At 72.5% G+C, this 41,355-nt stretch carries 29 protein-coding genes and 2 rRNA genes (1 of these 31 cut by a window edge); 16 read left to right on the top strand and 15 right to left on the bottom strand.

Annotation, left to right across the window (positions count from 1 at the left end; all coding sequences use genetic code 11):
• Positions 1-73 (top strand): 23S ribosomal RNA (locus ABZ354_RS06930); the annotation flags it as partial.
• 87 nt (positions 74-160) lie between these two features.
• A 5S ribosomal RNA gene (rrf, locus tag ABZ354_RS06925) occupies positions 161-277 on the top strand.
• Positions 278-376: 99 nt separating this feature from the next.
• On the opposite strand, the gene ABZ354_RS06920 is transcribed toward rrf, so the two are convergent.
• The 5 genes from ABZ354_RS06920 to ABZ354_RS06900 are packed head-to-tail and all read right to left on the bottom strand — an operon-like array spanning position 377 to position 6,011.
• The gene (locus ABZ354_RS06920; protein ID WP_358653723.1) at positions 377-1,687 is read right to left on the bottom strand and encodes a DUF58 domain-containing protein; all 1,311 of its coding nucleotides are present in this window, start codon (positions 1,685-1,687) and stop codon (positions 377-379) included.
• Positions 1,687-2,676 (bottom strand): MoxR family ATPase, encoded by a 990-nt coding sequence (locus tag ABZ354_RS06915; protein ID WP_358653768.1) that lies wholly within the window; start codon positions 2,674-2,676, stop codon positions 1,687-1,689. Before ABZ354_RS06915 ends, ABZ354_RS06920 begins: the two co-directional genes overlap by 1 nt.
• Positions 2,676-3,875 carry a DUF4350 domain-containing protein gene (locus ABZ354_RS06910; protein ID WP_358653721.1) on the bottom strand — a complete coding sequence of 400 codons (1,200 nt, stop codon included), beginning with the start codon at positions 3,873-3,875 and terminating at the stop codon, positions 2,676-2,678. The genes ABZ354_RS06915 and ABZ354_RS06910 overlap by 1 nt, the downstream gene beginning before the upstream one ends.
• Positions 3,872-4,582, bottom strand: coding sequence for a DUF4129 domain-containing protein (locus ABZ354_RS06905; protein ID WP_358653766.1), 711 nt, complete (start codon positions 4,580-4,582; stop codon positions 3,872-3,874). The genes ABZ354_RS06910 and ABZ354_RS06905 overlap by 4 nt, the downstream gene beginning before the upstream one ends.
• 37 nt (positions 4,583-4,619) lie before the next feature.
• On the bottom strand, positions 4,620-6,011 hold the full coding sequence (locus tag ABZ354_RS06900; protein WP_358653719.1) for a hypothetical protein: 1,392 nt from the start codon (positions 6,009-6,011) through the stop codon (positions 4,620-4,622).
• Between the two features lie 140 nt (positions 6,012-6,151).
• On the opposite strand from ABZ354_RS06900, the gene mtnA reads away from it, so the two are divergent.
• From mtnA to ABZ354_RS06865, 7 genes are all read left to right on the top strand, one after another.
• A complete protein-coding gene (gene mtnA / locus ABZ354_RS06895; RefSeq protein WP_358653717.1) occupies positions 6,152-7,297 on the top strand; it encodes an S-methyl-5-thioribose-1-phosphate isomerase in 1,146 nt (381 codons plus the stop codon).
• Positions 7,298-7,301: 4 nt separating this feature from the next.
• Complete coding sequence (gene mtrA / locus ABZ354_RS06890; protein ID WP_003990656.1) at positions 7,302-7,991, top strand: two-component system response regulator MtrA; 690 nt, start codon at positions 7,302-7,304, stop codon at positions 7,989-7,991.
• 1 nt (position 7,992) lies between these two features.
• Positions 7,993-10,254 (top strand): MtrAB system histidine kinase MtrB, encoded by a 2,262-nt coding sequence (gene mtrB, locus ABZ354_RS06885; protein WP_358653715.1) that lies wholly within the window; start codon positions 7,993-7,995, stop codon positions 10,252-10,254.
• Entirely contained in the window at positions 10,244-12,076 is a 1,833-nt protein-coding gene (locus ABZ354_RS06880; RefSeq protein WP_358653713.1) for an LpqB family beta-propeller domain-containing protein, read from the top strand. The genes mtrB and ABZ354_RS06880 overlap by 11 nt, the downstream gene beginning before the upstream one ends.
• Positions 12,077-12,420: 344 nt before the next feature.
• Positions 12,421-13,374, top strand: coding sequence for a ComF family protein (locus ABZ354_RS06875; RefSeq protein ID WP_358653711.1), 954 nt, complete (start codon positions 12,421-12,423; stop codon positions 13,372-13,374).
• 312 nt (positions 13,375-13,686) lie between these two features.
• Complete coding sequence (raiA, locus tag ABZ354_RS06870; protein ID WP_358653709.1) at positions 13,687-14,376, top strand: ribosome-associated translation inhibitor RaiA; 690 nt, start codon at positions 13,687-13,689, stop codon at positions 14,374-14,376.
• 225 nt (positions 14,377-14,601) lie between these two features.
• The gene (locus ABZ354_RS06865; protein WP_358653707.1) at positions 14,602-15,348 is read left to right on the top strand and encodes a response regulator transcription factor; all 747 of its coding nucleotides are present in this window, start codon (positions 14,602-14,604) and stop codon (positions 15,346-15,348) included.
• 3 nt (positions 15,349-15,351) lie between these two features.
• Here the strand turns inward: ABZ354_RS06865 and ABZ354_RS06860 are convergent, their stop codons facing one another.
• Both ABZ354_RS06860 and ABZ354_RS06855 read right to left on the bottom strand, forming a co-directional pair.
• A complete protein-coding gene (locus ABZ354_RS06860; protein WP_358653705.1) occupies positions 15,352-16,545 on the bottom strand; it encodes a crosslink repair DNA glycosylase YcaQ family protein in 1,194 nt (397 codons plus the stop codon).
• 55 nt (positions 16,546-16,600) lie between these two features.
• Positions 16,601-17,179: a GNAT family N-acetyltransferase gene (locus ABZ354_RS06855; protein WP_358653703.1), complete on the bottom strand. Its 579-nt coding sequence runs from the start codon at positions 17,177-17,179 to the stop codon at positions 16,601-16,603.
• 314 nt (positions 17,180-17,493) lie between these two features.
• Here ABZ354_RS06855 and secA point away from each other — a divergent pair, with 314 nt between their 5' ends.
• A complete protein-coding gene (gene secA / locus ABZ354_RS06850; RefSeq protein WP_358653701.1) occupies positions 17,494-20,307 on the top strand; it encodes a preprotein translocase subunit SecA in 2,814 nt (937 codons plus the stop codon).
• Between the two features lie 660 nt (positions 20,308-20,967).
• Here the strand turns inward: secA and ABZ354_RS06845 are convergent.
• The gene (locus tag ABZ354_RS06845; RefSeq protein ID WP_358653699.1) at positions 20,968-21,624 is read right to left on the bottom strand and encodes an Rv3235 family protein; all 657 of its coding nucleotides are present in this window, start codon (positions 21,622-21,624) and stop codon (positions 20,968-20,970) included.
• Between the two features lie 331 nt (positions 21,625-21,955).
• Here ABZ354_RS06845 and ABZ354_RS06840 point away from each other — a divergent pair, with 331 nt between their 5' ends.
• From ABZ354_RS06840 to ABZ354_RS06825, 4 genes are all read left to right on the top strand, one after another.
• The gene (locus tag ABZ354_RS06840; protein ID WP_358653697.1) at positions 21,956-22,471 is read left to right on the top strand and encodes a hypothetical protein; all 516 of its coding nucleotides are present in this window, start codon (positions 21,956-21,958) and stop codon (positions 22,469-22,471) included.
• 50 nt (positions 22,472-22,521) lie between these two features.
• Positions 22,522-23,187, top strand: coding sequence for an HAD family hydrolase (locus tag ABZ354_RS06835; RefSeq protein WP_358653695.1), 666 nt, complete (start codon positions 22,522-22,524; stop codon positions 23,185-23,187).
• 591 nt (positions 23,188-23,778) lie between these two features.
• Complete coding sequence (locus tag ABZ354_RS06830; RefSeq protein WP_358653693.1) at positions 23,779-28,725, top strand: NAD-glutamate dehydrogenase; 4,947 nt, start codon at positions 23,779-23,781, stop codon at positions 28,723-28,725.
• Positions 28,726-29,061: 336 nt separating this feature from the next.
• Positions 29,062-30,813: a hypothetical protein gene (locus tag ABZ354_RS06825; protein WP_358653764.1), complete on the top strand. Its 1,752-nt coding sequence runs from the start codon at positions 29,062-29,064 to the stop codon at positions 30,811-30,813.
• Positions 30,814-30,838: 25 nt separating this feature from the next.
• Here ABZ354_RS06825 and ABZ354_RS06820 read toward each other — a convergent pair whose 3' ends face one another.
• From ABZ354_RS06820 to ABZ354_RS06805, 4 genes are all read right to left on the bottom strand, one after another.
• Positions 30,839-32,521, bottom strand: coding sequence for a glycosyltransferase family 2 protein (locus tag ABZ354_RS06820; protein WP_358653691.1), 1,683 nt, complete (start codon positions 32,519-32,521; stop codon positions 30,839-30,841).
• Positions 32,518-34,710: a CDP-glycerol glycerophosphotransferase family protein gene (locus tag ABZ354_RS06815; protein ID WP_358653690.1), complete on the bottom strand. Its 2,193-nt coding sequence runs from the start codon at positions 34,708-34,710 to the stop codon at positions 32,518-32,520. The genes ABZ354_RS06820 and ABZ354_RS06815 overlap by 4 nt, the downstream gene beginning before the upstream one ends.
• Before the next feature lie 301 nt (positions 34,711-35,011).
• The gene (locus tag ABZ354_RS06810) at positions 35,012-35,944 is read right to left on the bottom strand and encodes an ABC transporter ATP-binding protein (protein ID WP_358653762.1); all 933 of its coding nucleotides are present in this window, start codon (positions 35,942-35,944) and stop codon (positions 35,012-35,014) included.
• Between the two features lie 37 nt (positions 35,945-35,981).
• Positions 35,982-36,911 carry an ABC transporter permease gene (locus ABZ354_RS06805; protein ID WP_358653688.1) on the bottom strand — a complete coding sequence of 310 codons (930 nt, stop codon included), beginning with the start codon at positions 36,909-36,911 and terminating at the stop codon, positions 35,982-35,984.
• A 362-nt stretch (positions 36,912-37,273) separates the two neighbouring features.
• On the opposite strand from ABZ354_RS06805, the gene ABZ354_RS06800 reads away from it, so the two are divergent.
• Both ABZ354_RS06800 and ABZ354_RS06795 read left to right on the top strand, forming a co-directional pair.
• Complete coding sequence (locus ABZ354_RS06800) at positions 37,274-37,900, top strand: TetR/AcrR family transcriptional regulator (protein WP_358653686.1); 627 nt, start codon at positions 37,274-37,276, stop codon at positions 37,898-37,900.
• Positions 37,901-38,155: 255 nt separating this feature from the next.
• The gene (locus ABZ354_RS06795; protein WP_358653684.1) at positions 38,156-38,362 is read left to right on the top strand and encodes a hypothetical protein; all 207 of its coding nucleotides are present in this window, start codon (positions 38,156-38,158) and stop codon (positions 38,360-38,362) included.
• On the opposite strand, the gene galE is transcribed toward ABZ354_RS06795, so the two are convergent.
• From galE to ABZ354_RS06780, 3 genes are all read right to left on the bottom strand, one after another.
• Positions 38,335-39,315: a UDP-glucose 4-epimerase GalE gene (gene galE / locus ABZ354_RS06790; protein ID WP_358653682.1), complete on the bottom strand. Its 981-nt coding sequence runs from the start codon at positions 39,313-39,315 to the stop codon at positions 38,335-38,337. The two genes, ABZ354_RS06795 and galE, sit on opposite strands and share 28 nt — an antisense overlap.
• An 86-nt stretch (positions 39,316-39,401) precedes the next feature.
• Positions 39,402-41,117: a glycosyltransferase gene (locus ABZ354_RS06785; RefSeq protein ID WP_358653680.1), complete on the bottom strand. Its 1,716-nt coding sequence runs from the start codon at positions 41,115-41,117 to the stop codon at positions 39,402-39,404.
• Between the two features lie 150 nt (positions 41,118-41,267).
• On the bottom strand, positions 41,268-41,355 hold the end of the coding sequence (locus ABZ354_RS06780) for a MarR family transcriptional regulator (protein WP_358653760.1). The gene runs 557 nt beyond the window's last position; the window shows 88 of its 645 coding nt (coding positions 558-645); its start codon lies off the right edge, out of view; its stop codon occupies positions 41,268-41,270.

Raw genomic sequence — 41,355 nt, 5'->3', positions numbered from 1 at the left:
GTTGATAGGCCGGATATGGAAGCACGGTAACGTGTGGAGTTGACCGGTACTAATAGGCCGAGGGCTTGTCCTCAGTTGCTCGCGTCCACTGTGTTGGTTCTGAAACCACGAACAACCCCGCACGGGTCACGTGTGGTGCGGTTGATGTGTTTCACCGTGTTTCGGTGGTCATAGCGTAGGGGAAACGCCCGGTTACATTCCGAACCCGGAAGCTAAGCCTTACAGCGCCGATGGTACTGCAGGGGGGACCCTGTGGGAGAGTAGGACACCGCCGAACAAATATTGAGAAAGCCCTCGACCGGGGATACCGGTCGGGGGCTTTCTGCGTTTCAGGTGGCGCAGCTCGTGTCCTCGGGCGGCCTTTCCCTGCTTTGTTCTACAGGCGTCCCGCGGCTTTCAGGGTCAGATAGGCGTCTGCCAAGGACGGTGCCAGTTCGTCCGGTGTCGCGTCGACGACAGTTACGCCGTGGCGGCGGAGTTTTTCTGCTGTGCGGTGACGTTCCGACTGGGCCTGGGCGGCGGCTGCGGCCTCGTAGACGGTCTCTGTGCTGCCGCGGCCCTTTGCCATGTCGGCGATGTGCGGGTCCGCCACGGATGCCAGCAGGACCGTGTGACGTTGGGTGAGTTGTGGGAGGACCGGGAGGAGGCCCTCCTCGATCGGGGCTGCGTCGAGAGTCGTGAGCAGAACGATCAGGGAGCGGCGGGGTGAGGACTTGAGTGCGGTGGTGGTGAGGCCGCGGGCGTTGGTTTCGACGATCTCCGGTTCGAGTGTCGACAGGGCGTTGACCAGCGCGGGAAGGACATCGCCTGCTGTGCGGCGCTGGACGAGGGCGCGTACGCGGCGGTCATAGGCAAGGAGGTCGACGCGGTCGCCGGCGCGGGAGGCCAGGGCTGCCAGGAGTAGCGCCGCGTCCATGGAGGCGTCGAGGCGGGGGGCATCGCCGACGCGGCCCGCGGAGGTGCGGCCGGTGTCGAGGACGAGAAGGATGCGGCGGTCGCGTTCGGGGCGCCAGATGCGTACCGCGACGTTGGTATGACGAGCTGTGGCGCGCCAGTCGATGGAGCGGGTGTCGTCGCCGGGTACGTACTCGCGCAGGCTGTCGAACTCCGTGCCCTCGCCGCGGGTGAGGACGCTGGTGCGGCCGTCCAGTTCGCGCAGGCGGGCCAGCTTGGAGGGCAAATGCTTGCGGCTGGCGAAAGGGGGCAGGACGCGTACGGTCCAGGGCACCCGATGGCTGCCCTGGCGGGCGATGAGACCGAGCGGGCCGTACGAGCGGATCGTGACGCGTTCCGACTGGCGGTCGCCGCGGCGGGTGGGGCGTAGGCGGGTCGTGACGCGACGGCGTTCGCCCGCCGGGATCTTCAGGGTGTGGCGGGAGGCAGCCATCTCCGTGCCGGACTGCCAGCTGCTCGGCGGCCAGGCGTCCCGGAGGTGTGCGCGCAGCGGTCGGCGGGACGGATTGGTGACCGTAAGAGTGACGTCGGCGGTGTCGCCGAGGCGTACGGAGGTGTCTCCCGCACGGGTCAGGCCCAGCCGGCGTACGGGGGCTGCCAGGGCGAAGTCGCAGGCGCAGGCGAGGGCCAGGGGGGCATTGACCGCGAGGATGCCCGTCCAGCCGGGGTCCCAGATGCCGACGGGGAGGGAGCCGAGGGCCGCGAGGAGCGCGGTGCGTCCGGTGAGTGTCATCAGCGGGGGACGGGGACGTGGGTGAGGATCGCGTTGATGACGGAGTCGGGGGTGACGCCTTCCATTTCGGCTTCCGGGCGCAGTTGGACGCGGTGCCGGAGGGTGGGGAGGGCGAGGGCCTTGACGTCGTCGGGGGTGACGTAGTCGCGGCCGGTCAGCCAGGCCCAGGCGCGGGCGGTCGACAGGAGCGCGGTGGCTCCTCGTGGGGAGACGCCGAGTGTGAGGGACGGCGACTCGCGGGTGGCGCGGCAAAGGTCGACGACGTAGGCGGTGATGTCGGGGGAGACCGTTGTCGTGGTGACCGAGGTGCGGGCTGCCTCCAGGTCGGCGGCGTTCGCGACGGGGCGTACGCCGGCGGCGCGCAGGTCGCGCGGGTCGAAGCCCTTCGCGTGGCGGGTGAGGACGTCGATCTCGTCCTGGCGGGAGGGGAGCGGGACGGTCAGTTTGAGGAGGAAACGGTCCAGCTGCGCCTCGGGGAGGGGGTAGGTGCCCTCGTACTCGACCGGGTTCTGGGTCGCGACGACCAGGAACGGCTCGGGGAGGGGGCGAGGCGTGCCGTCGACGGTGACCTGGCGCTCCTCCATCGCTTCCAGGAGGGACGACTGCGTTTTCGGGGGAGTGCGGTTGATCTCGTCGGCGAGAAGGAGGTTGGTGAAGACCGGGCCGGGCTGGAAGGAGAACTCGGCGGTGCGGCTGTCGTAGATCAGGGAGCCCGTGATGTCGCTGGGCATCAGGTCCGGAGTGAACTGGACGCGCTTGGTGTCGAGTTCGAGGGAGGCCGCGAGGGCACGGACGAGGAGGGTCTTGGCGACGCCGGGGACGCCTTCCATGAGGACGTGGCCGCGGCAGAGCAGGGCGACGACGAGGCCGGTCACGGCAGGGTCCTGGCCGACCACGGCTTTGGCGATCTCGGCGCGCAGGGCCTCCAGGGAGGCGCGGGCGGCGCCCGGGTCCCCGGTGAGCGCGGCGTTGTCAGTGGTCGGGTCCATCATGGACGGCGTACCTCTCTTTCGAGGGCGTCAAGTCGGTCGGCGAGGGCGATGAGTGCCGCGTCGTCGCTGGGCGGCGGGCCGAAGAGGAGAGCGTGCAGGGCTTGTCCGTCGCCGTGCAGGTGGGCGGAGAGCGCGGGGAGCAGGGTTTCGAGCGCGTGTGCCTGGGTGACGGGGACGCCTGTGAGGGGGGCGAGGCGGGTGCGGGTGGTGGAGCGAAGAGCGGCGGCCGCGCGGTCGCGGGCGTTCGCCGCTCGGTAGAGGCGGGCGCGGCCTTCGACGGTTTCGGAGGCGCGGATCACCACGGGGAGTTTCTCGGGCACGAGAGGGCCGAGTCGGCGTGCCCGCCACAGGGCGGCCAGGGCTGCGGCGACGAAGAGCTGCAGCGTGCCCCAGAGCCATCCGGAGGGGAGCAGGTCGAAGAGGCTGCGCTGCTCGTCGGGGGTGGCTGCCGAGGCGTCGGAGAGGGAGGGGAGGTACCAGACCAGGTGGGGGCGGGAGCCGAGGAGTTGCAGGGCGAGCGAGGCGTTGCCCTCGTCGTCGAGGCGGTCGTTGAGCAGGATGTCGGGCGCGCCGAGGACGAGGGTGTCGCCGCCTTCGGAGGTGTCCGGGACGCGCAGCAGGGTGGGGAGGTCGTCGCTGGGGTAACACTCGTCGGCGTTGCGGTGGGTGGTGCTGTAGCGGACGCCGCCGGTGTCCGCGCTGCCTGCGCGACGGGCCGCGGGCAGTGCGCAGTCCGGGGCGAGGGTGGAGTCGGCGCCGGCGGCAGCGGCGTCGGCGGTGACGCCGGGGGCGAGCCGTGCGACGGAGGCGGCGCCGGGGGCGACGAGGACGGCGCGGCCGCCGGTGCCGGCGAAGGACGCGCGCAGGAGTGTCTGCTGGCGCCTGGTCAGCAGGTCGGGCACGGCGACCAGCAGGGTGGTGTCGGGGCCGACGGCGTCGGCGGCCTGGTCCAGGGTGGTGACGACGCGCGTGGACACGCCCCGGTCGGCGAGGAGTTCGGCGACGGCCCGGCTGCCCTCGGGGTCGGCCGAGCGCGGGTCGAGTCGCCCGTGGTGGGTGTCGGAGCGGATCACGGCGAGCGCGACGGCCGCGGCGAGCAGCAGCACCGCGGCGAGTGCGATGTCCCGTGCGCGGGTCCACACCTGACGGGCGGTGGGGGAGGCCGAGGTGGAGGAAAGCGCGGCCCCGGTCGTCATCCGGTGGCCCCCTGGCGGGCGGTGTGGTCCGTGCTGTGGGTGCTGGTCGTCGCCCGTGCCGGTTTGGTGCGGTCGAGGTCGCGGTCGAGTTCCGCGAGGTGCTGGTACGCCTGCTCGGTGCCGGCGCGTCCGCCGTACGTCACGTCGTCGAAGTCCCGGGCGGCGGTGCGCAGCCGGTCGGCGTGCGCGGGCAGGGCGCGTCCGGCGTCGGAGGCGGCCTCGTCGGCGGTGCGGCCGGGGCGGACGTCGAGGAGGGCGCGTTCCTCCAGGGCGCGGACGACGGCCCGCATGCGTTCCCGCGTGGCCTGGTTCCAGTGGCCCTGGGCGGCGTGCGCCTCGGCTGCGGCGCGGTGTTCGGCGGCGCTGCGGGGGCGCTCGTCGAACAGAGCGGGCGCGGAGGCGGGCCGTCGGCGGGGGGTGCCGAGCCGCCACCACAGGGCGCCGAGGACGGCGAGGACGGCCACGGCGATGACGAGCAGGCCGAGGGTTCCGCCCGGGGTGACCGTCGAGGCGGTGCCGAAGAGGCGGTCGACCCAGTCCCAGAAGGCGTTGAGGGCGCGCTCGAACAGGCCGGGGTCGTTCTCGTGGTACGCGCGCTTGGACAGCTCGCGGCGTGCCGCTTCCCGCGCGGGGTCGCGCGGGAGGGTGACGGGTGGCTCGTCGCCGGAGTGCGGCAGTGCCGGGGCACCGGCGTGTGCGTGTGACAGCGCTGCTGTGAGGACTCCCCCCGCCGAACTCACCGCATCAGCTCCCGGGGGTGGCGTCGGAGCCGTAGCCCCGCAGGCCTGCGGCGCGGCCCAGTTCGAGGTCGAGGGCTTCGCGGCGGATGCGCTGGTCGATGTAGAGCAGTACGGTCACGCCGGCGTTGATCGGGAAAGTGATCATGGATCCGATCACCGCGCCGATGCCGCTGACGATGAGGAACGTCCAGCCGAGGTCGCCGCCGGTGGTGAGGAAGTCGGAGGCGCTGTCTCCGCTGAGGGCGGCGGCCAGGAAGGTGAAGGGAAGCACCACGAGGGACGCGATGACGTTCGCGATGAGCGTGGCGAGCAGCTGGATGCCGAAGACCCGCCACCAGACGCCCCGGACCAGCTTGGCGGAGCGGCCCAGCGCCTTCCTGATGCCCTGCTTCTCCAGCATCAGGGCCGGGGAGGCCAGGGAGAAGCGGATCATCAGCCACAGCGCGACGACTCCGGCGCCGAGGGCTCCGAGGACGGTGAGCGCGGCGCCCGCCTCGTCGTTGTCCGCGAGGATCAGGAGCAAGCCGGGCAGCGTACCGGCCGCGACGACGCCGAGGGTGATGAGGAGCAGCAGGAAGATCAGGCCGAACAGCCTCGGTACCTGCGGCCTGGCATCGCGCCACGCCTCACCGATGGTGACCTGCCTGCCGAGCACCGCGCGGCTGGTGACGGTCGTGAGGAGTGCGGTGGCCAGGACGGTGCCGATGAGGGAGATCAGGAAGACGACGCCGGTGTCGAGCATGACGTCGCCCATGGCGCGGCCGAGTTCGCCGAGGGTGGCGTCGGGGTCGGCGAGGGCGTCGGTGCCGGCATCGTTCAGGACGAGGGCCTGGAGCAGGACGACGGCGATCTCGGTGAGGACGGCGACGGTCAGCGAGATGCCGAGGACGGTGCGCCAGTAGGTGCGCATGGCGGAGACGGCGCCGTCGAGGATCTCGCCGACGCCCAGCGGGCGCAGCGGGATCACCCCGGGCTTGGCCGCGGGCGGGGGGCCGCCCCAGCCGGTGCCCCAGGAGCCGTGGCCGCCGGGACCTCCGTGGCTGCCGTATCCGCCGTACCCGCTGCCCTGGTGGCCACCGGGGGCGCCGTATCCGCCCTGGTGGGGGCCAGCGGGCGGGGGGCCCCAGCCCGGGCCGGGGGGTGGGGGCGGCGGGGTCTGGCCGGGTGCCCCGGGGCCGGTGGGACGGGCGGAGGCGGTGGGAGCGGACCACTGGGCCGGTGGCGGCTGTTCCTTCGACCACTTCGTGCCGGGGCCCTGCGGGTCCTGGCCGGGCGGGTCCGCGGGTTGCGCGGGACCGCCGGACAGGTCGTCGGCCCCGGTGGGGCCGGACGCGCCGGGCTCCTGCCCCTCGGACGAGGTGGATCCGGGCGAGGCCCAGCCCGGAGTGTCGTTCATCGTCGCTCCTTCACGGTGCCCGTCCGCGGTCGCGGCGGCAGGTTGGCAGCCATCGTGCCATGGGGTGGTCGTCGCACGACCGGCAGCGGCATGAGCTGCATACCTTCGATTGTCCGCGCCGCAGGGGGCAGACTGGCGGCATGGCTGATCAGTACGCGCAATCAGGCGGCAAGGACACACGGCCGACGGACAAACCCGCCATCCGCTGGGAGGAACCACCCGAGGGGCCCGTACTGGTCCTCCTCGACCAGACCAGGCTGCCGGCAGAGGAGGTCGAGCTCGTCTGCACGGATGCGTCGGGCCTGGTCGACGCGATCCAGTCGCTGGCCGTGCGCGGGGCGCCGCTGCTCGGTATCGCGGGCGCGTACGGCGTCGCGCTCGCCGCCACCCGGGGCTACGACGTGGGCGAGGCGGCGAACGTCCTGGCGGGTGCCCGTCCGACGGCGGTGAACCTGGCCGTCGGCGTGCGCAGGGCCCGGGCCGCCCACGAGGCCGTGCTGGAGCGGGGCGGGAGCACCGGGCAGGCGGCGGAGGCGGCACTGGCCGCGGCGCGGCAGCTGCACGCGCAGGACGCCGAGGCCAGTGCCCGGATGGCGCGGCACGGCCTTGCGCTGCTGGACGAGCTGCTGCCGGCCGGCGGGCACCGGATCCTGACCCACTGCAACACGGGTTCGCTGGTGTCGGGCGGGGAGGGGACGGCGTTCGCGGTGGCGCTGGCGGCGCACCGGGCGGGCCGGCTGAGGCGGCTGTGGGTGGACGAAACACGGCCGTTGCTGCAAGGTGCTCGCCTGACGGCGTACGAGGCTGCCCGCAACGGGATGGCGTACACGCTCCTCACGGACAACGCGGCGGGCTCCCTGTTCGCCGCCGGAGAGGTGGACGCGGTGCTCATCGGGGCGGACCGCATCGCGGCCGACGGATCGGTGGCGAACAAGGTGGGCAGCTATCCGCTCGCGGTGCTCGCGCGCTACCACCACGTGCCGTTCATCGTGGTGGCGCCGGTGACGACGGTGGACCCGGACACGCCCGACGGCGCGTCCATCGAGGTCGAACAGCGTCCCGGCTATGAGGTGACCGAAATCACAGCACCGCAGGTGCCGGTGGCGGGAGCGGGGGGCGGGATTCCCGTCGCACCCCTGGGAACGCAGGCGTACAACCCGGCGTTCGACGTGACGCCCCCGGAACTGGTGACGGCGATTGTCACCGAAGAGGGCGCCGTGTCCCCCGTGACGGCCGAGTCGCTGGCCCAGCTGTGTGTCAGGTCACGCCAGGTAACGATTAGCTAATGGGATGATGTCGTTTATGAAGGGACGAGTCCTTGTCGTCGATGACGACACCGCACTTGCCGAGATGCTGGGCATTGTGCTGCGTGGTGAAGGTTTTGAGCCGTCTTTCGTAGCCGACGGCGACAAGGCGCTGGCCGCTTTCCGTGAGAGCAAGCCCGATCTGGTGCTCCTGGACCTGATGCTGCCCGGCCGGGACGGTATCGAGGTGTGCCGCCTGATCAGGGCGGAGTCCGGGGTGCCGATCGTGATGCTCACGGCGAAGAGCGACACCGTCGATGTCGTGGTGGGCCTGGAGTCCGGCGCCGACGACTACATCGTGAAGCCGTTCAAGCCGAAGGAACTGGTCGCCCGTATCCGGGCACGGCTGCGGAGGTCGGAGGAGCCGGCCCCCGAGCAGCTCGCCATCGGTGACCTCGTCATCGACGTGGCCGGTCACTCCGTGAAGCGGGACGGGCAGTCGATCGCGCTGACGCCGCTGGAGTTCGACCTGCTGGTCGCGCTGGCGCGCAAGCCGTGGCAGGTGTTCACCCGGGAAGTCCTGCTGGAGCAGGTCTGGGGCTACCGTCACGCGGCGGACACCCGTCTGGTGAACGTCCATGTGCAGCGGCTGCGGTCCAAGGTCGAGAAGGACCCGGAGAAGCCCGAAATCGTGGTGACCGTGCGCGGTGTGGGTTACAAGGCGGGACCGAGCTGACATGACCGAGGACAGTGCCGCTTCGGCGCCGGGCCGTTCCGGAGCCCGCGCGGGGCGGCCTGTCGGCCGTAGGGGGCCGGTTCCCCGCTGGGACCGCTTCCTGGACGGCGGGCTGCTGCAGGGCGGGGTGCAGGGCAGTCCGGTCATCCGTCTGTTGCTGCGCTGGATACGGCGGCCCCTGCTGCCGGTCATGCGGCTGTGGCGGCGCAACATTCAGCTCAAGGTCGTCGCCACCACGCTGCTGATGTCGCTGGGCGTCGTCCTGCTGCTGGGTTTCGTCGTGATCGGGCAGGTCCGCAACGGCCTGCTGGACGCCAGAGTCAAGGCGTCGCAGAGCCAGGCCACCGGCGGTTTCGCGGTGGCCGGGCAGAAGGCCGACGAGGACGCGAGCGGCCCCGACGAGGCGACCGCCCAGGACGACCGTTCCGCGCAGAACGTCATCCAGTGGATGAGCGACCTGGTCTATTCGCTGTCGAGTGGCGGGCAGGGCGCCTTCGACGTGGTGACCCTGCCGCCGTCCGGCGCGGGCAGTGACACGGGCGGGCGCGGACCGCGTGCCTCCGGTGGCGTGAACCCGACGGCGAGCGTGCCCGAAGACCTGCGCGCGCGGATCGACCGCAGCACCGCCGCCGCGCAGAGCTACACCCGCATCGTCTACAACACCGGCAAGGAGTCCCAGCCGGCCCTGGTCATCGGCAAGCAGGTCAGCGACCCGAACAATGCCCCGTACCAGCTGTACTACCTCTTCCCGCTCACCCAGGAGGAGAAGTCGCTCAGCCTGGTCAAGGGGACGCTCGCGACGGCCGGGCTGTTCGTCGTCGTCCTTCTCGGGGCGATCGCCTGGCTCGTGGTGCGGCAGGTCGTCACGCCCGTACGGATGGCGGCGAGCATCGCCGAACGGCTGTCCGCGGGGCGGCTCCAGGAACGCATGAAGGTCACCGGTGAGGACGACATCGCGCGGCTCGGCGAGGCGTTCAACAAGATGGCGCAGAACCTCCACCTGAAGATCAACCAGCTGGAGGACCTGTCGCGGATGCAGCGCCGGTTCGTCTCGGACGTGTCGCACGAACTGCGTACGCCGCTGACGACCGTGCGGATGGCCGCCGACGTCATCCACGAGACACGCGAGGACTTCGACCCGGTCACCGCGCGGTCGGCGGAACTGCTCGCCGACCAGCTGGACCGTTTCGAGTCGCTGCTCGCGGACCTGCTGGAGATCAGCCGCTTCGACGCGGGTGCCGCGGCGCTGGAGGCCGAGCCGATAGACCTCCGCGCCGTGGTCCGCCGGGTGGTCGGCGGTGCCGAGCCGCTCGCCGAGCGCAAGGGCTCGCGGGTCCGGATCGTCGGCGATCAGCAGCCCGTCGTCGCCGAGGCGGACGCGCGGCGCGTGGAGCGCGTCCTGCGCAACCTCGTCGTCAACGCCGTCGAGCACGGCGAGGGCCGGGACATCGTCGTGAAGCTGGCCGCCGCGGGCGGTGCGGTGGCCGTCGCGGTGCGCGACTACGGCGTCGGGCTCAGGCCCGGCGAGGCCACGCGCGTGTTCAGCCGTTTCTGGCGTGCCGACCCGGCACGCGCGCGGACCACGGGCGGTACGGGACTGGGGCTGTCCATCGCGCTGGAGGACGCGCGACTGCACGGCGGCTGGCTGCAGGCCTGGGGCGAGCCGGGCGGCGGCTCGCAGTTCCGGCTGACACTGCCGAGGACCGCCGACGAGCCGCTGCGGGGCTCACCGATACCGCTGGAGCCCATGGACTCGCGGCGCAACCGCGGCCTCGACGACGCCGGGCGGCCACGCACCGGCGGGGGCGACGACAAGACCGCCACGGTTCCGGCGCGGCAGCCGGCGCACCAGGGGACCGCGGGTTCCGCGTGCGACCCGATCGGGCAGCGCCTGTCCGCGGCCCCCACGGCCGACCCCACCGCGCTGCCGGGCAACGGCGCGCGCGTGGTGCCGCGGGCGGCGGCTGCGGGCGGTGCCTCGGGCACGTTGGACGACCCCGGCGCGTTGGACGTACCGGGTACGTCGGACGCCCCGGACGCGCATCCACGAGGCGGGACTGTGGAAGGGATCTCCGGGACCGGGACGCCCGAAGCAGGGCCCGGGGAGCCCGCCCTCGACGACGCCGACCGCGTACACCACGACGACGACACGCCCGCCACCGGCACGGCACGCCACGGGGTCGTCACCCGGCCGGACGGCGGGCCGCGGGACGTGCACGGGCCAGACCTGCACAGGCAAGGGGAGGCAACGCGTGGGCGCTGACCGCGTGGGGAGCGGCCGCGGGCGCGTGGGACGCACGGGGGCGTACGCCGTCTGCGGTGCCGTGCTGCTGGCGGGGTGTGCCTCCATGCCCGACAGCGGCGATCTGCGCGGCGTGGAGTCCACGGCACGACAGGACACACAGGTGCGGGTGTTCGCCATGCCGCCGCACGAGAACGCCTCGCCGTCCGAGATCGTGCAGGGCTTCCTCGAGGCGCTGACCAGCGACGACACCAACTACGAGACGGCCCGCAAGTACCTCACCACCGCGGCCGGGCACACCTGGAGGCCGGAGCTGTCCACGACGGTGCTGGAGGACGCCCCGGAGACCAACGCCGAGCCGGTGGGCAGCCGTGAGGAGGGCGAGGAGTTCGTCTTCTCGATGTCCGGCAGCAAGGTCGCCACGGTGGACGCGCAGCAGTCGTACGTGCCCGTCACCGGCGCGTACAGCAGACCGGTGCACCTGACGAAGAACCACGAGGACGGGCAGTGGCGGATCGACGCGCTGCCGCAGGGCGTCGTGATGGGCAAGTCGGACTTCCAGCGCAACTACATGTCGGTCAACAAGTACTTCTTCGCCTCGGACGCCGAGGCGGGCCAGAGCCCGCAGCCCGCGGCCGTCGCCGATCCCGTGTACGTGCGGCGGCGCGTGGAACCGATGACGCAGATGGTGCGCTCGGTGCTCAAGGGGCCGACGAAGTGGCTCGGCCCTGTCGTCAGGTCGAGCTTTCCGACAGGTACGGCTCTGCAGGCCGAGGGCGACGCGCTGGCGCCCGACGACCAGAACAAACTGACCGTGCCGCTCAACGCCAGGGCGGCCCGGGTCGGTCAGGGCCGGTGCGAGGAGATGGCGGCCCAGGTGCTGTTCACGCTGCAGAACCTCACGCCCGCGGTGGACGAGGTGGAACTGCGGTCGGGCGGGAAACAACTGTGCTCGCTCACCGAGGGCAGCCATGCCGACGCGGTCGCCGCGCTGACCTCGGCCCAGGAGCCCGATTACCTGTACTTCGTCGACGGCGACCACCGCCTGGTGCGGCTGTCCGCCGGAAGCGGCGACACCAAGGCCGAACCGGCGCCGGGAGCGCTCGGCGAGGGCGAGAAAGCGCTGCGAACGGTCGCCGTCTCCCGGGACGAGCACACCGCGGCCGGGGTCCGCCTGGACGGAAAGGCCCTGTACGTCGGGGCGCTGGTGTCGGGCGGTTCGCTCGGCGATCCCGTGCTGCGCAGCGAGGGCAAGACCGAGGAGAACCGGCTGACGGCGCCGAGTTGGGACGTCCGGGGCGATCTGTGGGTGGCCGACCGCGATCCCGCGAACCCCCGGCTGCTGCTGCTCGAGAAGGGCGCCGGGGAACCGGTCGAGGTGGAGACGTCCGGTCTCGACGGGCGGGTCCGGGCCGTTCGCGTCGCCGCCGACGGGGTGCGGATCGCGCTCGTCGTGGAGAAGGACAGCAGGCGATCCCTGCTCATCGGGCGGATCGAACGGGGCGGGAAGACGGACGGGCGGCCCACGGTCACCGTCCGCGAACTGCGCTCCGCGACGCCCGAGCTGGAGGAGGTCACCGCCATGTCGTGGGCGGGCGACAGCCGGCTCGTGGTGGTCGGGCGTGAGGAGGGCGGCGTGCAGCAGATGCGGTACGTCCAGAGCGACGGTTCCGCCCCCGAGGAGCAGGCACCCACGGCGCTGCCCGGCGTGGAGGAGATCGCCGCGTGCCAGGACGACCAGACGCCGCTGGTGGCGAACTCGGAGGACGGGATCGTACGGCTGCCGGCAGGGGCGCAGTGGCGGAAGGTGACGGAGGGAACGGCGCCGGTCTATCCGGGGTGACGTGGGGTGAGAGGGCTCCGCGGGGGCGGCTCCGTGGAGGGTCTCCGTGTCTCGTGCGCCCCGCGAGGTCCGGTATCCCAGCGCCGCCAGCCGCCAGCCGCCAGCCGCCAGCCGCCAGTCGCCGGCCGCCAGCCGCCGGCCGCGAGCCGCCGGCCGCCAGCCGCCGGCCGCCAGCCGCCTTGCCGCCAGCCGTCCCGCCGCCGTGTCGCTCGCAAGCCGTCGTCGGCCGCCCGGAGCCGCCCGGAGCTGCTCGGAGTGGGTGCGTGGGCGGTCGGCACGAGTTGTCCACAGGCAGTTGTCCACAGGGGTGGTCCGGGCAGGCGCGTCTTGGCACAGTGGTGGACATGAGGGGGTGGTGGCAGGACCTCGCCGACCTGGTGCTGCCGGCCGAGTGCGGAGGCTGCGGAATGCCTCGCACGGTGCTCTGCCCGGGGTGCCGTGCCGCCCTGAGCGGGGCCGCACCGAGCCGGGTGCGACCGGTGCCGGAGCCGCCCGGGCTGCCGGTGGTGCACGCGGCGGCCCGGTACGCGGACGAGGCGCGGGCCGTGCTGCTGGCCCACAAGGAGCGCGGCGCCCTGGCACTCGTGGGCCCGCTGGGTACGGCTCTGACGGGAGCGGTGCGGGCGGGGCTGGAGCAGGGCCGGGCGGCGGAGCCGGGCGTCCCGGTGCTGCTCGTCCCGGTGCCGTCCGCCGACGGGGCCGTGCGGGCGCGTGGGCACGACCCGGTGCGGCGGATCGCGCTCGCGTCGGCGGCCGAGCTGCGGCGGACCGGGACACCCGCGCGGGTGGTCGCCGTGCTGCGCCAGCGGCGCGCCGTGGCCGATCAGTCGGCGCTCGGCTCCCGGCAGAGGATGGCGAACATGGCGGGGGCGCTGGGCGTCGCCGACGGCGGCGCCAGGCTGCTCGCCGGCGGTCGGGTCGTGCTCGTGGACGACCTGATGACCACGGGCGCGTCCCTCGCGGAGGCGGCGCGGGCTGTGCGGGAGGCGTCGGCAGTGCGGGCGGCGGGCAGGCCGGAGGCCGCCGCCCACCGGGACGCGCGCGTGTACGCGTCGTACCGGGACACGCGCGGGTGCGGTCCGTATGGGGAAACAGTCGGAGTTGGTGAGGGTGCCGAATCGGCGGTGTACACACGGGCGAGAGGGGAAGGCAGTGAGGAACGGAAGTCGGAAGCGCAGGAGAGGACGGACGGGCTCTCTACGGGGCCGAGAACAGCCGCGACGAACCGCGCCGGGAACTGGATCCGCGCGGCCGTGGTCGCGGCGTCACCAGATTCTTTCGAATTAAACCGGAACTGACCGAGAACATGCATCGTTGCAGGTAGTGAGAGGGTCAATTAGCCGGAACGGAGGTAAGCGGCGGTAGGAGGGTGACGACATCCGCCCGGGCGAGATATGTTCGGTTGTGAGGGAAAGCCGCAGGCCACACCTCTTTATCCGAGCGCCGCGCCGCGGGATTTTCCAGATTTCCCCGTGTCGGCGGAGTGGAGATCTCGCTCCTGGGGGAGGAGGTGGAAGTCACCGAGTCCGAGGTTTCGGTTTCCGCCGGAGCCTGGTGCGAAAGGGAGACGCTCCGCACCGCAGCGGAGTGATCCGGGAACGGAGTTCTGCGTGGACATCGTCGTCAAGGGCCGCAAGACCGAGGTGCCCGAGCGGTTCCGCAAGCACGTGGCCGAGAAGCTGAAGCTGGAGAAGATCCAGAAGCTCGACGGCAAGGTGATCAGCCTCGACGTCGAGGTGTCCAAGGAGCCCAACCCCCGACAGGCCGACCGTTGTGACCGAGTGGAGATCACGCTCCGCTCCCGCGGGCCGGTGATCAGGGCGGAGGCGGCGGCGAGCGACCCGTACGCGGCGCTCGACCTCGCGGCGGAGAAGCTGGACGCCCGGCTGCGCAAGCAGCACGACAAGCGGTACTCCCGGCGGGGCGCGCGCCGTCTCACCGCCGCCGAAGTCGCCGACCACGTCCCCGGCGCGGCCACCCTCAACGGTACGGGCGCGAGCCGGCCGGAGGAGCCCGGGGCCGTACCCACCAAGAGGATCGGCTCGCTGGAAGTGCAGGGTGACGGCCCGCTGGTCGTCCGCGAGAAGACGCATGCCGCGGCCCCGATGACCCTCGATCAGGCCCTCTACGAGATGGAACTGGTCGGGCACGACTTCTACCTGTTCGTCGACTCCGACACCAAGGAGCCGGCCGTCGTCTACCGGCGGCACGCCTATGACTACGGGGTGATCCACCTCAGGACGGACACCATGATCACGCAGGCGCCCTCACCCGATGCGGGCGGTTCGCTCGGCGGCTGACCCCGCGAGCGGCAACAACGCCGGTGCCCCTGGAGCGCGCGAGCGCCCCCAGGGGCACCGGCGTGCGAGGGTGTGCACCCGCTGCGCGCCCGTCGCGCGCCGCGTGCTGTCGCCCCGGTGTCGTCCCGGCATGGAATCATGGCGGTAACGGCCCAACCAGTGGGTGATTGCCTTGGGTTGGCGATGGCTCAGGATCACAGGCCGCAGCCTTCAGGGGGAGGAACGATGGCGGACACCTTCGGACCGATGCGTACCGGGGACGCCGACGACCGCGTCGCCGGCCCGCGCCCGGACGGGGGCGCCTCGCGCGGAGAACCGATCAGAGTCCTGGTCGTGGACGATCACGCCCTGTTCCGCCGCGGTCTGGAGATCGTGCTCGCCGCCGAGGAGGACATCCAGGTCGTCGGTGAGGCGGGGGACGGCGCCGAGGCGGTCGAGAAAGCCGCCGATCTGCTGCCCGACATCGTGCTGATGGACGTGCGGATGCCGAAGCGCGGCGGTATCGAGGCGTGCACCTCCATCAAGGAAGTCGCCCCCAGCGCCAAGATCATCATGCTGACGATAAGCGACGAGGAAGCCGACCTCTACGACGCGATCAAGGCGGGCGCGACGGGTTATCTCCTCAAGGAGATCTCCACGGACGAGGTGGCCACCGCCATTCGCGCGGTGGCCGACGGGCAGTCGCAGATCAGCCCGTCGATGGCGTCGAAACTGCTCACCGAGTTCAAATCGATGATCCAGCGCACGGACGAACGCCGGCTCGTGCCCGCGCCCCGGCTCACCGACCGTGAACTGGAAGTCCTGAAACTCGTCGCCACCGGGATGAACAACAGGGACATCGCCAAAGAGCTGTTCATCTCGGAGAACACCGTGAAGAACCACGTGCGCAACATCCTGGAGAAGCTGCAGCTGCATTCCCGGATGGAGGCCGTGGTGTACGCGATGCGGGAGAAGATCCTCGAGATCCGGTGAGGCTCAGGCGAGCAGCCGGGCGAGCTCCACCGTGAGTGGCCCGCGCAGGTCAGGCGAGTCGACCCGCTCCACGCGGACGTCCGTGCAGCCCACCCAGCTCGCCGCCTCGACCAAGGCCTGCGCCACGCCGGGGACCGCCTTCGGGCCCTCCAGCGCCACCTGCCGGGCCACCAGCGTGCGCCCCTCACGTGCCGGATCCACCCGGCCGACGAGCCGCCCGCCGGACAGGACCGGCATCGCGAAGTAGCCGTACACCCGCTTCGGCCGGGGGACGTAGGCCTCCAGGCGGTGGGTGAAGCCGAAGATCCGCTCCGTGCGTGCCCGCTCCCAGATCAGGGAGTCGAACGGCGACAGCAGCGTCGTGCGGTGCCGGCCGCGCGGCGCCGTCTCCAGAGCCGCAGGATCGGCCCAGGCGGGCCTGCCCCAGCCCGCCACCGTGACCGGCACCAGGCCCGAGTCCGCGATCACCGCGTCGACCTGCTCCGCCTTGAGCCGGTGGTAGTCGGCGATGTCCGCGCGCGTGCCGACGCCCAGCGCCCGGCCGGCCAGGCGCACCAGCCGGCGTACGCACTCGGTGTCGTCCAGCTCGTCGTGCAGCAGGGCGGCCGGGACGGCGCGCTCGGCGAGGTCGTAGACCCGCTTCCAGCCGCGGCGCTCGACGCACACCACCTCGCCGTACATCAGGGCCCGCTCCACGGCGACCTTCGTGCCCGACCAGTCCCACCAGTCGTTGGTCTTCTTGGCACCGCCCAGCTCCGTGGCCGTCTGCGGGCCGTCGGCGCGGAGCTGTTCGAGGACCTGGTCGTAGGCGCCGTCCGGCAGTTCGTGGTTCCAGTGCGGGCGGTTGCGGTAGGCGCGGCGGCGGAAGGCGAAGTGCGGCCATTCCTCGACGGGCAGGATGCACGCCGCGTGCGACCAGTACTCGAACGCGTGCGGCCCGGTCCCCGACGCGCCCGTCTGCCAGTACGCGCGCTCGACGCTCTCGCGGCCCACCGGGCCCAGGCGCGCGTACGGGACGAGTTCGTGGGAGCGGGCGAGGACCGAGATGGTGTCGAGCTGCACCGCGCCGAGATGCCTGAGCACTCCGCGCACCCCCGCGCGGCGGTCGGGTGCGCCGAGGAACCCCTGCGCCCGCAGGGCGATGCGGCGGGCGTCGTCTGCCGAGAGTTCCGTGCCGGGGCGCGCGAGGGTCGTCATGCCTGCGCACGATACGAGGTGGCACTGACAGTCCGCCTCGAGCTGCGGAAACCCGTCACGGGGCCCGCGTGGCAGCGGGAAGGTACGGTGCCGTCGACGGCAGCCCCAGGTCCGACGGGAGCAGGGAGCCGACCCAGCAGTCGCGTCGTACGCCCTTGTTGTTCACGGCGGCGCGCAAGGTGCCCTCGATGGTGAAACCGGTGCGTTCCGCGACCGCGCGGGAGGCGTGGTTGCCGACCTCGGCACGCCATTCCAGACGGTCGATCCGCAGGTCGGTGAACGCCCAGCGGGCGGCGGCGAGCGCGGCCTCGGTGACGTAGCCCCGGCCGCGGTGCTCCCTGGCGGCCCAGAAACCGATCTCGGCGGCGCCCAGGGAGAGCATGGTGATGCCGAGCATGCCCGCCAGCGGTCCGGCGGACGGGAAGAGACCGAAGGTGAACATCGACTCGTTGGCCCAGCCGTCGGGCACCTGCTGCTCCGTGAAGCTCCGCGCGTGCTCGGGAAGGTACGGCGAGGGGATCGTGGTCCAGCGCGGGATGTCGGGCTCCTGGACAGCCGCGTGCACCGCGTCGGCGTCCTGCGGACCGACCGTGCGCAGCAGCAGACGGTCGGTGGTCAGCGTGACGGGTTCCATCAGCCGATTCTGCGCATCCCCGCGCCCGGGCGCCACGGCTGACCGGGCGCTCGCGGCGGGTGAGCGTGTGATCACGTTTCGCGCACATCGCCGTCGGAGGGCGGCACCATCCGAGGGTCCCGGACGTTGTCCATGGTGAAGCCGCCACGAGAAGCAGACAAAATTCAGACAAAAGCAGACGCAAGGCGCCTCACGGTCGCCGTCGTGCCAGGCCTCCCGGTGCGCCGGGGTCCTCGCATACGATGGCCGTTGCTCAGTACGTCACATACGGAAACCGACCGTCCCAGGCCCGACCGGCAAGGAGACCAACCCCCGTGTCCGTCCTCTCGAAGATCATGCGTGCAGGCGAAGGCAAAATCCTGCGCAAGCTGCACCGCATCGCGGACCAGGTCAACTCCATCGAAGAGGACTTCGTCGACCTCTCCGACGCCGAGCTGCGGGCCCTCACCGATGAGTACAAGCAGCGGTACGCGGACGGCGAGACCCTGGACGACCTGCTGCCCGAGGCGTTCGCCACCGTCCGCGAGGCCGCCAAGCGCGTCCTCGGCCAGCGGCACTACGACGTCCAGCTGATGGGCGGCGCCGCCCTGCACATGGGCTACGTGGCCGAGATGAAGACCGGTGAGGGCAAGACCCTCGTCGGCACGCTGCCCGCGTATCTGAACGCGATCTCGGGCGACGGCGTGCACATCGTCACGGTCAACGACTACCTGGCCGAGCGCGACTCCGAGATGATGGGCCGCGTCCACAAGTTCCTGGGCCTCGAGGTCGGCTGCATCCTCGCCAACATGACCCCGGCCCAGCGCCGCGAGATGTACGCCTGCGACATCACGTACGGCACGAACAACGAGTTCGGCTTCGACTACCTGCGCGACAACATGGCGTGGTCCCAGGAGGAGCTGGTCCAGCGCGGCCACAACTTCGCCATCGTCGACGAGGTCGACTCGATCCTCATCGACGAGGCCCGTACGCCGCTGATCATCTCCGGTCCGGCCGACCAGGCCACCAAGTGGTACGCCGACTTCGCGAAGCTGGTCACGCGCCTCAAGCGCGGCGAGGCCGGCAACCCCCTGAAGGGTCTCGAGGAGACCGGCGACTACGACGTCGACGAGAAGAAGCGCACGGTCGCCATCCACGAGTCCGGCGTGGGCAAGGTCGAGGACTGGCTGGGCATCGACAACCTCTACGAGTCGGTGAACACCCCGCTCGTGGGTTACCTGAACAACGCCATCAAGGCCAAGGAACTCTTCAAGAAGGACAAGGACTACGTCGTCATCGACGGCGAGGTCATGATCGTCGACGAGCACACCGGCCGTATCCTCGCCGGCCGCCGCTACAACGAGGGCATGCACCAGGCGATCGAGGCGAAGGAAGGGGTGGAGATCAAGGACGAGAACCAGACGCTCGCCACGATCACCCTCCAGAACTTCTTCCGCCTCTACAGCAAGCTCGCCGGCATGACCGGTACGGCGATGACCGAGGCCGCCGAGTTCCACCAGATCTACAAGCTCGGCGTGGTCCCGATCCCGACGAACCGGCCCATGGTCCGCAAGGACCAGTCGGACCTGATCTACCGCACCGAGGTCGCCAAGTTCGAGGCGGTCGTCGACGACATCGAGGAGAAGCACCGCAAGGGGCAGCCGATCCTCGTCGGCACCACCTCGGTCGAGAAGTCCGAGTACCTCTCGCAGCAGCTCAGCAAGCGCGGCATCCAGCACGAGGTGCTGAACGCCAAGCAGCACGACCGGGAGGCGCAGATCGTCGCCCAGGCCGGCCGCAAGGGCTCCGTGACGGTCGCCACCAACATGGCCGGCCGTGGTACGGACATCAAGCTCGGCGGCAACCCCGACGACCTCGCCGAGGCGGAGCTGCGCCAGCGCGGCCTCGACCCCGAGGAGCACATCGAGGAGTGGGCCGCCGCGCTGCCCGCCGCCCTGGAGCGGGCCGAGAAGGCGGTGCGGACGGAGTTCGAGGAGGTCAAGGAGCTCGGCGGGCTCTACGTCCTCGGCACCGAGCGGCACGAGTCGCGGCGTATCGACAACCAGCTGCGCGGTCGTTCCGGCCGTCAGGGCGACCCTGGCGAGTCCCGCTTCTACCTGTCGCTGGGCGACGACCTGATGCGCCTGTTCAAGGCCCAGATGGTCGAGCGCGTGATGTCCATGGCGAACGTCCCGGACGACGTGCCGATCGAGAACAAGATGGTCACGCGCGCGATCGCGTCGGCCCAGTCGCAGGTCGAGACGCAGAACTTCGAGACCCGTAAGAACGTCCTGAAGTACGACGAGGTCCTCAACCGGCAGCGCGAGGTCATCTACGGCGAGCGCCGCCGCGTTCTGGAGGGCGAGGACCTGCAGGAGCAGATCCAGCACTTCATGGACGACACGATCGACGCCTACATCCAGGCGGAGACCGCCGAGGGCTTCCCGGAGGACTGGGACCTGGACCGGTTGTGGGGCGCGTTCAGGCAGCTCTACCCGGTGAAGGCGACCATCGAGGAGCTGGAGGAGGCGGCCGGTGACCGCGCGGGTCTGACCGCCGAGTTCATCGAGGAGTCCGTCAAGGACGACATCCACGAGCAGTACGAGGCGCGTGAGGAGCAGCTCGGCTCCGAGATCATGCGTGAGCTGGAGCGCCGGGTCGTCCTGTCGGTCCTGGACCGCAAGTGGCGCGAGCACCTCTACGAGATGGACTACCTCCAGGAGGGAATCGGCCTGCGCGCGATGGCCCAGAAGGACCCGCTGGTCGAGTACCAGCGTGAGGGCTTCGACATGTTCCAGGCCATGATGGACGGCATCAAGGAGGAGTCCGTCGGCTACCTGTTCAACCTGGAGGTCCAGGTCGAGCAGCAGGTCGAGGAGGTCCCGGTCGAGGAAGCCCGTCCGGAGGAGCCGGCGAAGCAGGACGCGGTGCCGACGCAGGGCGGCGGGCGCCCGGAGATCCGCGCCAAGGGCCTGGACGTGCCGCAGCGGCGGAACCTGCACTTCTCCGCGCCGACCGTCGACGGTGAGGGCGGCACCATCGAGGGTGACTTCGCCACGGACGACGAGCCCGTGCGTTCCCCGGCCGACGGCCTCACGCGCGCGGAGCGCCGCAAGCAGGCGAAGGGCGGGCGGCGCCGCAAGAAGTGACATTCGCCCGGCGCTCCGCGAGGAGCGACGGGTGAGGAGGGCCGGACGCCGTGAGGCGTCCGGCCCTTTGTCGTGCACGGCGGGGCGCCCGGCGTCGGTCCGGCCGGGCGCGGGGCAGGCCCGGGTCCGGCTCCGGACCAGCTTCGGCCCAGGCAGGCCCAGGCACGGCCCAGGCACGGCCCGGCTCTGGCCCAGCCCCGGCCGCGGCCCAGCCCCGAGCTCCGGGACCCGCGCCCCGGGACCCGCGCTCCGGGACCCTCGATCCGGCGTTGGTGGGCCCGGGGTTGGCTTCAGCTTCAGCTTCGGCTTCGGCTTCGGCTTCGACTCCGGCCCGGGCCGTCGCCATCGCAATTGCCCGCGCCATCGCCCGCGCCCGCGCCATCGCCCGGGCACGACGCAGGCCCCCTTCGATCCCTCGCCCCTTGGCGGGGCCCGGGTCCGGTCGTCAAGGCGCTCGTGGCGTGGGCCGGGCCCGGGCTTCTGGTGTGCGCGGTGAGGGCGAGTCCGGTCCTCCCGCGCCGCGCCTGAGCGGTGTCGGCCGCCTCCCGTCACGTCGTCCTGTGGTGGGGGTGGCCCGGCCCTGTCGTCGTTCGTGTGACGGCCGGGCCCGGCCCGGGAGGGTGGAATGGTCGGCAGACGTGGCCCGGCCGGGTGTCCGGGTCAGTCGTTTGCGGTGCGGGGTGGGCGGGGACCGCCCAGTTCGACCGCTGTGCAGCGCCAGCGCAGGTCGCGGCCCTGTTCCAGGCGGAAGGCCATGGCGCGCAGGCGGTCGCCGGCGCCGATACGGGCGAAGGCCTCGATGGCGCCGGGGCGGGGTTCGAAGTAGCCCACGTCGCGGATGACGGGGAGTCGGCCTCGGGTGCGCAGCGGGGGGCGCTCGGCGAGCCGGATCAGATCGTCGTAGGCGGTCCCGGCGGTGTGCCGGAGCATCCAGTGCACGGGACGCCGGCCGCTGAGAACGGCGAGGAGACGGTCCGCGAAGAGGTCCGTGGGCTCGGGCTGCGGGACGGGGCTGCCGGACGCCCGGCCGGGGGCGGCGGAGGGAGGGGGCGACGGACTCACGGCCGGTGCGGCGCGGCGGGTGGTGGTGAGGGCGGTCGGCGGGCGGGTTCCGGCGGCGCCGGTGGGCGGGCGGGTGTCCGTCGGCCTCGGGGCCGGGCGGCGCGGGGAGCCCGGCGGGCGGTCGTCCGGAGCCGCGGTGCGGGCCGGGCCCGCACCCGGGGTGCGGGGCGGCGTGCTGGAAGGACGGCGGGCGTCCGGGCGGCCCGGTGGGCGTGTGGACGGGCGTCGTCGGCTCCTGGTCATGACCTTGATCATGTGGGTCCCCGTTCGGCGGGCCCGGATATATACCGGGCAGTAACTTCCTGTGGGGTGATCTTTACGGGGTAGGGGCCGCATTCGGCAAGGCGGCCGTGGGTGGGTCCGAGTGCCCCGGGGGAGTCACCTGTCCGGGTGACGGCGGCGGTGTCGAGGCCGCCCTGTCGCGGGTGCACCGGGTGAATCCGTGGCCCGGGGTGGACGGTCCGGAGGGTGTGGGGAGGGACCCGAAAGGGGACCCCCGCACGTATCCTGGGAGGCCCTCCGGGTGACGCGGAAGCCCTCGCCGGCGCCGCGGAGCACCCTGCGACCACGACGAAAGCGGCCAGACATGCGCGTCTACGTCCCCCTGACCCTCCCCGGCCTCGCCGAGGCGCACAAGACGGGTGAGCTGGGGGCCGGGGAGCTGACGGCGTACGCGGTCACGCCCGGGCTGCGCGAGTGGTACCTCTCCGACAACCTCGAGGAACTGGAGTACGCGGCCCTGAACCGCGCCGCCCTCGCCTCCCTGCGGCTGCTCGCCGCCGACCCCGCGGCACCGCGCCGCCGGGTCGTGGTCGCCGTCGACGTCCCCGACGGCGCTGCGAGCGCCGACCCGGACCGGGCCCTCGACCCGGCCGCGCTCGGCGAGGTGCGCGTCGCGGGGCCCGTACCGCCGGCCGCGGTGGCGGCGGTGCACGCGGACGGGGACGACGCGGAGGCGGACGTGGCCGCCGCCGTGCGGGCGCTGCCGACGGCCGACGGCGGGGACGGCGACGCGCAGTTCGTCGTGGACGGCGCCGAGGACCACGAGCTGCTGTGGTTCGCCGCGCAGGAGATCCCCGGCCTGGTCGGCCCCGGCAACTGACCGGCCCGCGGCCGCCCCCGATTGTCAGTGGCGGCGGGTACTTTTCCTCCATGGGGAAGAGGACAGGGGCGCACATCGTCTGGGACTGGAACGGGACGCTGTTCCACGACCTGGACGCGATCATCGGGGCGACGAACGCGGCCTTTGCCGAGCTGGGCCTGACACCGATCACGCTGGAGCAGTACCGGGAGCTGTACTGCGTACCGGTGCCGAGGTTCTACGAGCGGCTGATGGGGCGGCTGCCCACCGACGCGGAGTGGCGGGTCATGGACGAGACCTTCCAGCGGTACTACACCGAGCACCGGGTGGGGTGCGGGCTGACCGACGGGGTGATGGAGCTGCTGACCGGCTGGTGTTCGGCCGGACACAGCCAGTCGATCCTCAGCCTGTACGGGCACGAGGAGCTGGTCCCGCTGGTCAGGGACCTCGGGATCGAGGGGTACTTCATACGTGTCGACGGGCGGACCGGGCCGTCCGGGGGCGGCAAGGCCGAGCACATGGTGCGGCACCTGGGAGCCCTCGCCGGCGTGGATCCGGCGCGCACGGTCGTGATCGGGGACGCCGCCGACGACGCGCTCGCGGCGAGACACGTCGGGGCGAGCGCGGTGCTGTACACGGGGGGATCGCACAGCCGGGCCAGCCTCGAAGCGGTGGGCGTACCGGTGGTGGACACGCTGGCGGAGGCGGTCGCCGAGGCGGAGCGGCTCGCCGCCTGACGCGCCCCCTGCGGGCGGGCGCGGGCGCCCGTTCGCGCCGCGGGGCTCCGTGACGGGACTCGTGCACCCGTGCGGCAGGACCGCGCGCGGCCCGTGGACGTACCCGGCGACGGGCCGCGCGGACCGGCGGACGCACCCCGTACGACAGGACCGCGCCCCTGCCCTCTGTGCAGAACGTCAAACTTCCGACCCCGGTTTTGTACACATGCGGCTCATGACGGGGGCCCCGTCATGAGCGATAGCCTGGTGGCGTGATCAGCGCGATAGTTCGCGGGGGCACCGTCGCCCCTGCCCTGCGCCCGGACCGCACGGATGACATCCGTGACCGGGCGGCGGTCGCTGGTCTTCGCGGGCGGGAGGGGACATCGAGGTTCCCCGAGGCGCCGGACCCCGCCGGGGCGGTGGCGCCGCAGAGAGCAGCGTCACACCCGTCGGACGCGTCGAAGTTGGCTGACAAGCCCCCGCTCCTCTCACCTTGCGGCATAACGTCGGCTCCGACCGGACACCCCGTGTCGAGGCGTAGCCCCGCAAGGGCAGAGACCGTACTTCCTTCTACGTCACGCAACGGCGCGCGACAGGAGTCAGAGGACAATGCAGACCAAGCTGGACGAAGCAAAGGCCGAGCTGCTCGAAAGGGCTGCCCGGGTAGCTGAGAACAGCCCGGTCGGGGGGAACCTACCGACTGGGAAGACGACGAGCGAGGGCCCGTCCGGCCCGGACCACGCGTCCGTGCTCGCGTTCCTCCAGCGCTACTACCTGCACACCGCACCGGAGGATCTCGCCGACCGCGACCCGGTCGACGTCTTCAGCGCCGCCGTCTCCCACTACCGGCTGGCCGAAAACCGCCCGCAGGGCACGGCCAGCGTGCGCGTGCACACCCCGACGGTGGAGGAGAACGGCTGGACGTGCAGCCACTCCGTCGTCGAGGTCGTCACCGACGACATGCCCTTCCTCGTCGACTCCGTGACGAACGAGCTGACCCGGCAGGGCCGCGGCATCCACGTCGTCATCCACCCGCAGATCGTGGTGCGGCGCGATGTCACCGGCAAGCTGATCGAGGTGTACTCCGACCGGCCCAGCGGCGACCTCCCGCACGACGCGCACACCGAGTCCTGGATCCACGTCGAGACCGACCGCGAGACCGACCGCGCCGACCTCAAGCAGATCACCGCCGATCTGCTGCGCGTCCTGTCCGACGTCCGCGAGGCCGTCGAGGACTGGGAGAAGATGCGCGAGGCGTCCGTCCGCCTCGCCGGTGCGCTGCCCGACGAGCCCGTCCCCGGCGACCTGGACGAACCGGAGGTCGAGGAGGCCCGCGAGCTGCTGCGCTGGCTCGCCGACGACCACTTCACCTTCCTCGGCTACCGCGAGTACCAGCTGCGCGAGGACGACTCCCTGGCCGCCGTGCCGGGCACCGGCCTCGGCATCCTGCGCGCCGACCCGCACCACGCCGAGGAGGAGAGCCACCCCGTCAGCCCCTCCTTCGAGCGGCTGCCCGCCGACGCCCGCGCCAAGGCCCGCGAGCACAAGCTGCTGGTGCTGACCAAGGCCAACAGCCGGGCCACCGTGCACCGGCCGTCGTACCTGGACTACATCGGCGTCAAGAAGTTCGACGCCGACGGCAATGTCGTCGGTGAGCGGCGCTTCCTCGGGCTGTTCTCGTCCGCCGCGTACACCGAGTCCGTGCGGCGGGTGCCCGTCATCCGGCGCAGGGTCGCGGACGTGCTGAACCGGGCCGGCTTCTCGCCCAACAGCCACGACGGCCGCGACCTGCTGCAGATCCTGGAGACCTACCCGCGCGACGAGCTGTTCCAGACGCCCGTCGACGAACTCCAGACCATCGCCACCTCCGTGCTCTACCTCCAGGAGCGCCGCCGGCTGCGTCTCTTCCTGCGCCAGGACGAGTACGGGCGCTACTACTCGGCGCTCGTCTACCTGCCGCGCGACCGCTACACCACCGGCGTCCGCGTCAGGATCATCGACATCCTGAAGGAGGAGCTCGGCGGCATCAGCGTCGACTTCACCGCCTGGAACACCGAGTCGATCCTGTCCCGGCTGCACTTCGTCGTCCGCGTCCCGACGGGCACCGAGCTGCCGGAGCTGTCCGACACCGACCGGGAGCGCATCGAGGCGCGGCTCGTGGAGGCCGCCCGGTCCTGGGCCGACGGCTTCGCCGAGGCCATGGTCGCCGAATGCGGCGAGGAGCGCGGGGCCGAACTGCTGCGCCGGTACGGCAACGCCTTCCCCGAGGGCTACAAGGCCGACCACTCCCCGCGCGCTGCCGTCGCCGACCTCGTCCGCCTGGAGCAGCTCAAGGCCGACGAGAGCGGTCAGGACTTCGCGCTCAGCCTGTACGAGCCGGTGGGCGCCGCCCCCGACGAGCGGCGCTTCAAGATCTACCGCAAGGGCGACGCGGTCTCCCTGTCCGCGGTGCTGCCGGTGCTCCAGCGGCTCGGCGTCGAGGTCGTGGACGAGCGGCCGTACGAGCTGCGCGGCACGGACCGCAGTGTGGCCTGGATCTACGACTTCGGCCTGCGCATGCCCGGCTCGCTCAGCGGCGTCGACCACATCGGCGACGACGCCCGCGAGCGGTTCCAGGACGCCTTCGCCGCCACCTGGACCGGCAGGGCGGAGAACGACGGCTTCAACGCCCTCGTGCTGAGCGCCGGACTGACCTGGCGCCAGGCCGTGGTCCTCAGGGCGTACGCCAAGTACCTGCGCCAGGCGGGCTCGACGTTCAGCCAGGACTACATGGAGGACACCCTCCGCAACAACGTCCACACCACCCGGCTGCTGGTCTCGCTGTTCGAGGCGCGGATGGCGCCCGAGCGGCAGCGCGCCGGGCACGAGATCGTGGACGCCCTGCTGGAGGAGCTCGACGCGGCCCTCGACCAGGTGGCCTCGCTCGACGAGGACCGCATCCTGCGGGCCTTCCTCACCGTCATCAAGGCGACGCTGCGCACCAACTTCTTCCAGTCGGCGAGCAGCGGCCGACCGCACGACTACGTGTCGATGAAGTTCGACCCGCAGGCCATCCCCGACCTCCCGGCGCCGCGCCCGGCGTTCGAGATCTGGGTGTACTCGCCGCGCGTCGAGGGCGTGCACCTGCGGTTCGGCAAGGTCGCACGCGGCGGTCTGCGCTGGTCGGACCGCCGGGAGGACTTCCGTACGGAGATCCTCGGACTGGTCAAGGCGCAGATGGTGAAGAACACCGTCATCGTGCCGGTCGGCGCCAAGGGCGGTTTCGTCGCCAAGCACCTGCCCGACCCGGGCGTGGACCGGGACGCGTGGCTGGCGGAGGGCATTGCCTGCTACAAGACGTTCATCTCGGCGCTGCTCGACATCACCGACAACATGGTGACCGGCGAGGTCGTGCCCCCGCAGGACGTCGTCCGGCACGACGAGGACGACACCTATCTGGTGGTCGCGGCCGACAAGGGCACGGCGACGTTCTCCGACATCGCCAACGAGGTGGCCCAGGCGTACAACTTCTGGCTGGGTGACGCCTTCGCCTCGGGCGGCTCCGCCGGGTACGACCACAAGGGCATGGGCATCACCGCGCGCGGCGCCTGGGAGTCCGTCAAGCGGCACTTCCGGGAGCTCGGCGTCGACACGCAGACCGAGGACTTCACGGTCGTCGGCATCGGCGACATGTCCGGTGACGTGTTCGGCAACGGCATGCTGCTGTCCGAGCACATCCGCCTGGTGGCCGCCTTCGACCACCGGCACATCGTCATCGACCCGAAGCCCGACGCGGCCCTCTCCTACGCGGAGCGCCGCCGCCTGTTCGACCTGCCGCGCAGCTCCTGGGCCGACTACAACACGAAGCTGCTCTCCACGGGCGGCGGGATCTTCCCGCGCTCGGCCAAGTCGATCCCGGTCAACGGCCACATCCGCGAGGCCCTCGGCATCGAGGCGGGCGTCACCAAGATGACCCCGGCCGACCTGATGAAGGCGATCCTCAAGGCCCCGGTCGACCTGCTGTGGAACGGCGGCATCGGCACGTACGTCAAGGCGTCCACCGAGTCGCAGGCCGACGCCGGCGACAAGGGCAACGACGCCATCCGCGTCGACGGCAGGGACCTGCGCGTCAAGGTCGTCGGCGAGGGCGGCAACCTGGGGCTGACCCAGCTCGGCCGGATCGAGTTCGCGCTGCACGGCGGCCGGATCAACACCGACGCCATCGACAACAGTGCCGGCGTGGACACCTCCGACCACGAGGTGAACATCAAGATCCTGCTCAACGGGCTGGTCACCGACGGCGACATGACGGTCAAGCAGCGCAACAAGCTGCTCGCCGAGATGACCGACGAGGTCGGGAACCTGGTGCTGCGCAACAACTACGCGCAGAACACGGCCATCGCCAACGCGCTGGCCCAGTCCAGGAACATGCTCCACGCCCAGCAGCGCTTCATGAAGTACCTGGTGCGCGAGGGCCACCTGGACCGGGCCCTGGAGTTCCTGCCCACCGACCGGCAGATCCGGGAGCGGCTCGGCGGAGGGCACGGCCTGACCGGCCCCGAGACGGCCGTCCTGCTGGCCTACACGAAGATCACGGTCGCCGAGGAACTGCTGCACACCTCGCTGCCCGACGACCCGTATCTGCGCGGCCTGCTGCACACCTACTTCCCGACCGCGCTGCGCGAGAAGTTCACCGAGCAGATCGAGAACCACCCGCTGCGCCGCGAGATCACCACGACCGTGCTGGTCAACGACACGGTCAACACGGGCGGTACGACGTATCTGCACCGGCTGCGGGAGGAGACCGGCGCCTCGCTGGAGGAGATCGTCCGCGCGCAGACCGCCGCCCGGAAGATCTTCCGCGCCAACGAGGTCTGGGACGGGGCGGAGGCACTGGACAACGAGGTCGAGGCCGGCGTCCAGACCCGCATCCGGCTGCACTCGCGGCGGCTCGTGGAGCGCGGCACGCGCTGGCTGCTCAACAACCGGCCGCAGCCGCTGGAGCTCGCGGAGACCATCGAGTTCTTCGCCGACCGGGTCGAGCAGGTGTGGACGCAGCTGCCGAAACTGCTGCGCGGCGCGGACCTGGAGTGGTACCAGGGCATCCACGACGAGTTGTCGGACGCCGGCGTGCCGGACCCGCTCGCCACGCGTGTGGCCGGTTTCTCCTCGGCGTTCCCGACGCTCGACATCGTGCTGATCGCCGACCGGATGGGCAAGGAGCCGCTGGACGTCGCCGACGTGTACTACGACCTCGGTGACCGGCTGTACATCTCGCAGCTCATGGACCGCATCATCGAGCTGCCCCGCGAGGACCGCTGGCAGTCCATGGCCCGCGCGGCGATCCGCGAGGACCTGTTCGCGGCGCACGCGGCCCTCACGGGTGACGTGCTGGCGGTGGGCAACGGCTCGTCGACGCCGCAGCAGCGGTTCGAGAAGTGGGAGGAGAAGAACGCGGCGATCCTGTCCCGGGCCCGCTCCACCCTGGAGGAGATCCGCAGCTCCGAGGCGTTCGACCTGGCCAACCTGTCGGTGGCGATGCGGACGATGCGGACGCTGCTGCGTACGCACCGGTAGCCGTTCACGTCATCGATGACACCTGGGGCGCCCCGAGCCGAGTCCGCAGCCGGCCGGGGCGCCCTTCGGCGTCCCGGGGGGACCGTCCGGGCGGGTCCGCGCGGACTCCCGGCCGCCTCGGCCCTTCGCCCCGACCAGCTGGCGGGCACCGCGCGGCTACGCCCGTCCGGGCCGCTCCGGGTGGAGGAGTCGGCGGGGGCGGTCGAGGCTGGTGGGGTGACTTCTGGGCGTTCCAGCACGACGCGGCCCCCGGCCGGGCCGGCTCCCGCTCCGGCCGCCACCCGCCCGGCACCGGCAGCCGCGCTCACCGCGTGGGGCGCCCGGGCCGCGGCCGGGCTGGTGATCCTGCTGCTCCTCGCGGTGATCGTGCGGCTGCCGTGGGTCGGTGACCTCGGCATGCACGCGGCGACGATCGAACGCCTGCGGCACGACCTCACCGACCCCGGCAACCCGCTGGTCGACGCGGACACCCCGAGCCCCTACTACTCGCCGTGGATGCTGCTCCTGGGCTGCCTCGCACGGCTGACCGGGCTGTCGGTGTTCGTCGTCCTGCGCGCCGGCGCGCTGGCAGGGCTGGCGCTGCTGGTGACGGGGGTGGTGCGATACACGCGGACGCTGAGCGCGCACCGGGCGGCGCCCGCGCTCGCCGTGCTGAGCCTGGTACTGCTCTGGGGCACGATCCCGTACGCCTGGAGCGGCTTCCTCGGCCTGGACTGCCTCGCGCTGACGGTGTCGTATCCGAGCATGTTCGCGTTCGGGCTCGCCTTCCACTTCTGGGCGTGGCTGACGCGGACGCTGCGTGCCGGCCCCGACGGCTGGGGGTGGGGGGCCTGGGCGGGGCTCGGGGTGCTGTGGGCGGTGATCCTGCTGTGCCACCAGTTCACCGGCGTGGTGGCCTCGCTGGGCGCGCTCGCCGCGGTGCTCGCGACCCGGCGGGCCGGGCCGACCCGGCGGGCCGGGCCGACCCGGCGCGGGCCGACCCGGCGGGCCGGGTCCGCCGGGCGGGACAAAACGACCCGGCGAGCCAGGTCCACCGAGCAGGACCAGTCCGTCGTGCAGGCCCCGTCCACTGGGCGGGCCCAATCCGTCGGGCAGGCCCGGTCCGTCGGGCAGGCCCGGTCCGTCGAGCAGACGGGTTCCGTTGGGCAGTCGCGGTCGGTACGGCAGGTCACGTCGGATTGGCAGGTCTGGAAGATCCGGTCGCTTCGGCAGGCGCTACGGCGGATCCGGCGGGTCTGCCGGGTCTGGCCGGCCCGGCTCGCGCGGCGGGGATGGGTGAGGCCGGCCGTCGGCGCGTCGGCGGGGCTGCTGGTGCTGTCGCTGTGGCCGTACTACGACTTCCTCGCGCTGTCCGGCGCCGGGGCGGGCCTGGAGCATCTGCAGCGGGCGCTGTACCGGGACCTGTTCGCCCGCCACTGGCTGGTGCTGCTCGGGGTGGCCGCGCTCGTCCCGAGATGGTGGCGCGACCACCGGGACCCGCTGGTGCTGTTCTTCGCGCTGGGCGCGCTCGTGTTCGTCGCGGGCGGGCTGACCGGCCACTACGCCTGGGGGCGCGCGCTGTCCGCCGCGCTCGTCCCGGCGCAGCTCGCCGCCGCGCTGGCCCCCGTGGAGAGCGCGCGCCGGCCACGCCTGCTGCGTGCCGGGTGGGCGGTCCTGCTGGCCGCAGCGCTAGCCGTCGGCGCGTGGACGCAGGCCGGGACCGCCGGATACGTCGTGCCGCGCGGCACGCTGCCCGGGGCGGTCGAGGCGAAGTACCGGAAACCGTGGGCGGGCTATCACTGGATCACGCCGTGGGTGCGCTACGGCGACGTCGTCATGGCCCGGACCTTCCCGGCCCGGCAGATCCCCGCGTACGGCGCCTACACCGTGGCCCCCGGCTACCCCGACTTCTTCCTGCCGGACGAGAAGGCCAGGCAGGAGGCGGTACGGAGGTTCTTCACGCCCGGTACGGCCGCCGGGGAGCGGCGGAAGATCCTGCGGGCGTACGGGGTGCGGTGGGTGGTGGACCGGGCGGGCGCGCTGCCGGCGTCCGGGCTGCGGGAGGTGGCGCGCGGGCCGGACGGCCAGGTCCTGTACGAGGCCGTGTGACGTCCGGGCCGCCGGGGCCGGCCCGTCACCGCAGCACGCCCGCCACCAGCCGTACCGCCCGCTTCACCCGGGGCGGCGCCATCCGCCGTACGACGGGGCGGATCACCCGGGACGTCACGCCGACCGGCAGCCAGCGGATCTGGAGGCGGCCGGGCGCGTGGCCCTCCGGTTCGACGGTGACCCGGTGCGGGGCCGTGCCGGAGCGGTAGTCGACGCGGGCCGACAGCGCGGGGAACTCCAGGGGGGCGAGCAGCAGACCCGTGTGGCTCGTGCCCCGCTGCGTGAGGCGCACCACCGGATGCCGTACGCCCTCGAAGCCCTGCACCGGCAGCACGGTCGCCGCCAGGTCGAGCCGCACCCGGCCCTCGAAGACGCCGGGACGCAGGGGCGAGAGGCGGAACGCAGCGGTGAGGCGGCGTGGGCCGGGCGCGAGGTGCAGAGCGGCGTGCCGCGGCCCGACCGGCAGCCGCAGCCCGGGGTCGTACGTGCGGATCGTCAGGTCGACGCAGGTGCCGGGGCCGGGCGCGAGGCGGGTGATCTCGTGCCGGAACAGGGCGCTCGGGAAGGGCCGGGTCTCCAGCTCCAGGTCGGACAGGTCCAGCTCACGGCGTGCCCACTCGGTCTCCGGGACCCGGTCGCCCCAGTACACGCGGCCGTCCTCGCCCGTCGCCACCCGGCGGGGCGCCGCCCCGTGCCCGAGTCCTCGGGCGGCGAGCCGGGCCTCGGCCAGGCGGCGGTCGCGGATCAGCTGGATCACCACGCGTTCCGCGCGCGGCAGCCGGGCAAACGCGTCCGGGTCCAGCGTGGCCAGGTACGGGCCGACGATGTCCGCGAAGGCCGCCAGCCACTCCTCGTCCCGGTGCGGCAGGTCCCCGGAGTACATGCGGATGTCGTGCTTGAGGAACTTGTAGTCCTTGTCCGGGCGCAGCGCGCCGTGCCCGCTCTCGGCGAGGAAGGCGTCGATGAGGCCCTGGACGTGCACCCGGTCGCGGACGTTCTCCAGCCGGTCCCGCTGGTTGGAGATCGACGCCGTGCCGGTGGGCGCGTACGGCGCGACGTACCAGTGGTAGACCGGCTCGGGGATGATCGTGAACGCCCTGGCCAGGCAGTAGGCCCGCGCCGAGAACAACTGGTCCTCGTAGTGGACGTCCTCGGGGAAGAGCAGGCCGTGCCGGTCGAGGAAGGCGCGGGCGTACATCTTGCTGGTCGCCAGGTGCTCGAAGAACAGCCGCGGGTCGGCCTCGATGCCGTCCAGGGTGCGGCGCTCGGCGACCAGGTGCGGCATCCAGGTGGAGCGGCGGCCGTTGTCGGCGCGGATGCGCCGCACCGCGCCCATCGCGAAGTCGATGTCGCGTTCGCGGTGGGCGGCGAGCAGCAGTTCCACGGCGTTGCCGGGCAGTTCGTCGTCGCTGTCCAGGAACATCAGGTACGGCGCCCGGGACATGCCGATGGCACGGTTGCGCGGTACGCCGCAGCCGCCACTGTTCACCGGCAGCCGCAGATACCGGATGCGGGGGTCCTCGGTGACCAGCCGCCGCGCCACGTCCGGGGTGTCGTCGGTGGAGTGGTCGTCGCTGATGACGATGTCGAGGTCCGCGTGGGTCTGGCGGCGCACGGAGGCCACGGCCCGGGGCAGCCGGGCGGCGTCGTTGTGGACGATGACGACGACGGTCACCGTTGCCCCGGGAGGTGCCGCGGGCGGTGTCATGCGAGCTCCTCGGGGCGCGGGGCCGGGGTGCGGTCCTCCAGGGGCAGGACCGGCGGCAGCGACTCCTCGGGCTCGCCGAGGAAGACACGGCGTACGACACGTTCGGCGGCGCGCCCGTCGTCGTACTCGCAGAACCGGCGCCGGAACGCGGCCAGCGCCTTCGCCGCGCACTCGTCGCGCCAGGCGTCCGTCGTGAGGATCTCGGTCAGTTCCTCCTGGGTGCGGGCGACCGGGCCGGGGGCGTCGGCCATCAGGTCGAAGTAGACGCCGCGGGTGGTGCGGTACATCTCCCAGTCGTCGGCGTGGATGACGATGGGGCGGTCCAGGTTGGCGTAGTCGAACATGATCGACGAGTAGTCCGTGACGAGTGCGTCGGCGGCCAGGCACAGCTCCTCGACCGGCTCGTACGACGACACGTCCACGAGGCGGGCGGCGCGGCGCAGACCGGTCAGCGGGGAGGCGGCGCCCTCGTAGAAGTAGTGGCCGCGGACCAGCAGGACGGTGTCCTCGCCGAGGCGGTCGGCGAGCGCGGCGAGGTCGAGGCGGGGGGTCCAGCCGGCCTCGTAGTCGCGGTGGGTGGGCGCGTAGAGGACGGCGCGGCGACCGGGCGGGACGCCCAGTCGGGCACGGACCCGCGTCACGTCCCCGGGCGTTGCCGTGAAGTACACGTCGTTGCGCGGATAGCCGTGGTCGAGCGAGACGTAGCGGGACGGGTAGGCGCGCTGCCACATGCGGGTGGTGTGGCTGTTGGCGGAGACGCTGTAGTCCCACTTGTCGACGCGTTCCAGCAGGGCCCGGAAGTCGAGGCCCTTGGCGGCGGCCGGGTACGGCATCTGGTCCAGGCCCATGTGCTTGAGCGGGGTGCCGTGGTGGGTCTGGACGTGGATCGCGTCGGGCCGTTTGACGACGTCGTCGGGAAAGTTGACGTTGTTGACGAGGTACTTGGCGCGGGCCAGCACTTCCCAGTAGCGGCGTGTGCCGGGCACGACGTGGTCCGTGCCGGGCGGCAGCAGCGCCGCGTTGTGCGCGGTCACGACCCACACCGGGTGGATGTGCGGGGCGAGTTCGGCGGCCTTCGCGGCGACGGCGGCCGGATTGCAGGCGACGCCCCGGTTCCAGTAGGCGGCGAAGACGGCCAGGTTTGGGTCGACGGGCCGGCCGAGCGCGCTGCGGTACTGGCGGTCGCGGACCCTGGCCACCGCCTGCCGCTTCCGGGCCGTGAGGGCCGAGCGGGTGGCGCGGCGGGCCCGGTTGACGGCCTGGAAGGTGCGGTACCTGGTGTACGCGCCTTCCTCCAGCAGACCCCGGCGGATGCCTTCGGGGCCGGCGGGCCGGCGGTACCCCTCGGGTTTGTGGCGTACGGCGGCACGCGAGGCCCGCTGGAAGAACTCCCGCGCCACCGCGTCCGGCATGCCCGAGCGGACGAAGGTCCGCAGACAGTCCCGGACCATCAGCTCGTACAGCGCGGCCTGCGCGGCGCGCCGCCCCTCGGTCAGGGCGAACAGCGCCTCGTAGCGCCCGACCACGGCGTGGTACTCCTCCGGCGTGAGCGGCGGGACGCTCTGCGCGCGCAGCGTGCGGTCCTCGTGGGCGACGTACGGCAGGCAGGCGACCTCGTCGGCGAGGAGGAGGGCGGCCAGCGCGGCGAACCGCTCGTCGGCCGAGCCGAGCAGCCGCTCGTTCGCCCGCCAGAAGTCGGCCCGCACGACCCGGTTGCCCAGCAGTGGCATCAGGCGCAGCAGACTCGCGCAGTCGTCCAGGACGAGCGGCCCGCGGCCGGCGCGGGCCAGGAGCGGGCCGTCCCAGGAGGGCAGGCCCGAGGTGCGCCAGGTGCTGCGGACGTGGTCCAGGAGGAGCACGTCCACCGTGTCGGGCAGTTCGGCGGCCCGCTCGGCGAGCGTGTGGGAGGCGCCGGCCGGCAGCCCGTCCTTGGCGTGGACGAAGTGCAGCCAGCGCCCGGTGGCCCCGGCAGCGCCCGCGGCCCGCGCGTCACCGTCGCCGGTCCCGTCCGGCAGGGGCAGGACGACCATGTCCGGGGCGTGGTGCTCGGCGGTCTCCTGCGCCCAGTCGCCGACCGCGGCCACGACGACCTCGGTGTCGGGCAGCGGCCGGGCGGCGAGCGAGTCGAGGAGCTCGGCCAGATGGCCCTGGGTGTTCGGCCCGTGGACGACGACGCTGAGCTCGGGCATCGCGGGACTCCTTCATCTCGTCGCGCCGGTCGTGGCCGGGCACACCTGTCCGGTCATAGTGGCACCGATGGGATGAAAGGGTTGATTCGAACTGGTCCGGTTGGTCGGGATCGCGCCCGACCGGTCCGGGCGGATTCGACGGGTCTCGCGGGAAGGGCGGCGGGACGGGTGCCGGGACGGACGCGCTCAGCCCTGCCGGCCGGGCGGCTGGTCCGGCCGCCGGTCCCGCGGCCGCCCTGGCCGCCGGTCGGGCCGCCGGTCGGGCGTCGGGTCGCCGGTCGGCCGCCGGTCCTGCGACCGGTCAGGACCCGGCGTCGGCGCCCCTCGGTGCGGGTGCGGGTGCGGGTGCATGAGCGGGTGCGGGCTTCGGCTTTGCCTTCGGCTCGGACCTCGCCTTGGCCTTCGCCTTGGTTGTGCCGCCCGTGAAGGCCTCGTACTCCTTGAGGACCTCGTCCGTCGGCCCGTCCATGCGCAGTTCGCCGCGCTCCAGCCACAGCACCCGGTCGCAGGTGTCCCGGATCGACTTGTTGTTGTGGCTGACCAGGAACACCGTGCCCGCGTGCTTGCGCAGCTCACGGATGCGCGCCTCGGACCGCTTCTGGAAGGACCGGTCGCCGGTGGCCAGCGCCTCGTCGATCAGCAGGACGTCGTGATCCTTGGCGGCGGCGATGGAGAAGCGCAGACGGGCCGCCATGCCGGAGGAGTACGTCCGCATCGGCAGGGTGATGAAGTCGCCCTTGTCGTTGATCCCGGAGAATTCGACGATCCCCTGGTAGCGCTCCCTGACCTGCTCGCGGGACATGCCCATCGCCAGGCCGCCGAGGTGGACGTTGCGTTCACCGGTCAGGTCGTTCATCAGCGCGGCGTTGACACCGAGCAGGGACGGCTGGCCGCCGGTGTAGATCCGGCCGTTCTCCACGGGCAGCAGGCCCGCGACGGCCTTGAGCAGCGTGGACTTGCCGGAACCGTTGGTGCCGATCAGGCCGATCGCCTCGCCCCTGTACGCGACGAACGACACGTTCCGCACGGCGTGCACGCGGCGCACACCGGCCGCCTTCTCGGTCTTCTCGCGGCGCAGGATGCGGTTCAGGGCGGCGGTCGCCGAACCGCGTCCCGCGCCGGTGCCGTGGACGCGGTAGACGATGTCGACGCCGTCGGCGACGACGGTGGGGACGCGGTCTGCGGGGACTCCGGGAGCCCCGGAGCCCCCGCTGCTCGCAACGCCCTCGGGGATCTCGGTGTTCGCGGGGTTCTCGGTCTTCTCGGCGATGTCAGCCACGGCCGTAGGTCTCCTCAGCCTTCCAGAAGTAGACGAAGCCGCCGACGCCGGCGAGCAGAGCCCAGCCCACGGCGGTCAGCCACACGTGGGCGGGCAACTGGCTCGCGTGGAAGGTGTCGATCAGCGCGAACCGCATCAGGTCGATGTACACGGCGGCCGGGTTGGCCTGGAGCACCGGCAGGAGTCGGCCCGGCAGGTCGTCGTGCCGGGTGAGCATGTGGCCGATGCTCCACATCACGCCGGACGCGTACATCCAGGTGCGCAGCACGAACGGCATGAGCTGCGCGATGTCCGGCGTCTTGGCGCCCAGCCGTGCCATGACCATCGCCACGCCCGCGTTGAAGGTGAACTGCAGCGTCAGCGCCGGGACCGCCAGCAGCCAGGACACGGCGACCGGTACGCCGAAGACCAGCAGGATCACGGCGAGCGCCGCCATCGAGAACAGCAACTGCTGGAGCTGCTGGAGGCAGAACGAGATCGGCAGTGCCGCGCGCGGGAAGTGCAGGGCGCGCACGAGGCCGAGGTTGCCGGAGATGGCGCGGGTGCCCGCCATGATCGAGCTCTGCGTGAACGTCCACACGAAGACGCCCGTGACCAGGAACGGTACGTAGTCCGGCACGCCGTCCTTGGTCTGGAGCAGCACACCGAAGATCAGGTAGTACACCGCCGCGTTCAGCAGCGGGGTCATGACCTGCCAGAGCTGGCCCAGCTTGGCCTGGCTGTACTGGGCGGTCAGCTTGGCCGTCGAGAAGGCCGCTATGAAGTGCCGGCGCGCCCACAGCTGCCGCACGTACTGCGGCAGGGAGGGGCGGGCGCCGCTGACGGTGAGGCCGTGGCGGGCCGCGAGCGCCGCGAGGTCGGTGGCATGGGTGCCGGACGTCGCCGGGGCCGGCGCCCGGGGCGGTGTGTCGAGCTGGGTCACATCCGCTGCTTTCGGTCGGGGGCGGGGTTTCGGGGGCGGGAGCTGTCTGGTGCGGCGGGCGGTGCCCGGTACGGGCCGGCTGCCGGCTGCCGGGGGGCAGGGGGTGGCCCGGATGGCTGCCGGGCTCCGGGTGGTCGCCAGGACCCGGGTGGGCTCCGGGCCCGGGTGGGGTCCGGGCCCGGGTGGGGTCCGGATGGGGTCCGGCGGCGGTCGGGTCGCCGGGGGTCTCGTCGTCCGTGGTTCACCCGTACGTATCCGCGCGTGCGTCTGCGTCGGGACGGCACCGTATCGTCGCAACGGGAGCGTAGGCCCGCGGAGCGTCGGGACGCAACCGTTTCGTCGTGACGCCCTATGCTGACCGCATGACGACGAACGCCGAAAACTCCCAGCCGCCCCCGCGCCGCCGGGCCCCCGCGGGGGCGGCCGTGCTGCGGGCGGACGTGACGGAAGCCATCCGGGCGGCCGTCTTCCAGGAGCTGGCGGCCGTCGGCTATGCGCGGATGTCCATCGAGGGAATCGCGCGGCGCGCGGGGGTCGGCAAAACGGCGGTGTACCGGCGGTGGCGTTCCAAGCTGCAGCTGGTGCTCGACCTGGTGTCGGCAGTCGCCGTGCAGGGGCTCCCCGCGCCGGACACCGGCAGCCTGGAGGGGGACCTGCGGCTGCTCTACGAGGTGACCTCGCGGGCGCTGCGGCATCCCGTCGCCTCGCAGGTCATCCCCGACCTGCAGGCCGAGGCCGCGCGCAGTCCGGAGATCGCGGAGGCGCTGCAGAAGGCGCTGCGGGAGGGGCAGGACGGGGTGGCCCGGGGGATCGTGACGGCGGCGGAGCGGCGGGGGGAGCTGCGGGCCGGGATCGATCAGGAACTGGCGCTCGACCTGATCTCCGGACCGCTGTACTGGCGGTCGGTCGTCATCCGGGGGGCCAGGCCGGCGAAGGGGTACCTGGCGGCGCTGACCCGGGCCACGGCGGGGGCGTTGCGGGCGCTGTGACTCCGTCGGCGGCGGGTGGGACGGGGCGGACCCTGTCGGTGACGGTGACCGGGGTCTGAAGCGCGGGGGGCGTTGCCGTGGCCGTCACGGGGGCGCGCGCCGCCCGCCTTTCGCGGTGGTGCCGCCCAAGCCCGCGCGTGCCCCTCTGGCGGCGCCTCGTGCCCGCGGGTCTGTCCCGGCTCGTGCCCGCGGGTCTGTCCCGGCTCGTGCCCGCGGGTCTGTCCCCGCTCGTCGTCGCGGCTGGGGCGACGATCGTTGCTGCCGCTGCCGCTGCCGCTGCCGCTGCCGCTGCCGCTGCCGCTGCCGCTGCCGCTGCCGCTGCCGCTGCCGCTGCCCCGCTGCTCACCGGCTCCGGGTCGGCTGCGCGGCGCCCGGCGCGGAGCGGTGGCGGTGCCGCCCGTCGCGCCCCGGCCGCCGCCCGCCGTCGGCGTGCGTCAGGTCCGCGCCGCCCCCGGATGGTGATGCGTCCAGCCCTGCCATGCCGACGTGATCATGTCCTGGACGTCGAGTTTGGCCTTCCAGGTGAGTTCGGTGGCCGCCCGGTCGGCGGAGGCGACGACCCGGGCCGGGTCGCCGGGGCGGCGGGGAGTGACCGTCGGGGGGCGGTCGTAGCCGGTGACGGCGTTGATGAGGTCGATCATCTCGCGGACGGAGACGCCCTCGCCGCGGCCGACGTTGAGCGTGAGGCTGCGCCCGGGGGAGGAGCTCAGGGCGCGGGCCGCCGCCACGTGGGCCTCGGCCAGGTCCACGACGTGGATGTAGTCGCGTACGCAGGTGCCGTCGGGAGTGTCGTAGTCGTCACCGAAGATGCGGGGGGAGGAGTTCCGGGTGAGCCTGTCGAAGACCATCGGGACGAGGTTGGAGACGCCGGTGTCGGAGAGGGCGGGGGCTGCCGCGCCCGCCACGTTGAAGTAGCGCAGGGCCGCCGTGGACAGGCCGGTCGCGCGGCCCGTCGCGCGGACCAGCCACTCGCCGGCCAGCTTGGTCTCGCCGTACGGCGAGATCGGCGCGCACGGAGTCTCCTCCGTGACGAGGTCGACGTCCGGCGTGCCGTACACCGCCGCCGAGGACGAGAAGACGAACGACGGTACGCCGGCCCCGGTGACCGCTTCCAGCAGGAGCCGCAGGCCCTCCACGTTCTCGCGGTAGTACAGCAGCGGCAGGCCCACCGACTCTCCGACCTGCTTCTTCGCCGCCAGGTGGACGACGCCGGTGACACCGTGGTCCTCCAGGGCGCGGGCGATCCGCTCGCCGTCCAGGACCGAGCCGACCACCAGCGGAACGCCGTCGGGCACCCGCTCGGCGATGCCCGTGGACAGGTCGTCGTACACCACCGCCCGCTCGCCCGCCTCGGTCATGGCCCGTACGACGTGCGCTCCGATGTAGCCGGCGCCGCCGGTGATCAGCCAGGTCATGTCGGCCGTCCCCTCGTCTGTTGTGCCCGAGTGAGTGGTACTTGGGTGGTTCCGGATGGTTCCTGGTGCGGTCGGGCAACTCGCCCTCAGTGAATCAGGCGCCGCAGCCTTCCGCGCAGGACGGCCGTCACACCGCGCGCGCCGGGCGCGACGCGCAGGGCGAGCGACCCGGAGTTCGTGGCGTACGGCCGCAGGAGGACGACACCGTGCCGCAGGCTGGGAACGGCGTGTCGGCGCAGGCCGGGAACGGCGCGTCGGCGCAGTCGTCCGGACGGGGGCTCGGGCCCCCGTCCACGCCTGGCGTCCGCGTCCGTGAGCGCGTGTGCCGTCGTCTCGCGGCTCGTGCCGTCGCGGAAGCGCAGCCGCAGGCGCAGCTCCCAGGTGCCCGCGCCGAGCCCGGCCGCGTCCACGGTCGTCTCCGCCGTCCAGCCGCCGGGCCCGGCGGGGACGAGCGCGGTCGTACGGCGTCCCGCGACCGTGCCGTCCTCACGGCGCCGCCACCGCACCTCGACGGCAGCCGGGCCGGACGGGGCCAGCCTCCCGTACAGCTCGTGCAGGCGCAGCCGCAGCGGCGCGGCCGTCGCCCTGAGGTGCAGTTCGGCGTCCACGGCGACGGGCAGGAACCGCACCGGCCGTGTCAGCAGCGGCTCCAGCGTGACCTGCGGCAGGTCGGCCGACCAGATGGGTGTGCCGTCGGCGGCGCGCGGGTACGGCGGGCACAGGCGTGCCGGGCGGGCGGCCAGATCCCGCAGCCGGGACAGGTCGCGCGGTTCGGGGGAGGCGAGCAGAACCCGGCCGATCAGCCGGCCGGGGGCGCCGGGGCCGCGCGACCAGTCGGCCGCGTCGAACTCCGCGAGGTACGCGCGCGTGTGCTCCCACCAGGCACGTCGGTAGCGCGGGTCGCGCAGGCCGAGTTCGCGCACGTACATGCGCAGCTCGTGGTCGAGGAACTTCGCGCGCGCCGCCCGGGCCAGCTTCTTCTGCCCGGCGCCCAGCAGGATCTCGTACGCGGCCCGGCAGGCGCGGGTGCGGGCCTGCCAGTGGGTGATGTCCCCGCGGTCCAGGGAGATCGACAGCCGTTCGGCGGCCCGGCGCACGTGCCACACGTACACCAGGTCGGGGACGAGGGCGACGCGCGGGGCGGCGGCGAGTACGCGCGCGGTGAAAACGAAGTCCTCGTAGCGGAAGCGGCCCTCGGGGAAGCGGATGCCGTGCTCGCGCAGGAAGGCGGTGCGGTAGAGCTTGTTGACGCACAGCGTGTCGTGGACCAGGCGGGTGCGGTGCGCGGGACGCGGGACGACGGCCCGCGCCTCGTACAGCGCCGGTTGCCACGGCACCTCGCGCCCCGAGGGCAGCTCCCGCCGCACGCACAGCCCGCCCGCGACCTCGGCGCGCGCCTCGACGGCCGCCGTGAGCAGCGCGTTCACGGCGCCGGGCGGCAGGACGTCGTCGCTGTCGAGGAACATCACGTACGGCGTGGTCACCGCGTCGAGGCCGGTGTTGCGGGGGCTGCCGCAGCCGCCGCTGTTGATCCGGCGGCGGACGACCCTGAGCCGGGGCTCGGTCTCGGCGAGGCGGTCCAGCAGCTCCGCGCTGCCGTCCGTCGAGCAGTCGTCCACGGCGACGACCTCACCGACGGAGGGCCCCTGCGCGAGAGCCGAGCGCACGGCGTCGGCGACGTGCGCGGCGTCGTCGTAACCGATGACGACGACACCGACCCGGCCGGAGGGGCCGGAGGGGACGGAGGGGACGGCTGGGGCATCGGCGGTCTCGGTCTCGGGGGTGGAGCCGTGCGTGCTCATACATGTCCATCATCGGCATGTGTGAGCGATTCGCCACACATACTCCAGCCGGTGGGCGACCTCGGAGGCCACTGGAGTCTCTGAGGGCCCGATGGCGGCCCTCCGTCCCCCGGCCCTCCGTCTCCGTCCCCCGGCCCTCCGGCGGGCCGGTCACCCCCGTCCCGGTGACCCTGCTCCCGCAGCTCCCGCAGCTCCCGCAGCTCCCGCAGCTCCCGCAGCCCCCGAGGCCCCCGTCGCC

The sequence above is a fragment of the Streptomyces sp. NPDC005925 genome (genome assembly GCF_040638805.1).
Lineage (GTDB): Bacteria > Actinomycetota > Actinomycetes > Streptomycetales > Streptomycetaceae > Streptomyces.
This window is presented reverse-complemented; position numbering and strand designations above follow the sequence as displayed.

Bases quoted from the DNA above. Each gene is read 5' to 3' on its own strand.
- ABZ354_RS06920 (WP_358653723.1), bottom strand. From the start codon at position 1,687: ATGACACTCACCGGACGCACCGCGCTCCTCGCGGCCCTCGGCTCCCTC.
- ABZ354_RS06915 (WP_358653768.1), bottom strand. From the start codon at position 2,676: ATGGACCCGACCACTGACAACGCCGCGCTCACCGGGGACCCGGGCGCC.
- ABZ354_RS06910 (WP_358653721.1), bottom strand. From the start codon at position 3,875: ATGACGACCGGGGCCGCGCTTTCCTCCACCTCGGCCTCCCCCACCGCC.
- ABZ354_RS06900 (WP_358653719.1), bottom strand. From the start codon at position 6,011: ATGAACGACACTCCGGGCTGGGCCTCGCCCGGATCCACCTCGTCCGAG.
- mtnA (WP_358653717.1), top strand. From the start codon at position 6,152: ATGGCTGATCAGTACGCGCAATCAGGCGGCAAGGACACACGGCCGACG.
- mtrA (WP_003990656.1), top strand. From the start codon at position 7,302: ATGATGTCGTTTATGAAGGGACGAGTCCTTGTCGTCGATGACGACACC.
- mtrB (WP_358653715.1), top strand. From the start codon at position 7,993: ATGACCGAGGACAGTGCCGCTTCGGCGCCGGGCCGTTCCGGAGCCCGC.
- ABZ354_RS06875 (WP_358653711.1), top strand. From the start codon at position 12,421: ATGAGGGGGTGGTGGCAGGACCTCGCCGACCTGGTGCTGCCGGCCGAG.
- ABZ354_RS06865 (WP_358653707.1), top strand. From the start codon at position 14,602: ATGGCGGACACCTTCGGACCGATGCGTACCGGGGACGCCGACGACCGC.
- ABZ354_RS06860 (WP_358653705.1), bottom strand. From the start codon at position 16,545: ATGACGACCCTCGCGCGCCCCGGCACGGAACTCTCGGCAGACGACGCC.
- ABZ354_RS06855 (WP_358653703.1), bottom strand. From the start codon at position 17,179: ATGGAACCCGTCACGCTGACCACCGACCGTCTGCTGCTGCGCACGGTC.
- ABZ354_RS06845 (WP_358653699.1), bottom strand. From the start codon at position 21,624: ATGATCAAGGTCATGACCAGGAGCCGACGACGCCCGTCCACACGCCCA.
- ABZ354_RS06840 (WP_358653697.1), top strand. From the start codon at position 21,956: ATGCGCGTCTACGTCCCCCTGACCCTCCCCGGCCTCGCCGAGGCGCAC.
- ABZ354_RS06835 (WP_358653695.1), top strand. From the start codon at position 22,522: ATGGGGAAGAGGACAGGGGCGCACATCGTCTGGGACTGGAACGGGACG.
- ABZ354_RS06830 (WP_358653693.1), top strand. From the start codon at position 23,779: ATGCAGACCAAGCTGGACGAAGCAAAGGCCGAGCTGCTCGAAAGGGCT.
- ABZ354_RS06820 (WP_358653691.1), bottom strand. From the start codon at position 32,521: ATGACACCGCCCGCGGCACCTCCCGGGGCAACGGTGACCGTCGTCGTC.
- ABZ354_RS06815 (WP_358653690.1), bottom strand. From the start codon at position 34,710: ATGCCCGAGCTCAGCGTCGTCGTCCACGGGCCGAACACCCAGGGCCAT.
- ABZ354_RS06800 (WP_358653686.1), top strand. From the start codon at position 37,274: ATGACGACGAACGCCGAAAACTCCCAGCCGCCCCCGCGCCGCCGGGCC.
- galE (WP_358653682.1), bottom strand. From the start codon at position 39,315: ATGACCTGGCTGATCACCGGCGGCGCCGGCTACATCGGAGCGCACGTC.
- ABZ354_RS06785 (WP_358653680.1), bottom strand. From the start codon at position 41,117: ATGAGCACGCACGGCTCCACCCCCGAGACCGAGACCGCCGATGCCCCA.